Here is a 53,491-nt window from a genome sequence, read left to right on the forward strand (position 1 = left end):
GCAACCGGCCACATCCAGCTGCTCGGCGCCATAGGCCAGGCGCACGGCGCCGCTGCTGCGTGGCTTGCGGCCGTCTTCCTCGGCGCGGGCGTAGAGGTAGAGGCTGGCGGTGCTCAGCTGCTGCTCTCGGCAGGCCCCTTCGCTGTTGAGGTAGATCCGCTGGCTGCTGCGTTGGGCCAGACCGTTGTAAGGAACCGTGCTGATGGCCTGATGGCGGCCCAGTAACTCAGCTTCGGCCTGCTTGAGGGTTTCGAGCAACTCGAGGATGCCCCGGGGTTCGCTCAGGGGTTGATCCAGCGGGGCCAGGGGTGCCGTGGCCAGGGGCGAGAAGCCTGGCGTGTCATCGGGATTGCCGTAGGCACTGGCATCCCGGGCGCCGCCGAGGGCCCGGGCCAGGCCGGCGGGGGAGAGATCGGTGGTGCTGGTGATGCCCACCAGCCCGTGGCCGTTCCAGGCCCGCACCGTGATCGAGCTGCGCTGGGCTCCCTTGAGCTGCTTGGCCTCTCCCCGGTCCACCTGCACCGAGGTGTCGGTGCTGCAGGCGGCGCCCAGGTCCCAGCGGCTCACCCCCAGCTCTGAGGCCAGGGTCTGCAGCTGCTCGGCCAGATCGCTGGCGTGGAGGCTGGTGGAGTTGGCCATGATCAGCGCCCCCCCACGGTGATGGTGTCCACCTTGATGTGGGGCTGCCCCACGGTCACGAAGATGCTGCCGCTCACTGAGCCGCAGAAGCCTGCAGCCAGCTCCAGATCGTTGGCGCACATCGAGATGCGCGGCATCACCTCCTTGGCCTCGCCGATCAGCGTGGCCCCCTTCACCGGTTTGGTGAGCTGGCCGTCTTCGATCAGATAGCCCTCCTCCACGGCGAAGTTGAACTGGCCGGTGGGGCCCACACTGCCTCCCCCCATCGACTTGCAATACAGCCCCCGGTCAACCGAGCCGATCAGCTGCTCGGGGCTGTGGGGGCCGGCGGCGATGAAGGTGTTGCGCATGCGGCTGGCGGCGGCGAAGTTGTGGCTCTGGCGCCGGCCGCTGCCGGTGCGGGCATGGCCGGTGCGCAGCTCGCCGGCGCGGTCGGAGAGAAAGCGCTGCAGGACACCGTTCTCGATCAGAACCGTGCGCTCGGGCTCCATGCCCTCGTCGTCCATCGAGAGGCTGCCGAAGGCCCCATCACTGAGTCCTTCATCCACGGCGGTGACGGCCTCGTGGGCAATCGTGTCGCCCACCTTGTCGGCGAAGGGGGTGGTGCCCCGCTCCACCTGGGTGGTTTCAAGCAGGTGGCCGCAGGCTTCGTGGAAGATCACCCCGCCGAAGCGGTTGGCCAGCACCACGGGATAGGTGCCCGCGTCCACGTAGTCGGCATAGAGCATGGATCGGGCGCTGGCGCAGAGATCCACCGCCGAGGCCTGGGCATCCCACTGGCGCAGATCATCCGGGCGACCCGAGCTGCCATAGCGTCGCCCCAGGCTGGCGCGGTGGTCCCCGTCGGCCGCCAGGGCGTTGATCCCCACCGACTGGTGCAGCCGGATGTCACGGGCGAAGGTGCCGTCGCTGGCGGCCACCAGCACCTCCTGCCAGTCGCGGGCGTAGCTGCCGCGGCGCGCCTGGAAGTGCTCTCCATGGTGATCCAGGAGTGCCGTGGCTTCCAGCAGACGCGCTGTGGACTCTTCCAGGCCGGGGCAATGCTGCAGCCAGTTCTCCTTGCTGGCCCCGTGGTCGCGCAGGGAGGCCAGGCCGGGGAAGCCGTGGGCGCCGAGGTTGCTGCGCGTGAGCCCCAGCATGCCCAGGGCCTGATCGAGGGCCTGAAGCAGGCCGGCCTCGCTCAGGTCGTTGGTGGAGACGAAGCCGTCGCGGTCTCCCAGGAACACCCTCAGGCCAGCCCCACGGCCGAAGGCCGGACTGACGTTGGTGATGCGCTCCTGCTCCGCCAGCAGACCGATGTGGTCGGTGCTCTCGAGGAACACCTCCACCAGGCTGGCTCCGGCGGCAGCGCCGGCGGCCAGCACGGTCTCGAGCCGGTCACGCCAGCGATTGTCGAGGCTGTCGCCCGTCAGGGAAGCCGTCAGTGAGGGAGTGGGAGTGGCGAGCAAGACGGTTCAGAGAGGACCGTCAGGCTAACCAGGCTGACCCTCAGCGCACGGCAGGCTGAAACTCCTCGCTGCGGATCGGCGCCATCAGGAACAGCTTGGCCATCTCCAGGCCATTGGCCATCCAGTAGGGGAGCTTGCGCAGGGCCCTGATCGGGGCCGGGGCTTCGCTGGCCTCGGCCTCGCTGAGGGCGGCGTTGTTGGTGACGATCCGCTCCAGGCGTGTGTAGAACTTGGGATGCTCCACATTGAGCACGACGGGGAAGACGCGGGCCGACGTTTCGTTGGTCTTGGCGATCACCATCCTGTCGTACTCGCGGGCATCGAGACCGAGCGCCTCGTAGAACTCCTTGCGGGCCACATCGCGCACGTACATGGTGGCGAAGACCGCCAGAAGGAAGAAGCGGCACCACAGCCGGGCCTGCAGACCACGGACGGTGTCGGGCTGGGCCTTCATCAGGGCATCGAAGAAATCGCCGTGGCGGTTCTCGTCCTGGCACCAGTTCTCAAAGAAGTTGAAGATCGGGAAGATCTTGCTTTCGGGGTGCTTCTGCAGGTGGCGGTAGATGGCGATGTAACGCCAGTAGCCGATCTTCTCGGAGAGGTAGGTGGCGTAGAAGATGAACTTCGGTTTGAAGAAGGTGTAGGCCTTGTTGGCGGTGAGGAAGCCGAGATCCAGCTGCAGGCCGAAATCACCCATCGACTTGTTCAGGAATCCGGCATGGCGCGCCTCATCCCGGGCCATGTGGGCAAAACACTCCGCCAGCAGTGGATTCTTCTCCTTGATCCGGCGGCTCAGCTCCTTGTAGAGCAGGAATCCGGAGAACTCCGAGGTGCAGCTCTGCTCAAGGAACTCCACGAACACCTTGCGGGTTTCGGGATCGAGCTTGTCGGCGGCGCCGTCGAACTCCTCGTTGCGCACGAAGTGGTGGCGGTTGTAGTCCTTGCGGAACTCCTCGCAGATCGCTTCGAGCTCCTGCTCGTTGGGCCGCAGATCCATGGCGGCCATCGCCTCGAAATCCGTGGTGTAGAAGCGGGGGGTGAGGATCGTGTCCTTCACCGGCTCCTTGAAGGCCTGGGCTTCAGGGGCGTTGGTGCCACGGGAGGCGGTGGGCGCAGCGACGGGGGGCACCATGCGAGCAGACCAGCGGAGTGTTCGCTCCATCGTAGAAGGGCTTTCAGCGCTCACGGTCCGGATGTGAAGCAGCTGTGGAGTGGTCGTTGGGGTTTGGTCTGGCGGCTCAGTTGGGCCCCAGCCACTTCTGGCTGTTCAGCCGGGAGACCACCCGTGAGACCAGCAGGGGCAGGGTCGTCTTCTTCTCGTCGATCAGGAATGACTCCAGCAGGCTCGGCTCACTGCCCCCCTCAGCCAGGGAGATGGTCTTGGCGGAGCTGATGCTGGCCTCGGTGAAGCAGAGCCAGAACCGGCGTTCTCCCGGGAAGGTGCCCATGACCTGCCAGCAGGAGCTGCCCACCACCGGCATGGCTGCCTGCACGAAACTCAGCTGCGGAGTCGCACCGCCGAAGGCTGTGATCGCCTTGAGAAGGGCCGGCAGGAAGATCTCGGGAATGAACTCGGCAAAGGGCTTGTCCTCCAGAGCCGGCGGCTTGACCTTGGCTGCCGCAGGAGCAGGCTTCGGTGCGGGGCTGGCGGAGTCGCTCACGGGATGGAGCCTCGGCTCGAAACACTGATCCGACTTTAGGCATCCCCGCACGGCACTCCATCGCCGCTTCTCCGAGGTGCTCCAGGTTCCTGGGGGGCCTCACCAGTCGTCGCCGGCGGGCACCTCCCAGCCCTCGGCATCCGGGCTGGTGGAGGGCGTGGCCGCGGCGGGGGTGCCGGCAGGACCGTCGCCGCTGCCGGTGCGCAGGATCCGGAACGGCACTGAGAGGGTGGGCGGCGGATCCTGGGGCGCCCGCTCGGGGCCGGCGCTGTCCGTGGGCGGCTGGTGCCTCTGGCGCCTCGCCTCGGGCTCGGGCATCTCCTCCCAGGGTTCAGATTCGCGCCGATCGCGGGCTCCAAGGGGTTGCACCGATCGCCGCCGCAGGGGCTGATCACCCGATTGCTGCAGGGCCAGGGCCGTCAGACCGGCGCTGAGGGCTGCGCCACCGCTGGCCGCCAGGGCCATCCAGGCCCCGATCGGCAGGGCCGGCGATGTCCAGATCAGCAGCCGCAGGCGAGTGGGGGGGGTGGGGTTGAAGGCCGCCACCAGAAGCACGGCCAGCAGTGGGGCCAGCAGAGGCAGAAGCAGGAGGCGTTGCAGCACAGAGGAGAGATCAGTCCGCGAAACAGACCGGCAGGCGGTGCTCAGAGGCTGGCCGCGGCGGCCACCGGACCATCCCAGCGCCGCAGGGCGCCGAGGTCGTAGCCCAGGCCATCGAACACCCGGATCACCAGAAAGTCGACCATGTCCTCCAGGCTGGTGGGGTGGTGATACCAGGCGGGGATCGGTGGTGAGATGCGTGCCCCCGCCTCGGCCAGGGCCGTCAGGTTGCGCAGGTGCACCAGGTTCCAGGGCATCTCCCTGGGAGCAATCACCAGGGGCCGTCCCTCCTTGAGGTGTACATCAGCCACCCGCTCCACCAGGTCGAGAGCCACGCCGCTGGCGATGCGCCCCACTGTTCCCATGCTCGCCGGCAGGATCACCATGCCGCGGGTGCGGAAGCTGCCACTGGCGATCGCCGCCGCCTGGTCGTTCCATCGGTGGCAGCGCAACGAGCCGGTGCCTGTGCCCGTGCGCTCCCGCCAGAACCGGGTCTGGAGATCGGGTTCGGCCGGAATGCGCACCCCCTGCTCCGCCAGCCAGACCCCGAGGGCGCCGCGGCTGACGATCAGTTCGACCGTTTCACCGGCCTCCAGCAGCAGCTGAAGGGCGCGCTCGGCCAGGGGCATGGCGGAGGCACCCGACACCGCCAGAACCACCGGGTCCATCACTCAATCCCCCCGGTCTTCGGAGCCGGCATCCACTGTCGGGCTGCCCTTCTCGATTCCGTCCTCGACGCCCTCCTCCTCGCCTTCTGGCAGCAGCACGGCCAGATCGATCTGATGGCGCAGAGCGTCGACGTTCTGGATCTGAACCTCCACCTGATCACCAAGCATGTAGGTACGGCGGTTCTTTCGGCCCACCAGACGGTTCTGGCGGGAGCGGTATTCGTACCAGTCGTCCTTCAGGGAACTCACGTGCACCAGACCCTCCACCTGGGAGGGGGGGATCTCCACGAAGAAGCCGTAGCTCTGCACGCCGCTGATCACGCCGGTGAGGGTCTGGCCCACCAGGGGTTCCGCCGCCCGGGCCTGGGCCATGGCCACCAGGTCGGCCTCCACGTCGGCCGCAAAGCGTGCCCGGCCGTTGAGCCGCTGCACCATTGCATCGCTGCGGCCCTGCTGCAGCTCGGCGAGCTGGGTGGGGGTGAGCAGCGGCCAGTCGATCGTGCCGTGGCAGCTGGCGCTGGCCAGGTCGACCCTGGTCTTGTGGCGCACACTGGGACGGTCCTTGCCTTCGGTGAGCAGCAGCACCAGCACCTGCTGGTTCCAGAGATCGGCGTAGTGCAGGGAGGGCAGGCACCAGGGGGCGTAAGCGGCCGGCTCGCAGGCCAACTGATGGGCCTCCGCCGTGGCGCTCAGCTGGACGGGAGGAATGACGTCGCTGAGCTGACGTTGCAGCACCCTGCTGCGGTCGGTGGCCGCGAAGATGGCCACCAGGTCGTGGGCGGCCGGGGCATTGCCGTCGTCGCTCAGCTCCACAGGGATGTCGAGACCGAGGGCCGCCTTGGCCACCTCATTGATCTCGGAGCCCTCCGCCGCAGGGTTGACGGCAAACAGGGCCGGCAGCCCGAGGGCCGCCAGGTGGGTACCGAGGGCACGGCCGGCGAGGATCACCAGCTCGCGCAGCAGAGCGGTGGGTCGGTGGGCCGGCAGCTGCACCATCCAGCCATGGCGACGTTCCTCCGGGGCGGGGATGCAGAGGTCTCCCAGAGCCTCCAGGCTGGGGCGGGGGAGATCAAGCTCCAGGGATCCGGCCTCAAGCCGCCGCTGGCGCAGCAGCGCCGTGATCTCCACCAGCCGCTCCAGCTGGGGCAGCTGATCCTTGATCGGCTTCAGCGCCGCCGGGGTGGTGCGGGCCTTGGGCTTGCGGTCCGCCAGGGCCTGCAGGGCGGCGTCATCCACCACCGCGTCCACCTTGACGCTGGTGAGCGCAAAGCGGTAGTCGCTCAGCTCTCCCTGGTCGTTGCAACGCAGGCCCACCGAAACGGCGGCCTGCACCTCACCGGGCTTGAAGGCGGCGGCCTTGCCCAGGGCCGGGCTGAGCATGGGCAGCCAGCGGCGGCCGAGGCAGATGGATTCAGCCTGGTCCCGCAGCCAGAGATCGAGGCTGCCGCCGGGGGTGAGCCGCTCCGCCAGGGCAGGCACATGGACCCAGATCCTCAGGCCCTCCTCGCCTTCCTCCAGGGAGATGGCTGGCAGGATGGGGGCGTCCGCACCACTCCAGCTGTTGAGCACCAGGGTGGACAGGGCCGTCAGGTCGGTGCGGCCTTTCTCGCCGGGAGCCTTCAGGCTCGAGCGAGGGGCAGCCGGGCGCTGGCGCAGTCCGTGCTTGGTGAGCAGCAGATCGAGATCGGCTTCCTCACCGCCATTGATCGGCAGCCGCCGCTCGACGTGGCCCAGGGGTGGGAACTGCGCCACCGGATAGCGGTCGAGCAGCACCTCCACCACCGACTGCTTCTCGGGATCCAGGTAGCTGGCGTCAGAGCCAGGCAGCTCCACCGAAGTCAGCAGCCGGTCGTCGAGGGGGACGGCCAGGAGTCGGTCCTCCTGCTGTTCCACCTGGGCGAGCAGGTGAGTGGTGGCCCGCTCGAGGATGCACTGGACACCCCCTTCGGGAGAGCGGCGGCGCCCCCCTTCCCTGGTGATGCGCACCAGCACGCGGTCGCCGTTCCAGGCGTGGTTGAGCTGGTGATCCCGGATGTAGATGTCTTCACCACCGTCCTCGCGCAGGGCAAAGCAGAAGCCCTTGCTGGAGCAGCGCAGACGGGCTTCGATCAGGGTGTCGTCCTGACGCCGCTGGATGCCGTCCTCGGTTTCCACCAGCACCCCCAGCCGGCTCAGGCCCTCCAGGGCAATGCGCAACTGGGACTTGTCCGGCTTGAGGCTCAGGCCAAGCGCTTTCTCGAGCCTGGCCACCGGCAGGGCATCAGCGGCGGGGAGCTGGTCGAGCAGATGGGCGACCGTGAACTTCATCGAACAGACAACGCGGAGTTGGAGGTGAGGCGCGCGGCAGGAAGCCGGCAGGGGCATGCAGCGAAGCCCCGGGGCATCGATGTCTCCGGCAACAACTTTACGGAGCGTCGGTTCCGGAGCGCAGGATCAGCCGCAGACCGATCACCAGGAAGCCCAGCGAGGCCGCCAGCTGCAGAGCATCAGGGGGGATCAGGCTGGAGAGCGAGCCCCCCGCCAGGGCTCCCAGCAGGCTGGCGAGCACCAGGGCCCCCGCGCTGCCCAGGAACACCGCCAGGGTGTTGCTGGAGGTGCCGCTGATCGTCACGATCGTGAGCTGGGTCTTGTCGCCCAGTTCGGCCACGAACACCGTCAGGAAGGTGGAGGCCAGGAGGGGCAGCTGCATGGCTGGACCGGGGGGATCTCAGGGATTGGGCAAGGTCAGGACAGGCTGGAGCAGGCCCAGGCTGGCCTGACCCCCCAGCCAGAGGCCGAGGGACACCATCAGCACCCCAGAAATCCGCTCCAGGCGCTGGGCGGGCATCACCGCGGCCAACCAGCGGCCAAGCAACACCCCCACCAGGCTGGAGCAGATCAGGGCCAGGGCGGCTCCGGCGAATACCAGGCCGGGCCGCCCGGATTCGGCCGAGAGCAGCAGAGCCGCCAGCTGGGTCTTGTCGCCCAGTTCGGCCAGGAAGACCGTGGTGAAGGTGGTGAGGGCCACCGCCATGAAATCCATCGGTTCCGTGGTCACCGTTGCTTCGCCATCGGTTTCGAAGCCGCTCGCTTCACCGGCGGGTTCTGAGTCTGGCTCCGGCACCACGGGCTCCGGACTGGCGCTGGGGTCGACGCTGTCGCTCATGGCTGGATCAGGAGGTCGGAGGCGGGCTGGGCCGCTCTGCGGCCACCCGGCTGCCGGGTGGCCCGCTCGAACCGACGCAACACAATGGAACGCCCCCCATATTCCTCTCGGATCTGCTGACGGCAGCAGGCGATCGCGAAGGCTTCGCCGGATTCGTCGGCCACGGCGAACAGCTGGGCCAGGGCCCCCACCCGGCAGAAGTCGGGCCTCTCGGCATAGATCCGGCAGGTTCTGGACCCAGTGTTGAAGTGGCGGCACCAGCCGTCTGCTCCCACCATCGACAGGTACAGCTGCCGCTGCTCGTCGCTGAGCACCTCGAGGGCCTCGCCCCTTAGCTCCGGGTCCAGTCGGCAGCAGGCTCCGCACCCGCTGATGCAGCTCCAGTGGGGTCCGGCTCCCATCCGATCGGCTCCAACGGCTGTGACAAGCCGTCACAGTGGCATGGGAGCAGCACTGCCCGGGGCTTCCACGACTCGTACGCTGTCTCCCGGAACGCCTTACATCCGAGCGCCGCATCCATGGGAATCGATTTCCATCTGATCGCCAACTTTCTGGCGCTGGCCCTGGTCACCCTGGCGGGTCCGGCCGTGATCTTCATCCTCTTCTACAAGCGCGGGGCTCTCTGATCCGCCTGGGGATCTGAACCGGGCGGTTGATCTTGATCAACCGCTCAGGCCTGAAGGCCAAGAGCCAGGGCGGCCTCTTCGATCAGTGTGCGCAGGTAGGTCGGCTGATCCACAGCCGGGAGTTCCACGTGGAGCTCCCGGCCTTCCTCGTTGCGGATCAGGACGCCATCACCCTGACGGCGGCACCAGTAGGAGCGCTGCCGCCGCTTGAGCAGCACATCCCCGCTGCCGCTGCAACGCAGCCCCACCAGCTCCAGTTGCAACCGTTCCTGCCCCTGCCAGCTGTCGCTGCGCAGGCGATAGGCCACATCCACCAGCTCGGGAGCCGTGCCCTCCCCCTGCCAGCGCCAGGCCATCGCCCGCAGGCGGCTGCCCTGCTGCTCCAGCTCCAGCTGAAGGTGCCCGCCGCGCAGCAGCCGCTGGCTCACCACCCGGCAACCATTGCTCCAGAACACCGGCGCCGGCAGCCCCGCCCCCAGGGGCTCCAGTCGTTGCAGGTCGCGCCAGAAGCCGCGGGTGATCCGGCTGAGGGCCAGGCAGGCTTCCGGTTCCACCGGCGAGCCGCTGCCCCGGTCCCCCAGCCAGCTGGCTGCCAGCTGGTTGAGCTGCTCATGCAGATCCGCCAGCCGCTCGGCCTTCACGGTGAAGCCGCCGGCGGCGGGATGGCCGCCGTGGCGCTCCAGCAGAGCGCCGCAGTGGGCCAGGGCCCGATCGACCGCGAAGCCCCTGGGCGCCCGTACCGACGCCCGCAACCGGCCGCCCCCTTCCCCGGCGAGCAGTGCCACCGGCAAGCCGTAACGCTCCACCAGCCTGGCCGCGACGATGCCGATCACCCCGTGATGCCAGTGGGTCTGGGCGAGCAGCAGAAAGGGGGTGGGCTCGGGGCCATCGGCCTCCACCAGCGCCACCGCCTCCGCCTCGATCGCCTCGCAGAGCTCGCGCCGCTGGCGGTTGAGGGCCTCGCACTCCTGGGCCAGGGCCAGGGCACGGTCCTGGTCCTCTGTGGTGAGCAGATCCACCACCAGGGCCGGATCCCCAAGCCGCCCCACGGCGTTGATGCGCGGCGCCAGCTTGAACGCCACCGCTGTGGCATCGAGGGGCACCTCCCCCAGGCCCGCCAGTCGCTGGAGGGCCTGCAGCCCGGGCAGGGGTGAAGCATGCAGGCGCCTGAGGCCATCGCGCAGCCAGCGCCGGTTCACCCCCAGCAGGGGGGCCATGTCGGCCACCGTGCCGATGCAGAACAGGTCCAGCGCCATGGCGGTGGCATCGGCTCGGCCCAGTTCCGTGGACAGCACCATCGCCAGCAGATAGGCCAGTCCTACCCCCGCCAGGCCGCGGTAGGGGGAACCCTCGGGCGTGCAGGCGGGATGCAGCAGCGCCAGGTAGGGCGGGGATTCAGCAGGCAGGCTGTGGTGGTCGGTGAGGATCACCTCCACGCCCAGCTGCCGGGCCCGATCCAGGGCCTCCCGGGCGGCGATGCCGTTGTCCACCGTCACCAGCAGCCGCACCCCCTCGCCGGCCAGGCGGTCCACCATCGCGGCGTTGAGGCCATAGCCCTCGTCCTGGCGGCTGGGGATGGCGGCCCTCGGCCGTGCCCCCAGCCGAGCCAGAATCCCCACCAGCAGGGCGGTGCTGGTCATGCCGTCGGCGTCATAGTCGCCACAGATCGCCAGGGGCTCGGCCTGGGCGCAGGCCCGCACCAGGCGCTCCACCGCCAGCTCGAGGTCGGCGAAATGCTGCCGGGGATCGGGTGCGGCGCTGGGCTCCAGCAGTTCCGTGATCGCCTCGGGGCTGTCGTAGCCCCGCCGGCGCAGCACGGCCAGCAGCTCGGGCGGCAGGCCCAGGGCGGCCATTCCCCTGGCTGTGGCCCCGTCCGGCAACGCCGGAAGGGGCGAGGGCAGTTGCCAGCGTTGCTCAGGTGGGTCGAAGGGCAGGGGAACCTCAGGCGTGCGGGATCATTCTGATCGGGTTGCCGCGGTTGAGCCGGCTGCTGCTGAACCCTCACAACCAGCCCCTAGCCTGGTGTGATGGTTGCTGATGCTGTCCAGGGTTCCCTGCGCGCCCTGCTCTGGGACGTGGACGGCACCCTGGCCGAAACCGAACTTGACGGCCACCGGGTCGCCTTCAACCGAGCCTTTGAGCAGCATGGCCTTCCCTGGCACTGGGACCGGGGCACCTACATCAAGCTGCTGGCCATCAGCGGTGGGCGTGAGCGCCTGCACTGGTTTCTCTCCCGCCAAGGCGCAGCTGCGCCGGCCCCAGAGCTGCTCGAGTCCCTGCATAACGCCAAGCAGGGGCACTACCGCGCCCTTGTGGAGGCTGGCGAGGTGCGCCTGCGCTCTGGAGTGAGGCGTCTGATCGAGGCGGCGGCGGCGGCCGGGCTTCGGCAGGCGATCGTGACCACCAGTGGTCGGGAGGCGGTGGCCGCCCTGCTGGAGAACCAGCTCAGAGACCGGAGCCAGTTGCTGACGCCCAGGATCTGCGGGGAGGATGTGCGCGCCAAGAAGCCTGACCCCGAGGCCTACCACCTGGCCCTGCAGCGCCTGAAGCTGAACCCATCCCAGGCCGTGGCGCTGGAGGATTCTCCGGCGGGGCTGGCGGCCGCCACGGCGGCCGGTCTGCCCTGTCTGGTGACTCCCAGTGCCGCCACCTCTCAGGAGCCGCCTGCTGCCTATGCCGCGGCCTCCGGTGTGGTGGACGGCCTGGGTGAGGCCGGTGCCCCGGTGGGTGTGCGGCACGGCCCCGCTTGTGCCCGCGGCCTGATCACGCTCTCCTACCTGGAGCAGTTGCTGCCAGCGCCATGAGCCCGTTGCCCGTGCAATCCACCCGGCTTGAGCAGGCCCTCGAGAGCGGCGCCCGCACGGCCTGGTCGGGATGGCGCGGCAGTTGGCGCCACCGCAGCCTGTCTCTGCTCGCCCTGCTGCTCGGCCTGTTTGCCGGCAACAATGTCACCGCTTTCGTGACTTACCTGGTCGGGCCACGCCCCCTGGTGGTGCTGCTGCTGGTGGTGCTGGTGGAGCTGTTGGTTCGCCTGCGCAGTCACTGGGTGCGAGGGGAGCCCTCCCTGGGCTGGATGCTCTGCGACAACCTGCGCATCGGGGTGGTCTACGCCGTGGTGCTGGAAGGATTCAAGCTCGGCTCGTGATGCCACCCCCCACGCCTGGGCACCTCCCGGCGGGGCCTCACCACCGCTTGCTGATTCGCTGCGGTGTGGCTGACCCCCTGGCCTGGGAGCGGGAATGGCGGCAGTGTGTCGGCTCCGAGCAGGTCCCGCCGCACCCGAGCCTGCTCTGGGGTCTCACCCTCCCTTTGCTGAGCTGTTGCGCCTCGAAGCTGGCCAGCGCCCCTGGCACGCGCCCCCTGCTGATCGGGCTGAACGGGCCTGTGGGAGCGGGAAAGACCACTTTGGGGCGGCAGCTTGAGCGGCTTGCCCCACGCCGGGGCCTGCGCCTGGCTGTGGCGTCGATCGATGACGCCTACCTGCCCTGGGAGCAGAGGCTCGAGCGGCTGGCTGGCAATCCCTTCGGGGTGAGCCGGGTTCCGCCCGGCAGCCACGACGTGGCCCTGTTGCTGGAGTGCCTGAGGCGCTGGCGCTCGGGAGAGCCGTTGCAGCTGCCCCGCTTCGACAAGCGTCTGCGGGGGGGCGAAGGGGATCGGGCCGGCTGGCGCCGCTACGAGGCCGTCGATGTGCTTGTGCTGGAGGGCTGGCTGGTGGGTTGCCGTGCCCTGGGGGAGACGGTCCTCTCGCGGTTGATCGCCCGGCCCGCCTCGGCGTGGGCCAGCAGCCTGAGTGCCGCTGAGCTGGCCTGGTTGCCCCACTGGGACCGGGAGTTGCAGGCTTACAAGGCCCTCTGGGAGCAGCTCGATGGGCTCTGGTTGCTCAGGCCCAGCCGCTGGGGCCTTCCCCTGCGCTGGCGCCTGCAGGCGGAGGCCCATCAGCGCCGCTCCACAGGACAGGCTCTTCAGGCCGGAGAGGTGGCGGCGATCGTGCGGGCCAGCCTGGCCTCGCTTCCCCCGGAGCTCTATCAGGAGGTGCTGGCGACCGGCTCGGGCGGGGCTTTCTCCGCCGACGCCCTGATCAGACTGGATGGCCGGCGCCGCTGTGTCTGGAGCGGGCCGGCTGACGAAGGGTGATCCTCAGACGCTGAAGGGGATCTGCACTGGGCCGTTGCCACTGATCCGGTCTGCTGAACAGAGCGGTGCTCAGCTCTCGGCGTCGTCGTCGGATTCGTCGATCGGATACACGAAGCCCTGGGCCCGGCCACTCAACACAGCCTTGCCGAGCGACATCGCCTTGCGGGCAGCGACCGCCGCCTTGGCCTTCCAATGGGCATGGCGCTGGTTGCGCTTGCCTTTGGAGGTTTTCTTCTTGGGAACAGCCATCCCGAGCGATCAGCCAAACAAAGATCTTCCGCCTTCGTGAGGCCTTTCGTCAAATCGCTAAGCTCCACCCAGAAGCAGAACCCTGTGAGCAGCCCGCGTCCGGTGCTCCCTCTCTGGCCGGAGGGTGATCCTGCTGTCCTGGCCGCAGCACCGTCCCAGCCGGAGGCCTCCGACTCCCCGACCCCGACCGGGGAGGGAGGATTGCTGCGCCGACTGGTGCGCCCCTCCGACCCCCCGCCGACTTACAGCGAACTCCTCTCCCTGATCCGCGGAGGCACGGTCAAGGAGCTGGAACTCTCCCCCAGGCAGCGGGAGGTTCAGGTGGAGTTCAAGGACGGCCGCAGCACCCGGGTGCCCGTCTTCGCCAACGATTCGCTGCTACTGCGCACAGCCGAGCAGAGCAGCGTTCCGCTCACCGTTCGCGATGACCGCCAGGACGAGGCCGCCGCGGGGCTGCTGGTGAACGTGCTGCTGGTGGTGCTGCTGCTGGGTGGTCTCACCCTGCTGCTGCGCCGCTCCTCCCAGGTGGCCAACAAGGCCATGGGCTTCGGCCGCAGCCAGCCCCGCCTGCAGCCGGAGGGCTCGGTCAGTGTGCGTTTCGAGGATGTGGCCGGCATCAATGAGGCCAAGGCCGAACTGCAGGAGGTGGTCAGCTTTCTGCGTCAACCGGAGCGTTTCACCGCTCTTGGAGCCAAGATCCCCAGGGGAGTGCTGCTGGTGGGCCCCCCGGGCACCGGCAAGACTCTGCTGGCCAAGGCGATCGCCGGAGAGGCGGGGGTGCCCTTCTTCTCGATGGCGGCCTCGGAGTTCGTGGAATTGTTTGTGGGGGTGGGCGCCAGCCGGGTGCGTGATCTGTTCAAGCGGGCCAAGGAGAAGGCCCCCTGCATCATCTTCATTGACGAGGTGGATGCGGTGGGGCGCCAGCGGGGCGCCGGCATCGGTGGTGGCAACGACGAGAGGGAGCAGACCCTCAACCAGCTGCTCACCGAAATGGATGGATTCGAGCAGAATTCGGGGGTCATCCTGATTGCGGCCACCAACCGTCCCGATGTGCTGGATGTGGCCCTCACCCGGCCGGGGCGCTTCGACCGTCAGATCCAGGTGGATCTTCCCGACCGACGTGGCCGCGAAGCCATCCTGGCGGTGCATGCCCGCAGCCGCCCCCTCGATCCTTCCGTGTCGCTGAGCAGCTGGGCGGCGCGCACGCCTGGCTTCTCCGGTGCCGACCTGGCCAATCTTCTCAACGAGGGAGCCATCCTCACCGCCCGTCGCCATCGCAGCAGCATCGATGATCAGTCGCTCAGTGATGCCCTTGAGCGCATCACCATGGGCCTGGCGGTGGCGCCCCTGCAGGACAGCGCCAAGAAACGGCTGATCGCGTATCACGAGGTCGGCCACGCCCTGCTCAGCTGTCTGGTTCCCCATGCCGACAGGCTCGACAAGGTGACCCTCCTGCCCCGTTCCGGTGGGGTCGGCGGTTTTGCCCGCACGATGCCGGATGAGGAGATCCTCGATTCAGGACTGATCAGCAAGGCCTACCTTCAGGCCCGGCTTGTGGTGGTCATGGGCGGTCGTGCCGCCGAGCTGGTGGTCTTCGGTCCCAGTGAGATCACCCAGGGGGCCTCGGGGGATCTGCAGATGGCCACCCGCATCAGTCGTGAGATGGTCACCCGCTACGGCTTCTCCACCCTGGGTCCCGTCTCCCTTGAGGGAGATGGCGGTGAGGTGTTCCTGGGCCGCGATCTGATCCACACCCGCCCCAGCTACGCCGAATCCACCGGCCGTCAGATCGATCTTCAGGTGCGGCAACTTGCGGAGCAGGCGCTCGAGCAGGCTCTGGCCCTGCTTCGGCCCAGGCGTGTCCTGATGGATGAGCTGGTCGACCAGTTGATCGAGCAGGAAACCCTGGGAGGCGATGCCTTCCGGGCGATCGTGGATCGCTTCGAATCCACCGGAGCGCTTCGCGCCGAGTCCGGCTCCGCCACAGCGGCCCTGCCCGTGGCGGGCCACGCCTGATCAGGTGAAGCGGATGTCGAGGCTGCGCAGGTAGGTGTGCAGGGCGGCGTCCTGGATCGGCAGCAGCAAGGCATCCTCACCGCTTTCGTTCACATGGCCGTGCCAGTGGCCCGGCGGTGTAACGAACGCGGCACCCGGCTCCCACTCCATCCGCACGGGGTTGCGGATCGTACCGTCGGGATTGAGCTCTGGCCCCGAGAGGGTGGCGCAGCCCGGTGCGCAGGCGATCACCAGATCCAGAGCCACCGACTGGTGACGGTGGGGGGGCTGCACGGCTCCCGCTGGCACCAGCCCGTACATCGCCCAGAGGGTGTGGGTCACGGTGCGGCTGTCGGGAAGATCGCTGTTGGCCAGCAGCAGGCTGAGTCGGTTGCTGCGGGCGCTGCTGGGATCCGCGGCCAGGGCGGCCAACTCCCGGCGCAGCCATTCGCCGGGGTAGTGGGTGGCCTCGAAACGGGCACGATCGGGGCTGACCCCCAGGTGGCTGAGCAGCGGCGCGTCGTGGACCCAGTAGAGAACGCTCTCTTCACAGGCTTCGAGCTGGGCGGCCTCGCCGCAGGGGAGCACGAACAGATCCCCCTGGCTCCAGGCCTGATCGATCCCTCCACCCAGAGCGCCCGCCGGCCTCCGGCAGCGTCCGGCGCCGCGCCAGACATAAAACAGAAAGCTGGTGGCATTGGCACCGGCGGCGACCGACTCCCCGGCCAGGATGCGGATGAAGCTGGCGCTCAGGGCCGGGCTGGTGGCCGGACCCTGACAGCCAAGCTCACGGCTGAGATCAAGAGGAAGGATCGCACTGGGGCCGCTGGCGTGCAGCTCGGGTCCCCAGCGACCTTCCGGTATCGGTTCGGTCAGTCCACGCCGAACGGGATTGGCCGCCTGGCGGTAGTCGAACAGCTGGGCCTTGCCTGCAGGCGCCATCGACAGGACAGCGCTTTCATCAGGCCGGAGGGCCACAGGAGCTTCAGGAGCCTGGGTCATGAATCCAGCTGTGGATGGTGGAGGAGAGCCTATGGAGGCCAACCCTCCGGTTGTGGGCTTGCAGAATCAGCCGCCGGCCACGGCGGGCACGATGCTCACCTCATCGCCGTCGGCCAGGGCTGTGGCCTGGTTGTCGAGGAATCGGATGTCCTCGCTGTTCACGTACACGTTCAGGAAGCGCCGCAGCTTGCCGCTCTCGTCGGTGAGCCTGGCGAGGATGCCGGGGAAGCGGCCTTCCAGGGCCTGGAGCAGCCCGTCGACGCTGGTGGCCTCGAGTTCAACGCTGGATTGATCCGCGGTGAATTTCTGCAGGGGGGTGGGGATCAGGACCTGAATTGCCATGGCGGATGGGGAGTGCGGCGGCAGCCGCAAAGTAAGGAAGGTGGTCGGGAGCGGAGCCCAGGTGACTCTTCAGACCCCGATCGGTTCCCAGCTGGCACGATGCAGTGACTGGGCCCGCTCCCAGGCGGCATTGAAGCTGGCGAGCTGGGGCTCGATCGTGAGCGGTTCGCCCACGGAGGAGGCCACGGCTTCGGTGGTCTTGAGGCCGTTGCCGGTGATGTAGGCCACGGTGGTTTCGCCGGAGTCGATCTTGCCCTGCTCCACCAGCTTCTTGAGCACCGCGATGGTGGTGCCCCCGGCGGTTTCGGTGAACACGCCCTCGGTTTCGGCCAGCAGCTTGATGCCGTCGATGATCTCCTGGTCGCTCACGGCGGAGATCGAGCCCTTGGAGCGGTTGGCGATGTCGATGGCGTAGGGGCCGTCGGCTGGGTTGCCGATGGCGATCGACTTGGCGATCGTGTTGGGCTTCACCGGGGTGATGAAGTCGCGGCCCTCGGCGAAGGCCTGGGCGATTGGAGAGCAACCCTCGGCCTGGGCACCGCTGAAGCGCACCGGCTTCTCGTCGACCAGGCCCACCTTGATGAATTCGTCGAAGCCCTTGCGGATCTTGGTGAACAGGGAACCGGAGGCCAGCGGCGCCACGATGTGATCCGGCAGCTGCCAGCCGAGCTGCTCGATCACTTCGTAGCCGAGGGTCTTGGAGCCCTCTGAGTAGTAGGGGCGCAGATTGATGTTCACGAAGCCCCAGCCGTAGGTGTTGGCCACCTCGGAGCAGAGGCGGTTCACCTGGTCGTAGTTGCCCTTCACCGCCATCAGGGTGGGGTTGTAGATCAGCGTGCCCAGCACCTTGCCCATCTCCAGATCACTGGGGATGAACACGCAGCACTCCAGGCCGGCGTGGGCGGCGATGGCGGCGGTGGAGTTGGCGAGGTTACCGGTGGAGGCACAGCTCACCGTGGTGAAGCCGAGTTCGCGAGCGCGGGTGAGTGCCACCGACACCACCCGGTCCTTGAAGGAGAGCGTCGGCATGTTGACGCCGTCGTTCTTGATGTAGAGCTTCTTGAGTCCCAGGCGGCGGGCCAGCCGGTTGGCCTTGAGCAGTGGGGTGAAACCGGTGCCCACATCGATTGGGTCGCCTTCGATGGGCAGGAATTCGCGGTAGCGCCAGATCGAGGTGGGGCCGGCCTCGATCGAGGCCCGGCTGACGCGGGCGCGAATGGCGTCGTAGTCGTAGACGACCTCGAGCGGCCCGAAGCAGACGTCTTCACAGACATGGCGGGCGCCGGCCTCGTAGGCGTGGCCGCATTCCTTGCAGCGCAGGCCCGTGAAGGTGGAACCTGAGAGGGCTGAGCGGGAAAGGGTGGCCGTCACGGTGGGACCCTGCGTTGAACATGGAGGCTAACAGCGCTGTCTGAGAGTCCAGTAAAAAGCCGACCTCGGAGATCGGGTTATGTGGAGGAATCGCCTGGCGTGGCCTTTCTGCCTAAGGTCACCTTGAAATGACACCACCGATGCTGCGGCAACTGCGGCGCATTCCCTGGCCGTTGCTGGTATCTGCGGCGGTGCTCACCCTCGCCACCACCCTTCTGCTGACGGCCCGTACCTGGGTGGAGTGGGAGTGGTTCACTCAGTTCGGCTGGGGCAGCGTGATCGTGCGTCGGTGGCTGCTGCAGGGCGCGGGACTCGTCCTGGGGCTGTCCCTGGGCGTGGGACTGCAGTCCTGGGTGGGATGGCTGTGGGCCAGGCCCGTGGTCGGAGAGGGCGAGAGATCCCGTTTCGCCCTGGCCCCTTTCCCCTATCTGCTGACGCTGATCGCGCTGGCGGCCGCCCAGATGCTGCCGTTGCTGCTGCTGCTGCGGCTGGCCCAGCGACTCCTTCTCAATCCCTTCGACCCGCATCGCCTGCATGGTCTGGTGGCCCTGGCGGACCTTTCCTGGCCGGCCGTGGCCTTGCTGGCCCCTCCAGTGCTGCTGGTCCTGCTGCGGGCGCCTCAGCGCGCGCCGCGGCTGCTTTCCGCCCTGGCCAGCGCCTTCGCCGCCGTGGCTCTGGCCAGGGGCTGGGGCTTCTGGTGCCTGGCCCTGATGGCTCCCGACACAGGGGTGAGTGAACCGATGCTCGGGGCGGACGTGAGTTTCGCCCTGGTGCGATTCCCCGCCCTGGCCTTCGGTCTCACCCTCGCTCTGAGCCTGGGCTGTGTCCACATGGCCGCAGCGCTCTGGGGACTGATGGCGCGTCCCCCCCAGCTCAGCGACGGCCGCTTCGGCGGCTTCAGTGCTGCCCAGCTGCAGGCCCTGCGCCTGCCGTGGGGTCTGTTCGCCCTGGCCGTGGCGGGCGGTTTCTGGCTCGGCCGTCATCAGCTGCTGCTCAGCAGCCTGGGGAGTGTGCCGGGGGCCGGCTGGGCTGACGTGCATGTGTCCCTGCCGCTGCGCACGATCGCCTCCGTGCTTGCTCTGATCACCGGCCTGCTGCTGGTGTTCCCCCTGCCGCAGCGGGGCTGGCGCAGCCGCACTTTCGTGGGGAGCGGAATGGTGCTCCTGCTGGTGCTGCTGCTGGAGGCGGTGCTGCTGCCGGCGGTGCAACTGCTGGTTGTGAATCCTCGCGAACTGGAGAGGGAAACGCCCTACCTGGCCCGCTCGATCGACGCCACCCGGGCGGCCTTCCAGCTCGATCGCATCAACACGCGCAACGTCAATCCCAACGACCGCATCAGCCGCGTCGATCTTGAGCAGAGCGAGGCGACGATCCGCAACATCCGCCTCTGGGACAGCCAGCCGCTGCTGGCCACCAACCGTCAGCTGCAGCAACTGCGTGTGTTCTACCGCTTCTCTGAGCCCGCGGTGGATCGCTACGCGATCGCTTCCGGGGATGAGCCACCCCAGCAGCAGCAGGTGATGATCACGGCCAGGGAGGTGGACAGTTCCGGGCTGCAGGCCGCTGCTCGCACCTGGTTGAACCGCCACCTGGTCTTCACCCATGGCCAGGGCTTCACGGTGTCTCCGGTGAACACCAGCACCCCCGACGGTCTTCCCGAGTTCTTCATCAGCGACCTGGGCGCCAACAGTCGCATCAGTGGCAGCCCCGATCTGGACATCAGTCTCGAGCAGGTGAAGGCGGCGATTCCCGTGGGCCAGCCCAGCCTCTACTTCGGCACCCTTCCCGGTCCCTATGCACTGGCGCCCACCCAGGTGCGGGAGTTCAATTTCCCCGAAGGCGACGAGAATTTCTACACCCATTACAGGGGCAGTGCCGGTGTGCCGCTGCGCAGTCCGGCGGCCAGGATGGCGGCAGCGCTCTACCTGCGGGAACCTCGGCTGCTGGTGAACGGCGCACTCAAGTCCGACACCCGCCTGCTGCTGCGGCGTGAGGTGCGTGAGCGGGTGCGGCGGCTGGTGCCCTTCGTGGCCTTCGAGGCCGAGCCCTACCTGGTCTCTGTGCGGCTGGGGGAGGATACGGGGCCCTTCCAGGCGGGGCAGCACCAGTTCTGGATCGTGGACGGCTTAACGATCAGCCGCACCTACCCCTACAGCGCGCCGGTGCCGGACCGCTCGGATGTGCGCTACCTGCGCAATTCGCTCAAAGCCGTGGTGGATGCCTACGACGGGCGTGTGGCCCTCTACGTGGCGGAACCAGAAGATCCCCTGATCGCAGGCTGGCAAAGGCTGTTTCCCGAACTCTTCCGGCCCCTCGAGGCGATGCCGGCAGCCATCCAGGCCCACATCCGCTACCCGCTTCCCCAGTTCGAGCTGCAGACCACCCAGCTGCTCAGGTATCACGTGACCGATCCGGCGGTGTTCTACAGCGGAGACGACGTGTGGCAGATCCCCAAGGAGATCTACGGCTCGGAGCTGGTGCCTATGGAGCCGTATCACATCAGCGGCCAGCTGGGACCCGAGCTGCCCCCGGAATTTCTGCTGCTGCAGCCGCTGACCCCCCTGGCCAGACCCAACCTGGTGGCCTGGCTGGCGGCCCGCAGCGACGCCCCCAATTACGGCAAGCTCGAGGAGTTGCGTTTTCCCAGCCAGACGCCGATCCTGGGTCCGGAGCAGATCACGGCTCTGATCAACCAGAACCCTCGGATCAGCCAGCAGTTCGGGCTCTGGAGCCGCTCGGGGGCCGAGGTGGTGCAGGGCAATCTGCTGGTGATGCCGGTGGGCGAGGCCCTGCTGTACGTGGAGCCGGTTTACCTCAAGGCTCGACGCGGCGGTCTGCCCACCCTGACCCGGGTGGTGGTGAGCGACGGCACCCGCATCGCCATGGAGTCCACCCTGGCGGAGGCGATCGATGCCCTGCTCGACCCGCGGCGCTCCAGTCCTGCCACCGAAGCCCTGGCCGTCCCTGGCCCCGGGCCAGCAGCCGAACCCTCCTGATCCCGGTTCTGGCCCGGCAGCCCTCTGATCAGCGAGCGATGGCAGGGGACCCACGGACTGACATTGAGCATGAAGGACTGAGCATGAAAAAGGGGGCCGTATGGCCCCCCGGGTCAATGGAATCGGTGGATCGGACCAGCCGGCTCAGGCCGCGACGGCCGTTTTGGGATCGAGAGCACCCTTGGCGTAGAGAGCGGCGTAATAGTTGATGTTCTGCTGCTTGATCTTGCTGGCCTGGCCGGCGCACCAGAACTGCTGATAACGATCGAGGCAGACCTTCTTCATGTAGGCCCTGGCCGGCTTGTTGAAGTGGCGGGGGTCGAAGTTGGCAGGATCCTTGTAGGCGGCCTCACGCACCGCCGCGGTGAAGGCCAGGCGGTTGTCGGTGTCGATGTTCACCTTGCGCACGCCGTTCTTGATGCCGTTCTGGATCTCTTCAACCGGCACGCCATAGGTTTCGGGAATGGCTCCTCCGAACTTGTTGATCATGTCGAGCCATTCCTGGGGAACCGAGCTGGAGCCATGCATCACCAGGTGGGTGTTGGGGATGGCTTTGTGGATCTCGGCGATCCGGGAGATGGCCAGCACCTCACCGGTGGGTTTGCGGGTGAACTTGTAGGCGCCGTGGCTGGTGCCGATGGCGATCGCCAGGGCGTCCACCTTGGTTTTGGCCACGAAATCAGCGGCTTCGGCGGGATCGGTGAGCAGCTGGTCTCGGGAGAGGGCGCCGTCAAAGCCATGGCCATCCTCGGCCTCACCCTTGCCGGTTTCCAGGGAGCCCAGGCAGCCCAGTTCACCTTCCACACTGACGCCGATGGCATGGGCCACGTCGACCACTTCCTTGGTGACGGCCACGTTGTAGTCGTAGCTGGCGGGTGTCTTGGCGTCGGCCTCCAGGGATCCGTCCATCATCACCGAGGTGAAGCCGTTGGCGGCGGCGCCGAAGCAGGTGGCGGGGCTGTTGCCGTGGTCCTGGTGCATCACCACCGGGATGTCGGGATAGGTTTCGGTGGCCGCGATGATCAGGTGGCGCAGGAAAATGTCGCCGGCGTACTGGCGGGCACCGCGGGAGGCCTGCAGGATCACGGGGCTGTCGGTTTCCTGCGCCGCCTCCATGATCGACTGGACCTGCTCGAGGTTGTTGACGTTGAACGCCGGGATGCCATAGCCGTTCTCAGCGGCGTGGTCGAGGAGCAGCCGAAGCGGAACGAGGGCCATGGGGAAAACCTCTGGAGGTGTGTGGGTGGAGCGTCAAGTTCGGCCTGGGGAGGCCTGATCACCGGCGTCGGGACCTTGACGCAGGATGGGGGCGAGTCTAGTGGATCCCCTGTTGGCCAGCCCCGACGGGCTCCGGTCTCAGTTCTGGATCTTCTGGCACAGGCCACTGGCGGCGGCCTCAAGGGCCCGGTCGTAGCAGAGCTGGCTGCGCTCTCCTTCCGCCAGACCGGGCAGCATCGGTCTGCCTTCGCGCACGCTCTCGCTCCACCAGCCGTGCAACCGGGCCACCGGCGCGATGCGGCCGTCGGCCCAGGTGCGAGCGAAGGCAAGGGCGGGGTCGGGCAGCACAGGCTGGGGGGACTCCCCCGGGCGGGCGAGCCAGAGATGGAAGCCGTGGACATAGTCCGCCTGGTTGTCGCTTCCCAGGATCAGCGTGGCCTCACTGCCGTAGAACTCCAACCAGCAGCCCCTCCCGGCGCGGGTCACCGAGGAGAGGCTGAGCTGGGCCGGCACCGACGCCCCGCCAGGCGCTTCCAGGTCCAGTTGCAGCAGGGCCACATCGTCGGCATCCACGGGGCTGAAGCGGCCCTGGCCGCCTGTCAGTGGACGCGAGTGAATGGCGGTGGACAGATTGGCACTCAGCTGACGCACGGGTCCCACCAGCCACTCCAGGGTGTCGAAGGCATGGGTGCCGAGGGAGCCGAGCACACCGCCCCCCTCTGAGCGCTGGGAATACCAGCTGAAGGCTCGTCCCGGATCGGCGCGGCTGCTCATCAGCCAGTCGAAGCGCACCAGCCAGGTGTCACCCAGTACCCCCTGGCGCAGCAGCGCCTGCAGCTGCTGGAACACCGGCACGGCCCGGTACTCGAAATCCACCGCCACGCTCAGGCCCCGCTCGATGGCCAACCGCCTGAGCTCCCGCACCTGCTCCACGTGGAGGGCGACCGGTTTCTCCAGCATCAGATGCTTGCCCGCCTCAAGGGCAGCGCGGGCCAGCTCGAAGCGGGGCCCGGGGGGAGTGGCGATCACCACCGCTTCCACGGCCGGATCCTCCAGCAATGCCGTGAACGTGCTGTGGCCCGGAAGCTCAGCGGAACGGCAGGCGGCCTCCAGGCGTTCCTGTCTCGGGTGCCAGAGAGCCACCGGCTCCGTACCGGGGCAGCCCCGCAGGGCAGGCAGGTGCACCTTCTCGCCGAAACCGAGACCGGCCACCGCGACCTGGAGGGGTTGGGTCATGGCAGCAAGGGGTTCAGGGGATCAGCTCCGGGGATCAGCGGGACGACAGCAGCTCGGAGCCGGCCGTGCAGGCCTGATCGAGAACGGCCCTGATCAGGTCATCCTCGCCGGTGGGTTGCCACGCGGCGCCGAAGCGGGGCAGCCCGTTCACGGAGGTGTCCCGGTAGAGCTGCAGATCGCAGTCAAGCTCCATCACATAGAGCTGACCCCGATCCTCCGAGGCCGGCTGAAAGCGGGTGAGCACCGAGAGCTGCCCATCACGGCTGAGCCGCAGGCTGCCGGTGTCCCACCACTGGCGGCCGGCCGAGCTCTCTGGCACCTCCTGCCAGTTCACCGGCCCCGCTGCGGCCCCACCGGGCCAGGCCCCCAGAGTGATCCCCAGCACCGCGATCAGCAGCACGGCGGTGCGGAGAAGGGGGCGGAGGCCGCTCATGCCGCCACCGGCGCGCTGACACCGTGCAGCCGCAGCAGGCTGGCGAGGGTGCTGCGCAGGCGGGTGCGCGGCACGATCAGATCAACGAAGCCGTGCTCCTGCAGGTATTCGGCGGTCTGGAAGCCCTCGGGCAGCTTTTCGCGCAGGGTCTGCTCGATCACCCGGCGGCCGGCGAAGCCGATCAGGGCCTTGGGTTCCGCCAGGATCAGGTCGCCGAGCATCGCGAAGCTGGCCGTCACGCCACCGGTGGTGGGGTGGGTGAGCAGGGGGATGTAGAGGAGCTCCTGCTGGCGGTGACGCTGCAGGGCGCCAGAGATCTTGGCCATCTGCATCAGGCTGAGCATGCCCTCCTGCATCCGGGCCCCGCCGGAGGCGCAGACGATCATCAGGGGCTGGCGAAGCGCCGTGGCCTCCTCGACCAGACGGGTGAGCTTCTCGCCCACCACCGACCCCATCGAGCCGCCCATGAAGCGGAAGTCCATCACCCCCAGGGAGAGGGGAAGCCCCTCGAGGCGGCAGTGGCCGGTGACCACCGCATCGCGCAGCCCGGTGGATTGCTGGGTGTCGCGCAGGCGGTCGGCGTAGCTGCGACGGTCCTTGAATGCGAGGGGATCGGTGGGGGCCAGCGCGGAGTTGATCGGGCTGAAGCTGCCCTCATCGGCGATCACCCTGATGCGCGCCTCGCTGTCGATGCGGTGGTGGTGGGAGCAGCCGCTGCAGACACTGGCGTTGGCGATCAGATCCTTGCGGTACACCACCAGTCCGCATTCGGGGCACTTGCTCCAGAGCCCATCCCCGTCTTCGACCTCCTGGGTGGCGCGCACGACCGGGTTGACCTTGCGGCGATCGGCGAACCAGTCGAACAGGGACACGGGACGGGGCCTGGCAACGGAGCGGTGGCTCCATTAAAGGGTGGCGCCCCATCGGCTCCACTGCTGCATCCACCAGCCCTCTCCCGCCAGCCAGACGGCCACGGCACCGAGGGCCAGAAACGGCCCGAAGGGAAATGGTTGCCCTGGTCCGAGCCGTCCGCTCAGTCTGCCCAGCAGGCCCACAACAGCTCCGCTGAACACCGCCAGGGCCACGGCCAGGCCCATCCCACTCAGTCCGAGCCAGGCTCCGAGCATGGCGGTGAGCTTGGCGTCCCCCAGCCCCAGGGCGGGCTTGCCGATCAGCCGCTCGGCCAGCGCACTGAGCCCTTCGAAGGCGAGCAGCCCCAGGCAGGCGGCGAGCAGGTGATTGAACACCAGGGCGCGGGCGATGCCCTGCGACTGGCTGAGGCCGGCGGCCAGTGTGATCAGCAGGCCCAGCAGCAGACCCCAGCGGCAGAGGGGTTCGGGCAGCCAGAGATGGTCCCCGTCGATCAGCACCAGCGGCAGCAGCCAGCTGATCAGCAGCCAGCCCGCCCCGATCAGCAGCCAGGCCGGCGCCTCCCCCAGGGCGCTGGGCCTGGCCTCGAGGGCGGCCACCCAGAGCCCGGCGCAGAGCAGTTCCACCAGGGGGTAGCGGGGGGAGATCCCGCCGCGGCAGTGGCCGCAGCGGCCCCGCAGCAGCAGCCAGCCCAGCACGGGCAGGTTCTGGTGCCAGGCCAGGGGGATCCCGCAGCGGGGGCAGTGGCTGGCGGGCGCCACCAGCGATTCCCGCCGCGGCAGTCTCCAGGCGACCACGTTCAGAAAGCTGCCGACGCAGGCTCCGAGCAGGGCCACCAGCAGGGGGATCAGGGCGTTGGCGGCCAGGACGGGCTCAACAGGCATGACGGCAGCGGCGCGGACGGGACTGGTTCAGCCGCGCTGGGGACCACGGATCGAGCGGGCTCGGCCCGCATTGCGCCCCCGCAGCAGCTCCATGGGCACGAACTGTTCCTCCGGCAGCAGCACCGGGGGTTCGAACACCACCCGGCCGAGGCCCCCACGGCTTTCGAGCACGATCCCGATCGGCTCGACGCCCGCCGGACACTGCTCCACATAGTTGAAGTAAATCCGGCGCGCCTGCTTGAGCATCTGGCCGCTGTTGATCTGATCCCAGCGCACCGGCGGATTGGTCGGATTCGAGGCCCCTCGGATCTTGAAGGACGGCATTGGACGCAGTCCCTGGCCGGGTGAAGCGGCCGAGGAACCGGGGTCGAAGGATGGTGGTGTGGCGAAGGTAATCGGCCTCAGCCATTCCGATCGGCCCCTGCAGCCTAATCGCTCAGGCGAGTCTGTTCTTCTCCTCGATCAGGCGGTGAATGATCGGAGTGAGAATCAGCTCCATCGCGAAGCCCATCTTGCCGCCGTTCACCACGATGCTGGTGGGGCTCGACATGAAGGAGTTGTTGATCATCCGCAGCAGGTAGGAGAAGTCGATCCCCCACTTCTCGCGAGCTCCCTTGCGGAAGTGGATGATCACGAAGCTCTCGTCCGGGGTGGGGATGTTGCGGCAGATGAAGGGGTTGGAGGTGTCCACGGTGGGCACCCGCTGGAAGTTGATGTCAGTGCGGCTGAACTGGGGGCAGATGTGGTTGATGTAGTCGGGCATGCGGCGCAGGATCGTGTCCACGATCGTCTCGGCTGAGTAACCACGCTCGGCATTGTCCCGACTGATCTTCTGGATCCACTCCAGATTGGCGATCGGCACCACCCCGATCAGCAGGTCCACCAGGGAGGCGACGTCGTAGCCCTCACCCACCACGCCCCCGTGGAGGCCTTCGTAGAACAGCAGGTCGGTCTCTGCGGGAATCGGTTCCCAGGGGGTGAACTGACCAGGCTCCAGCTTGGTGCCGAGCCGGGCGTTGTGCTCAGCGGCCTCCTCGACGGAATGGAGGTAGTAGCGCTTCTGGCCGCCACCTGTTTCTCCGTAGGCCTGAAACTGCTCGGCCAGCTTGTCGAACAGGTTGGCCTCCGGGCCGAAGTGGGAGAAGTTGATCCCCGCCGCCTGGGCCTGGGCCATCTGCTCTTTCATCGGGCCGCGCTCGAAGCGGTGGAAGCTGTCGCCTTCAACAACCGCCGGGATGATCCCCTCCCGCTGGAAGATGTGCTCGAAGGCCCGCTTGACGGTGCTGGTCCCCGCGCCCGAGGAACCGGTGACAGCTACAACCGGGTGACGCTTGGACATCGGCGCAGGGGGAGAAGGAAGCGAAAACGAGTTTGGCAGGTCGCCGGTCCGCTGCTGCTCAGAGCTCCGCCAGCAGTTGCTCCCCCATGGCCGAGCAGCCCAGCAGGGTGCAGCCCTCGGCCATCAGATCGCCTGTGCGATAGCCGGCGCTGAGCACCCGGCCAACGGCAGCTTCCAGGTCGCTGGCGGCGGCCTCCTGCTTCAGGCCGACCCGCAGCAGCATCGCAGCGGAGAGCACCATCGCCATCGGGTTGGCCAGGTCCGCCCCGGCGATGTCGGGGGCGGAGCCGTGCACCGGCTCGAACAGCCCGGGCCCCTCGTCACCCAACGAGGCGGAGGGCAGCATGCCGATCGAGCCGGTCAGCATCGCCGCCTCGTCGCTGAGGATGTCGCCGAAGAGGTTGCCCGTGAGCAGCACATCGAACTGGCGGGGCGCCCGCACCAGCTGCATCGCCGCGTTGTCGACATAGAGATGGCTGAGCTCCACCTGAGGGAATTCAGCCGCCATCAGCTCCACCCGGTCGCGCCAGAGCTGGCTGACATCCAGCACGTTGGCCTTGTCGACGCTGCAGAGTCTGCCGCCGCGTTCGGTCGCCAGCTGGAAGGCCACCCGGGCGATGCGGTCGATTTCGTCGTCGGCGTAAACCATGGTGTTGAAGGCCCGGGTACGGCCTTCGGCCTCCACCCGGCCTTTGGGGCTGCCGAAGTAGATGCCGCCGGTGAGTTCGCGCACCACCAGCAGATCCACCCCCCTGATCACCTCCGGCCGCAGGCTGCTGGCCTCGATCAGGGCCGGAATGATCTTCACCGGGCGCAGGTTGGCGAACAGGCCCAGGCCCGCGCGAAGGCCGAGCAGACCAGTTTCCGGCCGCTGTTCCCGGGGCAGGGGATCGAACCGGGGGCTTCCGATTGCTGCCAGCAGCACGGCGTCGGCAGCCCGACAGGCCGCCAGGGTGGTCTCCGGCAGGGGGACGCCCGTGAGGTCGATGGCGGCGCCACCGATCGGCTGCTCATCGAAGGCGAGACTGAAGCCATGGCGCTCGCCCACCGCCTCGAGCAATCGCCTGGCGACTGCAGTGATCTCCGGTCCGATGCCGTCGCCGGGTAGCAGGGTGATCCGGTAGCTGGTCATCGTGGGGGAGGTGCTGGGCGCGAGGCTACTTCTGCAGCTGGCGCAGCGTCTTCGCCATCTCCGGCAGCTTGTTGAAGGCCGCCGAGCAGCGCAGCCACAACCTGTTGGGAATGGCCGGATAGCCACTCACCACTTCGCCGGCGGCCACCTCGCCGTGAATCCCCGATTTGGAGGAGGCGATCGCGCGATCGCCGATCCTGGCCCGGTTGGCCACCCCCACCTGGCCGGCCAGAATCACCCCATCGCCGAGAATGGCTCCGCCGGCGATGCCCACCTGGGAGGCCAGGGCACAGCCGCGGCCGGTGACGACCCCATGGCCGATCTGAACCAGGTTGTCGATCTTGGTGCCGGCACCGATGCGCGTTTCCCCCACCGAGGGGCGATCGATGGTGGTGCCGCAGCCCACTTCCACCGCCTCCTCCAGCACCACAAGGCCGGTCTGGGGCATCTTGCGCCAGCCGCTGGCGGTGGGCACGAAGCCGAACCCTTCCGAGCCCACCACGGCGTTGGAGTGGACCACGCAGGCGCGGGCCAGACGGCTGCCGGGGTGGAGGACCGCATTGGCATGGATTTCACAGCCTTCCGCCAGCTGCACGTCGTCGTAGAGCACGGCACCGGCATGGATGGTGCAGCCATCGCCGATCACGCTGCCCTCGCCCACCACCACATGGGCGCCGATGTGCAGCTCGCGACCCAGGCTGACCCCTGGCGCGATCACGGCACTGGGATGGATGCCCGGTGGCAGGCGGCGGGGGGGATGAAGGGCCTCGAGCGCCTCGGCGAAAGCCAGTCGCGGGTTCTTCAGGGCCACCCAGGCGATGCCCCTGGCACTGGCGAGCTGCTGCAGGTCGGGATCGGGAGGCAGCAACAGGGCTGCGGCGCCGCAGCCCTCGAGGGCGGCCGCCAGGCTGTGTCCCGGCTCGAGGAAGGCCAGCTCCCCCGCCGCGGCCTGGTCGACCGCCGCGGCGGTGCTCAGCTCGGGATCCGCGGCCAGATCCCTGGCGCTGGCCTCGTTCAGCTCGCTCAGGTGCGTGAGCAAGGTGCTGAAGCGCATTCCAGGTTCGCGGCCGGTGGCCGGATCGTAGGGCGGGCCCTCAGCCCGGAGCCGTCGTCGGCGCGGTGAGCACCAGGTGGTCGCGGTGAACCACCGCACTGCCGGCGTTGTGGTCCAGGGTGCTCTGGGCCGCCCGGCTGCTCAGCCCCAGCACCTGGGCCACCTCAGCGCTGCTGAGGGCGCAGAGGCCACGGCCGATCTCGCGCCCCTCAAGGGAGAGCAGGCGCACCGCATCGCGGCGTTCGAACGCACCGTTCACCGCCCGGATGCCCACCGCCAGCAGCGAGGCCCCCCGCTCGAGCAGGGCCCTCTCGGCGCCGGGGTCGATCAGCAGGTCCCCCTTGGGCAGCAGGGCATGGGCGAGCCAGCCCTTGCGGTCGGGCAGGGGGCAGGGGCTGGGACGGAAGAGGGTGCCGAGGCGTTCGCCGGCCAGCAGAGCTTCGAGCACGGCAGGATCACGGCCATCGGCCAGGCGCACGGCGATGCCGCTGGAGGTGGCGATGCGGGCTGCAGCCAACTTGGTGGTCATGCCGCCGGTGCCCCAGCGGCCGCCGCCCTGGGCCACGCCGCTGAGGCGCTCCAGCTCCTGCAGATCCCGAACTTCCTCGATCGGTCGGGCACTGGTGTCACTGCGGGGATCGCCGGAATAGAGGCTGTCCACATCAGTGAGCAGCAGCAGCTCATCGGCGCCGATCGCCACGGCCACCAGGGCCGAGAGCGTGTCGTTGTCGCCGAAGCGCAGTTCATCGGTGGCCAGGGTGTCGTTCTCGTTGACCACCGGCACCACGCCCCAGCTCAGGAGTTGCTCCAGGGTGCGGCAGGCGTTCTGGTAGCGCCGGCGGGAGGCGAGGTCGCCCCGGGTGAGCAGCACCTGGGCCACGGCGCTGCCGTGCCGGGCGAAGGCGGTTTCATAGAGCCGCATCAGCCGGCCCTGGCCCACGGCGGCAGCGGCCTGGAGGGCCACCACGTCCTCGGGACGTGCCACGAATCCGAGGGCATGGCAGCCCAGGCCCACCGCACCGCTGGTGACCAGCGCCATGGCTTCCCCCAGCTGACGTCGCCGGCTGAGGCTGGCGGCCAGGCCGGCGATCACGGCCTCGGTGTCGCGGCCCTGGGAGCCGCGCAAAAGGCTGGTGCCCACCTTGACCACGCGGCGTTTCGAGGAGGTCGTAGCGGTCATCGGGGCGGTCATCGGCTCCATTCGGTGCCCACCAGCCGCGCCAGGCTCACTTCAAGGCGTTGCAGGCGATCCTCCGGGCAGGGTTGCCCTTCGGGACCCAGCGGTTTCACCAGGACGGTGAACAGGCCGAGGCGGTTTCCCACCAGCACGTCCGTGAACAGGCGATCGCCGGCCAGGGCCACCTGCTCGGGGGGGAGGGCAAGGTCGGCCAGCACCCGCCGCAGGGCACTGCGGCGGGGTTTGCCGGCGGAGGTGGTGTAGGGCAGATCCAGCCGCTGGGCCACCGCCCCGATCCGCCGCCGGGAGGGATTGTTGCTGAACAGATGCAGTCGCAGGTTGTCCTTGGCCTGCCGCAGCCAGGATTCCATCACCTGGGGCATCTCCGACTGGCGGCGGGGCAGCAGGGTGCGGTCCACATCCAGAACCAGGGCCCGGATGCCTCGATCGAGCAGGGCCTGCAACGGCATCTGGGCCAGGGTCGTGGTCAGGACCCAGTCAGGACGGAGCAGATGCTGCAGCTTCACCCAACGATCTCCCGGTCTTCGAGCTCGGCTTCGATGCGTGGCTGCACCCGCTCGAATTCCTCCCCTTCCACCAGCACCGCTTCATTGTTCTGCATCCGGGCCACCACGAAGAACGGATCGAGGGGGATGTAGAGCCCGTATTCGCGGTCTTCGGCGCGGAACTGGATCAACATTTCGTAGAGATCGGTCTCTTCGTCGCCGTCGCCCTCCCCCTGGAGGTCGTCCTCCAGGTCATCGGGATCGGGTTCCTCCAGCTCTCCGCTCACGGTCAGGGTCACGGCCGAGCGCACCAGGGTCAGGTCGTGCTCCTGAAGCACCACATCGGCCACGGTGAGGATCGACTCAGCGGCATTGACCTCCTCGATCACTTCATCGTCCTGATCATCACCCTCGGCCATGCGCACCAGGCACACCGGGGTGTCCACCGGCGTGAGCAGGGCATAGTCGTGACCATCGAGTGGGATCAGCTGCTCGAGGAAGCAGAGCAGCTGGCGGTTCTGGCCATCACGAACGAGCACCGTGGGTACGTCACCGGATCCTGTGATCGACGGTCCTTCGGCACTCATGGGGAATCAGCAGGTCACATCAGAATGTCTCAGCGCCTGCCGGCCGGTCGAGATTCGGTGTCGCAGGCCTGACCGGATGGGGTTCTGGTCCCTCGTGCAGCCACTGCTCCAGCAGCAGGGCCGCCGCAACGCTGTCCAGCTGTCCGCTGCGGTCGCCGTGGAGCCCGTGACGCTCGCCGGCCTCCCAGCTGCTGCTGTGTTCATTCACCCAGGCCAGCGGCAAGGCCAGGGCCAGGGCCAGGCGCTCGCCGTAGCGGCGGCAGTGCTTGGCCTGGAGGGTGGGCTGCTGGTTGGCATCAAGGGGCAGACCCACCACCAGGGCCTGGACCCGCCGCTGGGTCACCAGAGGGCGCAGCCTTTGGAGATCCGCTGAAAATGCTCCCCGACCCAGGGGGGGCAGGGGGGTCACCGTGAGGCCGAGCGGATCGCAGCCCGCCAGTCCGATCCTGCGACGACCCACGTCGAGGGCCAGCACCGAGCGGGGGGGCGGCGCCTGGCGGCTCACCGGCCGCTGCCCAGAGACTGGGGGGCATGGTGGCCTCCCCCCCCGCGCTGCAGGGGGGTGGGAACGGGCCTGCGGCGCGGCTTGAACGGATCGAGAACCGTGTCAAGTCGCCAGGACTGGCGGCTGAGCAGCCGCGACCCCTGGCGCCTCCAGACGCTGCGGGCCATCAGCAGCTCCTCCCCCTCCGCCACGGCTCCCAGCTGGCTCAGCCAGTGTTCCCGCTCATGGTCGTCACTGTCGCTGCGCAGCCGCAGGGGCGAGATTCCGCCGGCCAGCTGCCGCACCAGGCCGGCCAGGCTGGGGCCATAGAGGTGGGCCCAGCCGGGGTGCAGGGTCACCTCCAGCTCCGGCGGCCCCAGGCTTCGGCACCGCAGCCGCCGCACGGCCGCCACGGCCTGCTGGCGGCTGGGATCGACCCAGAGCAGACCTTGGCCCTCGCTCTGATCGAGCACATCCTCGATGCGGCGATCCAGCAGCTGACGCAACCGGGCCGGGCAGGTGGCCTGCTCCAGGTGCCAGAGCAGGGAAGCGCTGCGGCGATTGAGGGGCCGCAGCTGCAGCTCACCGCCTGGCAGGGTGCTCGCCGGCGGGGCGGTGCCGGCCTCGATGGGATCAGGATCCCAGTACCAGAGCGTTTCCAGGAGCAATGGCTGGAACCCCTGCTCGCGCAGCAGGGCCAGGCGATCCTTGTGGCCGGCGGGAACCCTTGTGATCCAGCTCGAGGCCCCCGGGCAACGGCGGAGGGCCTCGCGCAGGAGGGCCCCCTCCACCTGCCGCGGGCTTGGGGATCCAGGTTCGCTCAGGGCTTGGCGGCAGAGGCGCAGCTCCTCCACCCCCCAGCAGCTGCCGCTGCGGTTGAGCCGCCGCACCACCCCCAGGCCGAGCAGGCGATCGCCGCCCTGGTGGGCTACCAGCACTTCAGGGGCCAGGGGCGGACGTCGCACCAGGCTGCTGAGCAGTCGCTCCGGAGTCTGCAGCAGCAGGGCTTTCTGCAGCAGCGGCTGCAGATCGAGAACAGCCGCATCCTGCAGGTGCGGCAGCATCCAGCCCTGCAGGGGGTCGACCTGCACCTCCTCGCCGGTGGCGTGTGGATCACCACCAGGGGACCGGGTTGGCGTGGGGTGACGCACGGAACGACCGCTGATGATCAACTGTATCGGGACGAGACAGGTCTCCTCAGGCCTCAGGCGGGTCGCACCAGCACCAGAGGTGTGCGTTCGTTGGCGTTCCCCGCCGGGTTGGGACGCAGGGCACGCCGCAGCAGGTCCTCGTTGCAGCCGGCACTGGAGGCCAGCACCTTGACCCGCCCCAGATCGTTGACGTCGACGACGGCCACCGGCACGCCCAGGGCCAGAGCCAGCTCCTGACAGCAGCGCTCGGGTTGGTCGGGACCCAGCACGATCGTCTGGTCATAGGGAGGGGTGGTGCCGGTGATGTCGTCGATCAAGCGGGCCTGGTCACCGGCAAGCCGGTAGAAGCCCCCCTTGCTGCCCACCACTTTCATCAGGCTGCCGGCCAGCCAGGCGCAGAGAACCCTCGCCGGGCCGACCGTATCGATCAGGCTCTGCAGGCCGCAGGCCGTGGCCAGGCTGCTGGTGGGATGGAAGACGCGGCAGAGCAGCCGGGCCAGGCAGGAGGGCTCCACCATGGCGGGGTGCTGGTAGCGGCCCTGGATCACCGCCAGGGGAGTCTCGCCGATGGTGAGGATGTCGCCGGGGCGCAGCACGGGTCCGGCGTAGCGGCGCAGCACCTCGGCGGGATCATCGAGAACCCCCAGCAGATGGGTGGGTACCGGCAACACCTGGCAGCCGTCGCCCGCACGCCAGGCCGCTGTGGCCGGATCGCGCGGTTGGGGATGGCGCACAGGTACCAGGAAGCCCTGGCGCCGCTCCAGGCGCCCGAAGGGTCCGTAATTCACCCAGACCACCTCCAGCCAGAGGGTGTCGAGCAATTCCTGCAGGAGGGTGTGGCGCTCCTCCGGGCTCGGTGCGTTGGCTCCCCCCGCCAGGCTGATGCGCACCGTGGCTCTGACCTGGGTGCTCTTGTGGCCCTTCACGATGTAGGCCGCCCAGTAGCCATCGGGCCGACTCGACTCGTCGGGGTGATCGGCGACGACGCTGCTGGCCACGCGCAGGTGGGAGAGGTCTTCCCGGCCGAGCACGGTGGCGCGCAGCTCCAGCTCGGGAACCATCACCTCCATGCGGTGATGGGGATTGTCGATGCGCAAGGTGCCCTCAAACGTCACCGAGCCTTCATCGGTCCAGCGGGTGCTCCAGGGGCCCGAACTCAGCCGCAGGGGCGAGGCCGGCCGCAGGCGGTGGCGCAACTCCAGCCAAAGCAGGGTGAGGCCGAACAGCAGCGCCAGCAGAATCAGCGCGCAGAGCGTTGGGGGCAGGGACGGCAAGGGGCAGGGGCGCCGAAGTCAGCGGGAGCGTAAGCCGTGCCCGGTTTGCGGTGCTGGTGGGGTGGACACCGCTGCGGCCTAGGTTCGATGTCTGGCCATTGCGGCGCGGGTGGTGAAGAAGACCTTCGTTCTCGACACGAACGTGCTCCTGCACGATCCACTGGCGATCACCCGATTCGAAGACAACACGGTGGTGATCCCGATTGAGGTGGTCGAGGAGATCGACCGCTTCAAGCGGGATTCCTCCGAGAGGGGCCGCAATGCCCGCCAGACCTCCCGCCTGCTGGATGAGCTGCGCGCCAAGGGCAACCTCTCCGAGGGGGTGGAGATGAACGCGGAGCACCACGGCATGCTGAAGGTGGTGTTCTGCCGCAGCGAAACCCTCGCCCAGCTGCCGCCGGAGCTGAAATCCGGCAACGGTGACAACAACATCCTGGCGGTGGCGCTGGAGCAGCGCCTCCAGGACGTGATGGGCAACCATCCCCCCGTGGTGCTCGTCACCAAGGACACCAACCTGCGCATCAAGGCTGATGCGGTGGGCCTGATCGCCCAGGACTACAGCACCGACAAGGTGGCGATTGCCGACCTGTACCCGGGCTTCAGCGCGTGGGTGGTGACGGCAGAGCAGATCGACCAGTTGCACCACCAGGGATCCCTCGTCCTGGACCAGCTGCCGCCACGGTTGCCTCCCCAGCCACCGCTGCTGCCCAATGAAGGGGTGACCCTGGTGGATGCCCTGCAACCCCAGCACACCCTGCTGGCGCGGGCGGATGGGACCGCCAAGGGTCTGCGGCCCCTGCAAAAGGTGACGCGAAACAAGCTGGGGCGGGTGAGCCCCCGCAATCGGGAGCAGACCTTCGCCCTCGACCTGCTGCTGGATCCCGCCGTCAGCCTGGTCACTCTGGTGGGCAAGGCCGGCACCGGCAAGACCCTCCTGGCCCTGGCCGCCGGGCTGCATCAGGTGGCCGATGATCACCTCTACGATCGTCTGCTGGTGACCCGGCCGGTGATTCCCCTGGGCAAGGACATCGGCTTCCTGCCCGGTGATCTCCAGGAGAAAATGGGCCCGTGGATGCAGCCGATCATCGACAACCTCGATTACCTGCTCGGTGGCGAGGACGCCCCGATGGGCAGCCTGCGTTCCAGCCGGGGCCCGCGCAACAACTGGTCGGATCTCAAGGGGATGGGCCTGCTGGAGGTGGAGGCGATCACCTACATCCGCGGCCGCTCGATCCCGCGCCAGTACATGGTGGTGGATGAGGCGCAGAACCTCACGCCCCATGAGGTGAAGACGATCGTGACACGGGTGGGGGAAGGCACCAAGATCGTGTTCACCGGTGATCCCTACCAGATCGACAATCCCTACGTGGATGCCGACAGCAACGGCCTCACCTGGCTGGTGGAGCGTTTCAAGGGCCAGCGGCTGGCGGGCCATGTGACCCTCCTCAAGGGCGAACGTTCACCCCTGGCGGAGCTGGCGGCGAACCTGCTCTGAGTGCTTCACCCATTGCGCGGACGGCGTTCCTCATTTCGACGAATCCCTGACAGCGGATCGCCGGACTTCGACGCAAGAGAAGAATCGCACGAGCCTGCAGCTCTGTTTTGCGCTGGGATGGTGTGCCACTCCGATCTCCCCTCCGAATGCGATCAGATCAGTTCGTTCAACAAGTGGGTTGCCTGGAATGAGCTCTGAGTGTGAATGGGCAGATGGCTGACTTGAAGTCAGAGTTGCAATGGACTGCAGCGTCTTGTTATGCAGAGTTTTGGTTAGACTCATTGCAGGATGCACAGATTATCCTTGATTATGTGTTCAAGAGCCGATCTGAGAGCGCCCGAAGAAGCGTCGCACCGTCACCTTTCCAAACGCTGCCATGCATGCAAGCTAAAGTTGTCGGTTCAGTCATTGCCAGACGCTCTAGTAAACTCGGTGCATTAGTTGAATGTGAGAAGTAATCCATTTTTTCTCTGAAGGCTTCGCTTGGTTCGAGTATGTCAACTTCGGTAACCGGTGACTCTCCGCGGCCGGGTTGTGTGAATAAATCCCCGCAAAGTAGTGTTCGCGAATTTTCCTCAAAGAAATACCCTGTCTCCCATCCGTGAGGAAGATGGGGGGTGTCCAACCACCTCAATCGATGCCCGCCGATTACCAGTATTTCCCCGTCGGCCATTGATTTTGCTGGCCTGTCAGCGACGTCGTCTATTGAAACCATAGCCGCGACTTTGCCGCACACGGGTTGCGCGTGCGGTGCGTCCGCAAGCCACTCATTTAGCGACCCGCACTCATCAGCCTCGTAATGTGAAAATGCAATGTACCTCAGTGACTCCTTAGGTAATATGAAGTTAACGGCTTCCGATACGAGTGGAAACATTTTTCTTGGGCCAGTATGGAAAAGTAAGGGTTCGTCACTTACCAACAGGAACTGATTGAAAGAAAAACCACCGGGAATAATGCTAGGTGGCACTGGTGTGTTTATTCTGAAGATCCCTTCAGCTACTTCATGCGCATTAGTTCCAGATTGACTATTGGTCGTTGCCATGCTGCTGCCCCCTCAAACCCCATATCTTGGGAATTAAATTGCCCATGATAACAGTCAAATGGCTTGACACAGAGAAAGGGCCATTCTCGCTCCACAGCGTCTGCTCAATCCTCGGATTGAAACTAATCGGAATAGATCGTAAAACTGCTTTTCAGTGCCGAGTGGTTTTAGTCACGCTGCATAGCGCTCGCCATCACCTGGCCGCAAGGAGTGCTCGGCGAAGAAGATAGCCATGCGGTGGCGGCTCAGGTGCATGGTGGTGTTAGAGAGTGGCAGGAGTGTCAGGTTCAAGAAGCGGCAACACTCTCGAAGTCACCATCGTCATTACATCTGAGGAGGCCCGCTCAATGAACTTTGCTTTCCTCGATCGCCAGTCAAGGCTCTTCACCTGATCTGACAGAACAACTCCGTTGACGGCAGCTCCATCCGGAATCTGTACTTCGAAAGGGTATCCTTTGATCTTGGACGTCACAGGACAGAACAAGGCGAGACCAACTTTTCCATTGTAGGTCTTTGGAGATAGAACAAGTGCTGGCCTTCTTCCACGCTGTTCACTTCCGACTTGCGGTGAGAACTCCAGCCACACCAGATCACCACGATCGGGAACGTAGTACGACATCAGAAAGCTTCGCCCCCTACTGCATCCCCTGTATCAATGGACGCGTGGATGTTCTCTGGTGTGACTTCTGCAAGAAGATCCGCAAGCCTGAGCCGGCTTGGCACGGAGGGCCTCAGGACCAGCTCACCATCCTTCGCGGTGAGGCAGACCTCGGTGCCAGCCCCCAAGCCCACCTTCTCAGCCAAGCCGCGTGGAATCCTGACCCCAAGGCTGTTTCCCCATTTTTGAACCTTCGTCCGCATGCCCCAAAAGTGGCTATACGCAGACTATACCACTTGCTGGCTCGGCAGCCTGTGCCTCATCTCTCTAACTTGTTATTAGAAGGGCCAAACAGCCGGTTGCGTGCTCGTATCCCTTGGGATACAATAGAGCATACTTGAAATCCGGGAGGCGTCTGCCTATGCCGCATGGTTTTCTGCTTTACGTGACCGGACAGCCAAAGCTCGCATCGACATTCGGATCAGGCGTCTCTCCTTGGGCAGCCCAGGCGATGTCCGCCCTATAGGAGAGGGCATATCAGAGCTGCGTATTCATTACGGCCCAGGTTATCGGCTCTATTTCACAAAGCAAGGAGAAGCAGTAGTGATCCTTCTTGCCGGTGGGGACAAGAAATCTCAGGAGCAGGATATTCGTCTTGCCAAAGATCTTTCTCGCAATCTCTAGGAGGACTCAATGACCAAAACCACCACGACTATCTGGGACCCGGCCGCACACCTCTCCACTGCTGAGAATGTGGCCGCTTATCTGGAAGCTGCTCTTCAGGATGGAGATCCTCAGCTTATCGCCGCTGCACTAGGAGATATTGCTAGGGCCAAAGGTATGAGCCAAATCGCGCGTGAGGCAGGGCTCGGCAGAGAAAGCCTTTACAAATCCTTATCCTCTTCGGGTAACCCAGAACTGGCAACCATATTGAAGGTTATCTCGGTGCTGGGATTGCAACTGCATGTCAGTACTGCTGACAGCTCGAAGATGGCTGTCTAACCACCCCCTTGAGTGGACAGGCCACCACCTACTCTCTGCCCAGCCACCACATACTCCTTGCCTGCCACTCAGGAGCAGCGTTATTGGATGGTTTCCGTGAACCACACCCCGAAGCATCTCCGTTCTGTGAACCACGCCGGTCCCTCCAGCGCCTCGGCTTCGAAAGCTTACGCCAGCTTCGAGTCTGTAGTGCTGCCCGGCAAGCTCAGGAGTGGTTCACGGACCCGTGAACCACTTGTTCGAATGGCTACACTACGTCTGCTGGGCTGAGTACCCCGAGAGGCCCGCGGTTGAGCACATGGGTATAGATCATGGTGGTGCTCACATCCTGATGACCCATCAGCTCCTGGATCGTTCGGATGTCCTGGCCACGCTCCAGTAGGTGGGTAGCAAAGGAGTGCCGAAACGTATGGCAGCTGTCTGCTTTGGTCACCCCAGACTCAGCAACCGCCCTCTTCACCGCCTTCTGCACCACGCTCGGATCGAGATGGTGGCGGCCCTGTGTTCCAGATGCTCGGTCGGGCCAACGGTTCTGCTGGGGAAACACCCATTACCAGGCCCATTCCCGCTCTGCATTCGGGTATTTCCTCGCCAACCCATAGGGCATCAGCACCCGACCCCAGCCTGCCGCCAGATCAGCTTGATGCAGCCTGCGCACCTTCAGCAGATGCTCCTGCAGCTCTGCCACCAGGCTCTGGGGCAGAAGAGTTCGCTGATCCTTGCCGCCTTTGCCATCGCGCACCGTCAGCTCCCGCCGCTCGAAGTCGAAATCCTTGACCCGCAGGCGCAGCGCTTCCATCAGTCGCAACCCACTGCCGTAGAGCAGCCCCACCACCAGCGCCGGCTCCCCAGCAAGCTGTGCTCGCACCGCTCGCACCTCTGCCTCACTGAGCACCACCGGCAACCGCCGCCGCGTTCGCGCCCGCACCACACCCTCCAGCTCCAGATCCCGTTCCAGCAGCTCCCGGTAGAGAAACAATAGCGCTGCCAGTGCCTGGTTCTGGGTTGAGGCGCTCACCTGCAGCTCCACCGCCAGGTGGTTCAGGAAAGCATTCACCTCCGCGCTTTCCATCTCCCGAGGGTGGCGCATCGCGTGAAAGCGCAGGAAACTCCGCAGCCACTGCTCGTAGGTTTTCACGGTACGGCGGGCGTAGCGGCGCACCTGTAATTCCTCCCGGTACCGCTGGATCAGGCCCGGTGGGCGCGAAGAGCTGGTCATGGGCAGGGGAGATCGCCGCTCTCTGAGGATTCCCACCCACAACGCTTTCGAAATCAAATTGCCGGATCGCTCACGCCGACCCAGCTACAGCACGGGCCTGCTGCAGCCGTTGGGCATTCTCTCGGTAGGAGTAGTCGTTCCACACCTGATCGATGGCGGCCCGCAGTCGCAGCACCGACACCTGCTTCAAGGCCACCCCGTCGCTGCCGGCGCGGGTGATCGTGAGGGCGACGCGGGGCAGCAATTCCAGCTGAGGTGCAAACCACACCACTGGGGGGGCACCGGGCAGGGGCGGCAAGGCATCAGGCGTGCTGCCTCCGCCATGGTCTCGCTCACACCATCGCTTCCGGTTTCACCCACCGATCGAACTCCTCGGCGCTGATCTCACCGAGCACCAGGGCCGCTTCCTTGAGGCTTAGCCGGTGCTCATGGGCATGTTTGGCGATGGCGCAGGCGCGGTCGTAGCCGATCGCCGGGGTGAGGGCTGTCACCAGCATCAGGCTCTGATCCAGCAGATCACTGATGCGACTCTCGTTGGCCTGGAGCCCTTCAATGCAGTGCTCGCGAAAGCTGGTGCATCCGCCGGTGAGCAGCTCGATGCTCTCCAGCACGTTGTGGGCGATCAGCGGCTTGAACACATTGAGCTCGAAGTTGCCCTGGCTGGCCGCCATCTGCACAGCGCTGTTGTTCCCCATCACCTGTACGGCCACCATCGTGAGGCTTTCGCACTGGGTGGGATTCACCTTGCCCGGCATGATCGAGGAGCCAGGTTCGTTCTCCGGCAAGATCAGCTCGCCCAGCCCACAGCGGGGTCCGCTGCCGAGCCAGCGGATGTCGTTGGCGATCTTCAGCAGGCTTCCGGCCAGCACCGTGAGAGCGCCATGGGTTGCCGCCAGGGGTTCATGGCCCGCCAGGGCCTGGAACTTGTTCGGTGCGCTGTTGAACGGCAGGCCGATCCGTTCGGCCAGCCGTGCCGCTACCTTCACGCCGAAGCCTTGGGGGGCATTGAGGCCGGTGCCCACGGCCGTGCCGCCGATCGCCAGCTGGCGAACCTGGGGCAGCGTGTGGCGCAGACTGTCGAGCCCCAGCTCCAGCTGGGCCCGATAGCCGCCGAACTCCTGGCCCAGGCTGAGCGGCACAGCATCCTGCAGATGGGTGCGGCCGATCTTGATGATCCCTGCAAACCTCTCCGCCTTGGCATCCAGGGCTGTGATCAGTGCTTCCACGGCGGGAATCAACCGCCTCTCCAGTTCCAGCGCCACCGCAACGTGCAGGGCGGTGGGAAAGGTGTCGTTGCTCGACTGGCTCAGGTTGACGTGGTCGTTGGGATGGACCGGCGACTTGCTGCCCAGCTTGCCGCCAGCGGCCTCGATCGCCCGGTTGGCGATCACCTCGTTGACGTTCATGTTGGTCTGGGTGCCTGAGCCGGTCTGCCAGACCCGCAGAGGAAACTCCGCCGCCAGATCACCGCGGGCCACCTCTTCGGCCGCCGCCACGATCAGGGACGCCAGGGCCGGATCGAGCCCCCCCAGGTTGGCGTTCACCTCGGCGCAGGCGGCCTTGAGCTGGCCGAAGGCCTGCACAATCGCCTCCGGCATCGCCTCGCCGAAGGGAAAGAAGTGGAGGGAGCGCTGGGTCTGGGCACCCCAGTAATGCTCCGCCGGCACCTCAACGGCGCCGAGGCTGTCGGTTTCGCGGCGTCTGGGGGCTCCCGGCGGGGTGGTCATCAGCCTGCGGGCACCACTTCGCTGTTGAGCTCATTGAAGCTGCGGGTGGCGCTGGTGCTGGCGCTGCCGGCGGGATTGAGCCCGGTGGCCTTGCTCAGGGCCGCACTGACGGCTTCACTGCTCACCTGGCCCTTGCCGTCGAAGACGACCCGGCCGGCCGGATCCAGCACCACCACCTGGGGGATCAGCCCCTTCCAGTAGTGGGCTGGGTCACTCGTGCCCTGGTCGGGACGGTTCTGGAGCAGATCGGTGGTGAGCGGAATGATCTCGACGCGTCCACCCCACAGCCGCTGCAGCTCCGAGACCACGGGGGCGAACTGCTTGCTGTCGGCGCTGTCGTCGAGATAGAAGATCAGCACCACCGGCCGGTGCTCGGCCATGGCCTGGGCCAGGCTGCTGCGCGGCGGCACCAGGGAGCCGTTGCCGGCGTAGAGGGAATAGATGTTGCCGTCGTAGCTGTTGGTGGTGAGGGCGGCCGCCACCGGCCAGGCCGGGGCCAGCCACAGCCAGGCGCCCACGATCAGACTGAGCAGGACTGGGTGCAGACAGGAGAGGAGCCTGGCTTGAAAGCCGAGGCGGGCAGGAACACGCAACCGAACACCAGGTGGGCTGGAGCCATTGTGACCCTCAGGGTCGGCTGATGCTTCGCCCCAGGCCCTGGAGGATCCCACGCCCCACCAGGCCGATGGCGCGACCGATCACCTGGGTGAGCACCACCACGACCAGATCCCCGACGCGTTGCAGCAGGGCACGCAGCTGGGGTGCGAGGGCGTCTCTGGCCTCCAGAGCCAGGGTGACGCTCTGCTGCAGCCAGCCAAGCTGGCGCAGTTCCTCGTCGCGGGGTTCCGTGAGCAGCAGGGGGCGGATCGTGCCTCCTTCCTCCAGGCGGTAGAGCAGCCGCTGGCTCTCATAGAGCTGGACCGGCTTCTCGAACCACTCGCTCCAGCGCTGCTGGGCATTGAGTTGGTTGCGCAGGCGCTCCAGGCTTCGGGTGGCGATCAGCTCCTCCACCAGCAGGTAGCGGCGCAGTTCCGGCCAGTCGCCGCAGCTGGCGAGCACGTCGGCACTGATGCGCTCGGCGCTGCGGATCAACCAGTTGCTCACCAGGGCTTCGAGGTACAGAAGGGCCTGGGGTTCATCGGGGGCAAGCAGGCGGCCATCCACCAGCAGCGGCTGGGCGGAGAGCAGGGCCGCCAGCATCGGCTGGCTCGAGGGGAGTTCAGGGTCGTCGAGATCGAAGCTCCCCTCGCTGGTGAGCGTCTCGGCCACGGGCAGCAACGCGCCCTGCTGGGGCAACTGCACATAGGGGCCTGCCATCTGTCGCAGCGCCTGGCGGCGCAGGTTGGGCTGCAGGGTCTGCCACCTCTGCTGGAGGTCGTCGCCGCGCAGGTGCTCCTGACGCAGCTGGCGCAGCAGCTGATCCAGCTGGGTGAGCAAGGCCAGGAACAGATCCCTGCGCCGCTCGGGGCTGAGTCCCTCGAGGGCGAACAGCTCGCCACTGCCCTGGCGCAGGAGCTGACCCTGGCTGGCCTGGCCCAGCCGTTGATGGATCGCCTCCCATACGGCCACGGCGGTGCGCTGCCGCAGGGTGATGGCGGTGCTGCCGCTGCTGGGGGGGCGTGGTTCTCGGGCGGGGGCCTCCAGCTCCAGGGGCATTCCCGTGGCACCCCAGGCCATCGACACCGGCCCCCAGAGCCAGATCACCAGCTGCCGGGCGGCGTGCAGCTCCCGCCGTCGACCTTCCAGGATCAGCTGCAGCAGCAGGTTGGTGGGGGGAGGGTCCAGCAGGCCGCGGCAGACCTCCAGCTCCCGATCGATCTGCTGGAGGCCACTGATCAACAGCCACTGGCCGATCCCCATCGTTCCAGCGCCCCAGGCACCCTCAGCCCTGGGGTTGGCCATGGTGTCGCTGCTATCGCCCACGGCCACCACCCTCCCGCCTCCCAGCAGGGTGGACACGGCGCCGAGAAGGGCTTCCGGCTCGGGCTGCTGCAGAAGACCGGCGGCCGGCAGCTGCAGCAGCCACTCAGGACTGCAGCCGGGCTGAGCAGGAAGCAGGAGAAGCAGAGGCGCCGGCAGCCAGCGCTGCTCCAGGCGCTGCAGTTCCAGCAGCAGGTTATCGGGATGAATCGGGGCTTCCAGGCTCCAGATCACCAGTTGAGGGGCGCCATCGAGCTCGGAGGGCTCGCTTGCCACCCGGCAGGGGGGGCTCGCCTCCTCCAGCAATCGTCTCAGCCCCTGACGCAGGAGGGGCTGGGCCAGCAGCAGCACCTGTGCACCCAGCTGCCCCCCTGGCCCCTGAGCGGGCAAAGGCTGAGTCACGCGCCGATCCTGTCCATGGGCTCAAGGTAACGAGAGCGGGCTTGAAACTCCAGGGGCCGGAATTGGTTCAGCTGCGGCGACGCCCGTAAAGCTGCAGGGTGTACGACTCGATGCTGTAACCGGTGAGATCCTCGATCTGCTGCACCAGCTCCTGTGGCAAGACCACGTCGAGGTCCTGAATGTCGCCGCTGTGCAGGCAGGTGAGGTGGCTGTGGGGATCGCTGCGATAGCCGTAAAGCCGACCGCTGGCACGGTCGAGGCACTCGATCACACCGGCGGACTGGAGGGCTTCGAGATTCTGATAAACCGAGGTGTGGCCGATGTTGCGGCCCTGGGCATTGAGCCGCTCGAAGATGTCGCGGGCGCTGAGGTGACGACGGTCGCTCCAGAGCAGTTCCAGAACCATCCGCCGCTGGCGGCTCAGGCGCATGCCCAGGTCGCGGCAGCGCCGGAAGGCCTGGGAGACCGTGGCTCGCACATCAACCGGGGACGAATCCTGCCGGGAGCTGCCGTTGGCATCTGAGGAGTCTCCGGATCTCACCGGCACGTCTGTGGTGGTGAGGGCAACGGACACGGACCCGACTGAGGAATCATCACTGATCTCTATGTTACGGGCCTCGCCCAGCGTGATGGCTTCCATCGGGGGATGGCCCCGCTCCGATCAGAGCTCAGCGCAGCCCTTCGATCAGCAGACCGTCGCATCCAGGGGGTCCTGCAGCCGCGCGGATCCCACCGCCTGGAGGGCTTCGCCCAGGTCCACGCTGCCGTCGTAGAGAGCCCGGCCCACGATCACGCCCTCCACCCCAAGGGGTGCAAGGCTGAGCAGCGCCAGCAGGTCGGTGACCGAGCCCACGCCGCCCGAGGCGATCACCGGCAGGGAGCTGGCGTCCGCCATGGCCCGCAGGGCCTCCAGGTTGGGCCCGGCCAGGGTGCCGTCGGTGGCGATGTCGGTGCTGATGATCGCCGCCACGCCGCTGCCCTCGAAGCTGGCGGCCAGTTCGGTGGCCATGGTGTGGCTCTCCTCGATCCAGCCTCGGGTGGCCACCTGGCCGTTCCGGGCGTCGATACCCACCACGATGCGGCCGGGGTGGCGCGCCGCCAGCTGCCGCACCAGCTCCGGCTGCTCGATCGCCACGGTGCCGAGGATCACCCGATCGAGCCCGCAGGCCAGCAGGTCGTCGGCCCGCTCCGTTGTGCGCACGCCGCCCCCGAGCTGCACGGGGATCGTGAGGGCGGCGGTGATGGCGCGCACCACGGCATCGTTCACGGGCAGGCCACTGCGGGCCCCGTCGAGGTCGACCAGGTGCAGTCGTTCGGCCCCCTGTTCCTGCCAGGAGAGTGCCTGGGCCACCGGATCATCGCTGAAGCGGGTGACCCGGTCGTAATCGCCCTGGTGCAGGCGCACGCACTGCCCGTCGAGCAGGTCGATGGCCGGGATGATCTGCATGGCGGCGAAGAGGAACTGGCGCTGGGTTGTGTTCCATCTTCCCTGGCCGCTTTCGGGGAGGGTCTCCGTCTCAGGCTCGGGTTGCGGCAGTTGCTGCCAGCCCGGTAGCCAGTGCCGCTGGTCGCGCAGCTGCTTCAAGGGCACCACCAGCCGAAACGCTGGATCCAGCAGTGCCGAGAGCTCGATCGCCCGCTCACTACCGCGCCCCCGCGCTCCGAGCAGCCGGAAATGACGATGACCGCCGCTCTCGGAAAGGGCGGCGGCCTGGGCGGTCCAGTGGGGCGGCAGGCGCGGCTGACTCCTGCTCACAACCCCGGTGCGAGCGTCAGTCCATAGGGGGCGTGATCGGCCGGCTCGCGGATCCCCAGTTGCTCGCGCCAGTCCTGCACTGATCGCTCCCAGCCCTCTTCCCAGCGCGGCGCCGCCAGGCAGGAGGCGCTGCGGGCGATCGCCATGGCGTGGGCCAGGTCGGTGCTGAGCAGCACGCAGGCGGGAAAGCCGATCTGGCTGGCGGTGATCATCAGCACCCCGTTCTCGCCCACGGCCCCCTTCCGAAGACGGTCACCACGTGAAGAATGTCATGGGTGGTGCCGATCCGCTGGGTCAGCCAGCGCGCCTCGGTGTCGGGTTGCAGGGGGGGGATAGCGCTGATCCATTTGAGGTTGTTGAGCGAGCGCAGCAGCTCGGTCCTGCGGGGCATGGCCTCGCGGGCGATCCAGCGCCTGCAGCATTGCAGCCGGGTCCGAGGCTGACGCCCCGGCCGCTTGAATGGCGCCCTCCCCGCTGAATGGCCGTGAAGATCCTGGTGATGGGTGGAACCCGTTTCATCGGCAAGCCTCTGGTGGCGCAGTTGCTCGCCGCCGGCCACCAGCTCACCCTCTTCACCCGCGGCCGCCAGCCCCTGCCCGAGGGGGTTGAGCATCTTGCGGGCGACCGCAGCGACCCCGCCGGCCTTGAGCCGCTGTGCGGCCGCTCCTTCGACGTGATCATCGACAGCAGCGGCCGCAGCGGTGACGACAGCCAGGCTGTGGTGGAGCGCACCGGAGCGCCGAGCTATCGCTTCGTGTACGTGAGCTCCGCTGGGGTCTACGCCGACAGCGAGCTCTGGCCCCTGGATGAGGACGCCGCCACCGACCCCGCCAGCCGGCACGCCGGCAAGCTCGACACCGAGGCATGGCTGCGGCAGCAGGCGATTCCATTCACCAGCTTCCGCCCCACCTACATCTACGGACCGGGCAACTACAACCCTGTGGAGAGCTGGTTCTTTGAGCGGATCGTCCACGGCCAGCCGGTGCCCCTGCCCGGCGATGGCACCACCATCACCCAACTGGGCCATGTCAGCGATCTGGCCACGGCGATGGCCCGCTGCCTGGATGTGGAGGCCGCGGCCAACCGCATCTACAACTGCAGCGGCGCCCAGGGCGTCACCTTCCGGGGCCTGGTGGCCGCGGCGGCCAAGGCCTGCGGGGTCGATCCCGAGGCCGTGGAGATCCGCAGTTTCGATCCCTCTGGCCTCGAGAAGAAAGCCCGCAAGGCCTTTCCGCTGCGCCTGGCCCACTTCCTCACCGACATTCACCGCGTGCAGCGGGAGCTGGCCTGGTCACCCGCCTTCGATCTCGAAGCCGGCCTGGCCGACAGTTATGCCAACGATTACGCCCTGCGCGGCCCCACCACGCCCGACTTCAGCTCCGATCAGGCTCTGTTCGCCGGCTGACGCCGGCCAGCAGGTAGGTGGCGCCGGAGCTGAGCGCCATCAGCAGCGACGGCCAGAACAGCCACCAGCCCAAGCTGCGCAGGCCGCTGGCCAGAGGCCAGGTGAGGGGCCAGAGCAGAAGCAGCAGGGCCGCGAACTGGAGCACGGTCTTCGCCTTGCCGGCCGGGGAGGCGGGGGCGCCGCTGGCCTGGCCGGCCCGCCAGCCGGAGATCAGCAACTCCCGCGCCAGCAACAGCCAGACCGCCCAGAGGGGCAGGGTCCCCTCCCTGGCCAGCCAGAGCAGGGGTGCGCTGATCAGGATCTTGTCGGTGAGCGGGTCGAGCCGCGCTCCCCAGACCGAGCCACCGCCCGAGCGCCTGGCCAGCCAGCCGTCGGCCCAGTCGCTGAAGCCGCCCAGCAGCAGCAGAACCCACGCCAGCCCTGCCTGGCCTGCGACGAGGGCCAGCAGCAGGGGCAGTCCGAGCAAGGCCCGGGCCACGGTGAGTCCGTCTGCCAGGCGACGAGATGGCGGCGCAGCGGGTCGATGCCCTGGCGGTTCGGACGCGGTGGAATGCATCGGAGAGGGGTCGGGTCGTTCCCCCACGCTGGCCTAGAACCCTTGCAGATGCTCTGCCCCGATGACCACCGACACCCCAAGGACCGTACGGGTGGCCGATGCGATGTCCACACCCGTGCTGTCGGTGACGCCGACCACGCCGCTGCAGGACGCGGTGAAGCTGATGAGTGATCACCACATCAGCGGCCTGCCCGTGCTCGATGGGCAGGGGGCCCTGATCGGCGAACTCAGCGAACAGGATCTGATGGTGCGGGAGAGCGGCTTCGATGCCGGTCCCTACGTGATGCTGCTCGATGCCGTGATCTACCTGCGCAACCCCCTCGACTGGGACAAGCAGGTGCACCAGGTACTGGGCAACACGGTGGCCGACGTGATGGGCCGCCATCCCCACAGCTGCAACGCCGACGTGTCTCTGGCGGCCGCCGCCAAGCTGCTGCACGACCGCTCCACCCAGCGGCTGTTCGTGCGTGAGGGTGAGACCGTGGTGGGGGTGCTCACCCGCGGCGATGTGGTGCGCGCCCTGGCGGCCGAGGGCTGAACTCCCGCCAGGGCAGGATGGCGCCGTCGGCCACCAGCCAGATCTGCTCAAGTGGATCGCAGGGGTGCCCGCCGGTGAGCTGCCCGAACGAGGGCAGCAGCAGCCGCTGACTCCTGGCGTCGTAGCTGAAACAGGGCAGTCGCAAACGGTCGCTGCGGTCGCCGATCAGCGCCACCGGGTGCAGGTGACCGCAGATGTGCAGGTGATCGGCTGCCCCGGGCGGGGGCTGATCCTCGGGACCATGGCTGAGCCAGAGGGGGCCACGGGGCGTGGCCGGCTCCTGGGGCAGGCCCTCGATCCAGCTGCCCTGTTCGTGGTTGCCGCCGATCAGCCGCAGTGGGCAGCCCAGCAGCTGGGGCAGGGCCCTGAGCTTCTGGCGCAGCTCGGCGGTGAGGCCCAGCCGGCTGTGGATCAGGTCGCCAAGCACCACCACCTCCCGGGGCTGCCAGTGGTGGGCCAGGGCCAGCAGGGCGTTGAGGGTGCCCGCATCCCCGTCGCTGGGCAGGGCGATGCCATGGCTCTGGAAGGTCTCGGCCTTGCCCAGGTGCAGGTCGGCCAGCAGCAGCAGCCGTTGCTGAGGGTCCCAGAGGGCCTTGGCCGCCAGCAGCTCCAGCCGGTGCCCCCGCCAGTGGAAGGGGGCACGATCGAGGGGGTGATCCGTCATCGCCGCGCCCCTGATCAGGTGGCCATCGCCGCCTGGTAGGCGGGCCGGGCGCGGGTGGCCTCGATCGTGGCCTGAACCGCCGGGTACGGGCTCAGATCGAGCTGGGGGAAGAAGACCGGCAGATAGGCCAGGTGAGCGTTCACCGCACAATCGGCCACACCCCAGACCTCACCGAGCAGGGGGCTCCCTTTGGCCAGGAGCTTGTCGAGGGCGGCCATCAGCCGTGGGAATTCCCGCTCCCTGGCACTTTCCACGAACAGGGCCGTGGCCAGGGTGGCATTGGCGAACAGCACCCACTGCTCCGCCAGGGCCCGCTGCTCGGGGGTCGAGAACTCCTGGCCGTAGCGATCAGCGAGATAGAGCAGGATCGCGCCGCTCTCGAACAGGCGCAGGGGTTCCCCGCCGGGGTCGCGGGCGGCGCTGTCCTCGAGGACCGGCACCTTGCCGAAGGGATTGATCGCCAGAAAGGCCTCCTGCCGGTGTTCACCGGCCTGCATGTCGAGGAGGTGCCAGGTGTAGGGGATCGCTTTCTCGGCCAGATACCAGCGGGGCATCGAGGCCCTCGAGCGGGCTCCGCCGTGGAGGGTGAGGGTCATGCGGTGGGTGCGGTGCAAATCCTCCCCGCAGAATGGAGCTTCACGGGGATGGAATGCCGGTGGCTGACAGCCTGCTCCGTCTGGCGCCTTATCTGGTGGGCCGCGCCCGCCGCGGCATCGTCGGCGACAGCCGCTATGCCCGTTCCCTGCGCGAGGCGGTGCGGGAGGCCTCCCAGGATCCCGATGGCGGTGCCCTGCTGATCAGCGGCGAGCCCGGCCTGGAGAAGGACAACATCGCCGCGCTGATCCATTTCGGCTCCCCCTCCCGGAGGACGCTGATGGTGCAGCTCGATGGGGCGGTGCTGCGCGGCGATGGCGCTGAGTTGTTCGGCAGTGCCGGCCGTGGCGGTGAAGGCTCCCTGCTGGAGGATCCGCAGGTGGGGGCCCTGCTGATCGACAAGCTCGACCGCGTCGACCCCCAGCTGCTGCCTGCCCTTCTGGAGCTGGCCGGCAGCGGCCGCTGGCAGCCCCCGGATCCCGGCGCAGCCCCCCGCCACTTCCCGGGTCGGGTGTTCTTCACCACCGAGTCGGTGGTGCCCGGCTTCGAGCGCGCCTGCACGCTGATCCGCGTGCCGCCGCTGCGGGTGCGGCGGCAGGACCTTGGCGACTGGCTTCGCTACGACCTGCGCCTCAAGAGCCGGGCCCTGGGCTGGCCGGTGGCACCGGTGGTGGGCACGGAGCTGATCCGGCGCCTGCAGACCCACGACTTCCCCGGCAATGTGCGCGAGCTGGAGGACCTGGTGGAGCGGGCCCTTCGCCAGCTGCCGGTGCCCAGCGAGGGCGAGCCACCGCCGGAGCTGCCGGAAGAGGTGTTCTGGCTGCCCTCCCGCCAGAGCCGCCCACGCTTCGACCTCTGGCGCTGGAAGCCGGCCCTGCGCACCTGGATGCGCTCGCCACGGCTCTGGAAGGCCCTTCTGTTCGGTCTGGTGAGCTGGCTGTTCGTGCTGGTGAACCTGTGGTTGTGGCTCGGCCCCCAGGATCGCGCCCACAATGGGGCACTGAATCTGTTCTGGGCCTGGTGGTGGCCCCTGATCCTGCTGGGGTATCCCCTGGTGGGCCGCCTCTGGTGCTCCTTCTGCCCGTTCATGGTCTGGGGTGAGATCGGCCAGCGGCTGGCCGCTGCGCTCGGTTGGCAGCCGGCCCGCTGGCCGAGGGGGGAGACCGACCGCTGGGCCGCGCCGGCCCTGGCCTCCGGCTTCGCCGCGATCCTGCTCTGGGAGGAGCTGGCGGATCTGGAGAACAGCGCCCGGCTGAGCAGCTGCCTGCTGCTGCTGATCACCGCCGGGGCCGTGGTCGGTTCCCTGCGCTTCGAGAAGCGCTTCTGGTGCCGTTATCTCTGCCCGGTGGGGGGAATGAACGGCCTGTTCGCCAAGCTTTCTGTGCTGGAGCTGCGCGCCCAGGTGGGCACCTGCAGCGGCAGCTGCAGCACCTATGCCTGCTTCAAGGGCGGCCCCGCCGACGGTGAGGGTCTGGCCACGGCCGGCTGCCCCCTCGGCACCCATCCGGCCCATCTCGACGACAATCGCAACTGCGTGCTCTGCCTCACCTGCGCCCAGGCCTGCCCGCACCGCTCCGTGCAACTGAGCCTGCGGCCTCCCGCCGCCGACCTGCAGCGGGAGATGGCCCCGCCCGACGGTGAGGCGGGGCTGATCCTGGTGCTGGCCGGCGGCGTCTGCCTGAAGTTCTGGGATCGCCTGCTCGGGGGACTGCCCCTGGCCCCCGAGAGCCTGCAGGCGGGCCCCCTGCTGCCGCGCCTGGCCTTCGCCGCCCTTGCCCTGGCGCTGCCCTCGGCCCTGGCGCTGGTTGCGCTTCGGCTCGGGAGCTGGCTGACGCCGGCGGGCAGGGCCGCCCGGCGCCTGCGCCTCGGGCTCTATGGGCTGTTGCCTCTGCTCTGGGCCCTGTTGCTGGCGCGGCATCTGCCGGTGGGGATGGCGGAAGCGGGCCTTTGGCTGCCGGTCACCTTCCAGCAGCCACTTCCCGGCTGGAGCGCTGATCACCACGTGATCGCCTTCTGCCAGAGCCTGGTGCTGCTGGTGGGGGTGGGCAGCTCGCTGGTGTTGCTGCGCCGCCTGCTGCTGAACAGGGGGGCGGCCCTGTGGTGGGGCAGCGCCGCTGCCCTGGCGCTGGGGGCGGGGGGGCGCTGGCTGGTGGCGGGTTAGGCAGGCCGTGGCGCCAGGATGCCCCTCGCCTTCACAACAGCGCGCAGAGCCGCCGGATGTCGGAGCTGCTGTAGAGGCTTCGGGATTCTCCCGGGGTGGCCACAGCGAAGTTGTGCTCCTTTGTGAGCAGGTTGGCGGCACCGAGGCGGTTGGCGATCTCCACCCGCTCCAGGCCGCGGCTGCTCCGCCAGAGGCGGCAGTCGTGGCGGGTGTCATGGGTGCTGGCCAGCAGGGCGGTGATCGCCAGGGCAGGCCCAAGCCAGTGGTGGCTCATCACAACGGCATCCAGTGGTGACCAGTGTCCAACCGGATGTGTTCCTCTTGCTACACCAAAGGCAAGGCGCTCCGCCAGGATTCCGCCATGGATGGAGAGCTCTAGTGACTCGACGACGCCTCCAGCGCCAGCTTCCGGGTGAAACCCGCCACTGGCTTGAGTACCGCCTGCACGCCCTCGAGAGCCGCGAACGATTCGAGGACGCCTATGCCCTGCGCATGGAAATGGCCGAGTGGCTGCTGGAAAGTGGCCACGATCAGCCGGTGAACAACCTCACCGTGGCGCGGCTTCTGCGGGATGGAACGGTGTTGGTGGATTCCCTGCTCAGCGACCCGACATAATCACCCCACAAGACTTTCCCCCATGACCATCGCCCTGCTGATCGCCCTGGTGGGTTCCCTGGTGCTGATGAACTGGATCGTCAAGAAACTGAGCAAAGTCTGAGTTGGGCCTTCCAGAGCTGGCATTGCTCAGCCGTCGTCTTCGGCTTTTCTGGCTTCGGCCACCAGCCGTTGCACCCGCTCCAGCACCGACTCGTTGCTCATCCGGTTGTTCAGGCGCTCCACGAGCAACGGGAACGCGAAGGGGCCGGGTCGTGGTGTGCGCTCCAGCAGCCGCTGGGCTCGGCTGAGGCGATCGAGGGCCTGGCGCAGGCGGCCCAGTTCCAGCTGCTCGTCCATCACTTCCCGGCGCGCCTGCTCCAGCAGGCGGTTGCCGGGATCATGGCGGCTGAACACATCGAAGAGCAGAGCGGCGCTGATCTGCAGCTGGCCGCCGCTCTTGCGCTGTCCGGGAAAGCCGTTGACCACCAGGCCGGCAATCTGGGCGATGGAGCGGAAGCGGCGGCGGCAGAGCTCGGAGAGGTTGATCGAGGCCTCCAGATCCGCTTCCAGCTCCCCCTGGTCGAGCAGGGCGTCGCTCCAGGCCTCGTAGAGGGCTTCGAAGGGGTAGCCGCGGGGGGCCAGCAGCTCGAAGCCGTAATCGTTCACCGACACCGTGATGGTGGCCGACTGGATCCGGGTGAGGCGTCCGGCCCAGAGGAAGCCCAGGCCCTCATGCACGAAGCGCCCCTCGAAGGGGTAAGCGAACAGGTGGCTGCCCTCGCGGCTGCGGGTCACCTCCACCAGGAACTGATTCTCCCGGGGCAGCCGCGAGAGGTCGGCCTGGCGGCGCAGCAGGGGCTCCAGGGCCCGCAGTTCGGGCGTGTCGAGCCGGTGATCGTGGGCTCGACACGCCGCAGGTTCCGCCGCCTGGATGGCCCCGGCACAGCGGTGCACTTCCCGGCGCAGGTGAACGCTGAGCAGATCCGAGAGGGCCATCTGGCCCCCGGCCCAGGCGGGCACCGTGCGGCTCTTGCGGGTGCTGGCCTTCACCAGGGCAGTCATGTCGCGCAGCCGCACGAACTCCAGCTGCCGTCCGGCAAAAAAGAACACATCACCCGGCTTCAGACGCGAGATGAACCCTTCCTCCACATGGCCGAGGGTGGCGCCGCGCACCACCTTGACGCTGATCGAACTGCTGGAGGTGATCGTGCCGATTCCCAGGCGGTGCAGGCGGGCGATGGCGGGATCCTTGACGCGGTACAGGCAGGGCTCCTCCCGCTCCAGCTTGCGAAAGCGGGGGTAGGCGCCGAGGCAGTCGCCGCCGTACTCCAGAAAGCGCAGGCACCATTGCCAGCTGGCCCCATCGAGGTTGCGGTAGCTCCAGCTGCTGCGCACCCGCTCCAGCTCCCGCTCCGGCTCGAAGCCCGGTCCGCAGGCCAGGCTGGTGAGGTGCTGCAGAAGCACATCCAGCGGCGCCAGCGGCGGCCGGCGGGTTTCCACCAGCCCCTCCCCCAGCCCCCGCCGCATCGCCGACACCTCGAGCAGCTCCAGGGCGTTGGTGGGCATGAACAGCACCTGGGAGGTGCCGCCGGGG

Annotated in this window: 59 protein-coding genes and 2 pseudogenes (2 of these 61 cut by a window edge); 13 read left to right on the forward strand and 48 right to left on the reverse strand. The window is 67.6% G+C overall.

Going from position 1 to position 53,491, the window contains the following annotated elements; genetic code table 11:
- From FPZ61_RS07495 to FPZ61_RS07540, 10 genes are all read right to left on the reverse strand, one after another.
- Positions 1 to 639: the 5' end (the start) of a TldD/PmbA family protein gene (locus tag FPZ61_RS07495; protein WP_185465500.1), read on the reverse strand. Its footprint begins 735 nt before the window's first position; only the first 639 of its 1,374 coding nucleotides appear in the window; it begins with the start codon at positions 637 to 639; its stop codon lies off the left edge, out of view.
- A gap of 2 nt (positions 640 to 641) precedes the next feature.
- Positions 642 to 2,087: a TldD/PmbA family protein gene (locus tag FPZ61_RS07500; protein ID WP_255441454.1), complete on the reverse strand. Its 1,446-nt coding sequence runs from the start codon at positions 2,085 to 2,087 to the stop codon at positions 642 to 644.
- A gap of 40 nt (positions 2,088 to 2,127) precedes the next feature.
- Positions 2,128 to 3,219, reverse strand: coding sequence for a magnesium-protoporphyrin IX monomethyl ester (oxidative) cyclase (gene acsF / locus FPZ61_RS07505; RefSeq protein ID WP_185465501.1), 1,092 nt, complete (start codon positions 3,217 to 3,219; stop codon positions 2,128 to 2,130).
- 106 nt (positions 3,220 to 3,325) lie between these two features.
- Positions 3,326 to 3,748 (reverse strand): DUF2996 domain-containing protein, encoded by a 423-nt coding sequence (locus FPZ61_RS07510; protein WP_185465502.1) that lies wholly within the window; start codon positions 3,746 to 3,748, stop codon positions 3,326 to 3,328.
- Positions 3,749 to 3,847: 99 nt separating this feature from the next.
- On the reverse strand, positions 3,848 to 4,351 hold the full coding sequence (locus tag FPZ61_RS07515) for a hypothetical protein (protein WP_185465503.1): 504 nt from the start codon (positions 4,349 to 4,351) through the stop codon (positions 3,848 to 3,850).
- A 41-nt stretch (positions 4,352 to 4,392) separates the two neighbouring features.
- Positions 4,393 to 5,016: a flavin prenyltransferase UbiX gene (locus tag FPZ61_RS07520; RefSeq protein WP_185474790.1), complete on the reverse strand. Its 624-nt coding sequence runs from the start codon at positions 5,014 to 5,016 to the stop codon at positions 4,393 to 4,395.
- A gap of 3 nt (positions 5,017 to 5,019) precedes the next feature.
- Complete coding sequence (locus FPZ61_RS07525; protein WP_185465505.1) at positions 5,020 to 7,323, reverse strand: ribonuclease R family protein; 2,304 nt, start codon at positions 7,321 to 7,323, stop codon at positions 5,020 to 5,022.
- A 97-nt stretch (positions 7,324 to 7,420) separates the two neighbouring features.
- Positions 7,421 to 7,705 carry a TMEM165/GDT1 family protein gene (locus FPZ61_RS07530; protein WP_185465506.1) on the reverse strand — a complete coding sequence of 95 codons (285 nt, stop codon included), beginning with the start codon at positions 7,703 to 7,705 and terminating at the stop codon, positions 7,421 to 7,423.
- An 18-nt stretch (positions 7,706 to 7,723) separates the two neighbouring features.
- Positions 7,724 to 8,038: a TMEM165/GDT1 family protein gene (locus FPZ61_RS07535; RefSeq protein WP_255441465.1), complete on the reverse strand. Its 315-nt coding sequence runs from the start codon at positions 8,036 to 8,038 to the stop codon at positions 7,724 to 7,726.
- Positions 8,039 to 8,157: 119 nt separating this feature from the next.
- Positions 8,158 to 8,562, reverse strand: coding sequence for a YkgJ family cysteine cluster protein (locus tag FPZ61_RS07540; RefSeq protein WP_185465508.1), 405 nt, complete (start codon positions 8,560 to 8,562; stop codon positions 8,158 to 8,160).
- A gap of 117 nt (positions 8,563 to 8,679) precedes the next feature.
- Between FPZ61_RS07540 and psb30 the strand changes: the two genes are divergently transcribed.
- Entirely contained in the window at positions 8,680 to 8,787 is a 108-nt protein-coding gene (gene psb30 / locus FPZ61_RS07545; RefSeq protein WP_185465509.1) for a photosystem II reaction center protein Ycf12/Psb30, read from the forward strand.
- Between the two features lie 44 nt (positions 8,788 to 8,831).
- Here psb30 and recJ read toward each other — a convergent pair whose 3' ends face one another.
- The gene (recJ, locus tag FPZ61_RS07550) at positions 8,832 to 10,640 is read right to left on the reverse strand and encodes a single-stranded-DNA-specific exonuclease RecJ (protein WP_185465571.1); all 1,809 of its coding nucleotides are present in this window, start codon (positions 10,638 to 10,640) and stop codon (positions 8,832 to 8,834) included.
- A gap of 174 nt (positions 10,641 to 10,814) precedes the next feature.
- On the opposite strand from recJ, the gene FPZ61_RS07555 reads away from it, so the two are divergent.
- From FPZ61_RS07555 to FPZ61_RS07565, 3 genes are all read left to right on the forward strand, one after another.
- Positions 10,815 to 11,591 (forward strand): HAD-IA family hydrolase, encoded by a 777-nt coding sequence (locus FPZ61_RS07555; RefSeq protein ID WP_185465510.1) that lies wholly within the window; start codon positions 10,815 to 10,817, stop codon positions 11,589 to 11,591.
- A complete protein-coding gene (locus tag FPZ61_RS07560) occupies positions 11,588 to 11,932 on the forward strand; it encodes a DUF565 domain-containing protein (RefSeq protein WP_185465511.1) in 345 nt (114 codons plus the stop codon). The genes FPZ61_RS07555 and FPZ61_RS07560 overlap by 4 nt, the downstream gene beginning before the upstream one ends.
- 65 nt (positions 11,933 to 11,997) lie before the next feature.
- Positions 11,998 to 12,921: a phosphoribulokinase gene (locus FPZ61_RS07565; RefSeq protein WP_185465512.1), complete on the forward strand. Its 924-nt coding sequence runs from the start codon at positions 11,998 to 12,000 to the stop codon at positions 12,919 to 12,921.
- A 69-nt stretch (positions 12,922 to 12,990) separates the two neighbouring features.
- Here FPZ61_RS07565 and rpmF read toward each other — a convergent pair whose 3' ends face one another.
- Complete coding sequence (gene rpmF / locus FPZ61_RS07570; protein WP_185465513.1) at positions 12,991 to 13,170, reverse strand: 50S ribosomal protein L32; 180 nt, start codon at positions 13,168 to 13,170, stop codon at positions 12,991 to 12,993.
- Positions 13,171 to 13,371: 201 nt separating this feature from the next.
- Between rpmF and ftsH the strand changes: the two genes are divergently transcribed.
- Positions 13,372 to 15,186 carry an ATP-dependent zinc metalloprotease FtsH gene (gene ftsH, locus FPZ61_RS07575; protein ID WP_185474793.1) on the forward strand — a complete coding sequence of 605 codons (1,815 nt, stop codon included), beginning with the start codon at positions 13,372 to 13,374 and terminating at the stop codon, positions 15,184 to 15,186.
- Here ftsH and FPZ61_RS07580 read toward each other — a convergent pair whose 3' ends face one another.
- The 3 genes from FPZ61_RS07580 to thrC all read right to left on the reverse strand — a co-directional run bounded on the left by FPZ61_RS07580 (position 15,187) and on the right by thrC (position 17,880).
- Positions 15,187 to 16,167, reverse strand: a complete 981-nt coding sequence (locus FPZ61_RS07580; RefSeq protein ID WP_221629854.1) for a cupin — start codon at positions 16,165 to 16,167, stop codon at positions 15,187 to 15,189.
- A 66-nt stretch (positions 16,168 to 16,233) separates the two neighbouring features.
- Complete coding sequence (locus tag FPZ61_RS07585) at positions 16,234 to 16,509, reverse strand: MoaD/ThiS family protein (RefSeq protein ID WP_185465514.1); 276 nt, start codon at positions 16,507 to 16,509, stop codon at positions 16,234 to 16,236.
- A gap of 69 nt (positions 16,510 to 16,578) precedes the next feature.
- Entirely contained in the window at positions 16,579 to 17,880 is a 1,302-nt protein-coding gene (gene thrC / locus FPZ61_RS07590) for a threonine synthase (RefSeq protein WP_185465515.1), read from the reverse strand.
- Between the two features lie 128 nt (positions 17,881 to 18,008).
- Between thrC and FPZ61_RS07595 the strand changes: the two genes are divergently transcribed.
- On the forward strand, positions 18,009 to 20,876 hold the full coding sequence (locus tag FPZ61_RS07595) for a UPF0182 family protein (protein WP_255441455.1): 2,868 nt from the start codon (positions 18,009 to 18,011) through the stop codon (positions 20,874 to 20,876).
- Between the two features lie 144 nt (positions 20,877 to 21,020).
- On the opposite strand, the gene fba is transcribed toward FPZ61_RS07595, so the two are convergent.
- The 15 genes from fba to FPZ61_RS07670 form a co-directional block, all read right to left on the reverse strand.
- On the reverse strand, positions 21,021 to 22,094 hold the full coding sequence (gene fba, locus FPZ61_RS07600; protein WP_185465516.1) for a class II fructose-bisphosphate aldolase: 1,074 nt from the start codon (positions 22,092 to 22,094) through the stop codon (positions 21,021 to 21,023).
- Between the two features lie 138 nt (positions 22,095 to 22,232).
- Positions 22,233 to 23,330, reverse strand: coding sequence for a Gfo/Idh/MocA family protein (locus tag FPZ61_RS07605; RefSeq protein ID WP_185465517.1), 1,098 nt, complete (start codon positions 23,328 to 23,330; stop codon positions 22,233 to 22,235).
- A gap of 34 nt (positions 23,331 to 23,364) precedes the next feature.
- Positions 23,365 to 23,763 carry a hypothetical protein gene (locus FPZ61_RS07610; RefSeq protein WP_185465518.1) on the reverse strand — a complete coding sequence of 133 codons (399 nt, stop codon included), beginning with the start codon at positions 23,761 to 23,763 and terminating at the stop codon, positions 23,365 to 23,367.
- Entirely contained in the window at positions 23,760 to 24,635 is an 876-nt protein-coding gene (gene accD, locus FPZ61_RS07615) for an acetyl-CoA carboxylase, carboxyltransferase subunit beta (RefSeq protein WP_185465519.1), read from the reverse strand. The genes FPZ61_RS07610 and accD overlap by 4 nt, the downstream gene beginning before the upstream one ends.
- Before the next feature lie 33 nt (positions 24,636 to 24,668).
- Positions 24,669 to 25,517, reverse strand: a complete 849-nt coding sequence (locus tag FPZ61_RS07620) for an A24 family peptidase (protein WP_185465520.1) — start codon at positions 25,515 to 25,517, stop codon at positions 24,669 to 24,671.
- A gap of 27 nt (positions 25,518 to 25,544) precedes the next feature.
- Entirely contained in the window at positions 25,545 to 25,841 is a 297-nt protein-coding gene (locus FPZ61_RS07625; RefSeq protein ID WP_185465521.1) for a hypothetical protein, read from the reverse strand.
- Positions 25,842 to 25,953: 112 nt separating this feature from the next.
- A complete protein-coding gene (locus FPZ61_RS07630; RefSeq protein ID WP_185465522.1) occupies positions 25,954 to 26,856 on the reverse strand; it encodes a phosphoribulokinase in 903 nt (300 codons plus the stop codon).
- Positions 26,857 to 26,914: 58 nt separating this feature from the next.
- Positions 26,915 to 27,988 carry a 3-isopropylmalate dehydrogenase gene (gene leuB / locus FPZ61_RS07635; RefSeq protein ID WP_185465523.1) on the reverse strand — a complete coding sequence of 358 codons (1,074 nt, stop codon included), beginning with the start codon at positions 27,986 to 27,988 and terminating at the stop codon, positions 26,915 to 26,917.
- 25 nt (positions 27,989 to 28,013) lie between these two features.
- A complete protein-coding gene (gene lpxD, locus FPZ61_RS07640; protein WP_185465524.1) occupies positions 28,014 to 29,042 on the reverse strand; it encodes a UDP-3-O-(3-hydroxymyristoyl)glucosamine N-acyltransferase in 1,029 nt (342 codons plus the stop codon).
- 40 nt (positions 29,043 to 29,082) lie between these two features.
- Positions 29,083 to 30,222, reverse strand: a complete 1,140-nt coding sequence (proB, locus tag FPZ61_RS07645) for a glutamate 5-kinase (RefSeq protein ID WP_185465525.1) — start codon at positions 30,220 to 30,222, stop codon at positions 29,083 to 29,085.
- Positions 30,223 to 30,230: 8 nt separating this feature from the next.
- A complete protein-coding gene (locus tag FPZ61_RS07650; protein WP_185474791.1) occupies positions 30,231 to 30,746 on the reverse strand; it encodes a YqeG family HAD IIIA-type phosphatase in 516 nt (171 codons plus the stop codon).
- Positions 30,743 to 31,312 (reverse strand): DUF3727 domain-containing protein, encoded by a 570-nt coding sequence (locus FPZ61_RS07655; RefSeq protein WP_185465527.1) that lies wholly within the window; start codon positions 31,310 to 31,312, stop codon positions 30,743 to 30,745. The genes FPZ61_RS07650 and FPZ61_RS07655 overlap by 4 nt, the downstream gene beginning before the upstream one ends.
- A 19-nt stretch (positions 31,313 to 31,331) precedes the next feature.
- On the reverse strand, positions 31,332 to 31,817 hold the full coding sequence (gene ruvX, locus FPZ61_RS07660; RefSeq protein ID WP_185465528.1) for a Holliday junction resolvase RuvX: 486 nt from the start codon (positions 31,815 to 31,817) through the stop codon (positions 31,332 to 31,334).
- Positions 31,814 to 32,947, reverse strand: a complete 1,134-nt coding sequence (locus tag FPZ61_RS07665) for a hypothetical protein (protein ID WP_370593394.1) — start codon at positions 32,945 to 32,947, stop codon at positions 31,814 to 31,816. Before FPZ61_RS07665 ends, ruvX begins: the two co-directional genes overlap by 4 nt.
- A gap of 53 nt (positions 32,948 to 33,000) precedes the next feature.
- Complete coding sequence (locus tag FPZ61_RS07670; RefSeq protein ID WP_185465529.1) at positions 33,001 to 34,221, reverse strand: F420-0:Gamma-glutamyl ligase; 1,221 nt, start codon at positions 34,219 to 34,221, stop codon at positions 33,001 to 33,003.
- 112 nt (positions 34,222 to 34,333) lie between these two features.
- Between FPZ61_RS07670 and FPZ61_RS07675 the strand changes: the two genes are divergently transcribed.
- Positions 34,334 to 35,716 (forward strand): PhoH family protein, encoded by a 1,383-nt coding sequence (locus FPZ61_RS07675; protein ID WP_185465530.1) that lies wholly within the window; start codon positions 34,334 to 34,336, stop codon positions 35,714 to 35,716.
- A gap of 307 nt (positions 35,717 to 36,023) precedes the next feature.
- Here FPZ61_RS07675 and FPZ61_RS07680 read toward each other — a convergent pair whose 3' ends face one another.
- The 3 genes from FPZ61_RS07680 to FPZ61_RS07690 form a co-directional block, all read right to left on the reverse strand.
- A complete protein-coding gene (locus tag FPZ61_RS07680) occupies positions 36,024 to 36,758 on the reverse strand; it encodes an MBL fold metallo-hydrolase (protein WP_185465531.1) in 735 nt (244 codons plus the stop codon).
- Positions 36,759 to 37,020: 262 nt separating this feature from the next.
- Entirely contained in the window at positions 37,021 to 37,377 is a 357-nt protein-coding gene (mazF, locus tag FPZ61_RS07685; protein WP_185465532.1) for an endoribonuclease MazF, read from the reverse strand.
- Positions 37,377 to 37,619 carry an AbrB/MazE/SpoVT family DNA-binding domain-containing protein gene (locus tag FPZ61_RS07690; protein WP_185465533.1) on the reverse strand — a complete coding sequence of 81 codons (243 nt, stop codon included), beginning with the start codon at positions 37,617 to 37,619 and terminating at the stop codon, positions 37,377 to 37,379. Before FPZ61_RS07690 ends, mazF begins: the two co-directional genes overlap by 1 nt.
- A 139-nt stretch (positions 37,620 to 37,758) precedes the next feature.
- On the opposite strand from FPZ61_RS07690, the gene FPZ61_RS07695 reads away from it, so the two are divergent.
- Both FPZ61_RS07695 and FPZ61_RS07700 read left to right on the forward strand, forming a co-directional pair.
- Entirely contained in the window at positions 37,759 to 38,040 is a 282-nt protein-coding gene (locus FPZ61_RS07695; RefSeq protein WP_370593400.1) for a type II toxin-antitoxin system RelE/ParE family toxin, read from the forward strand.
- Between the two features lie 9 nt (positions 38,041 to 38,049).
- A complete protein-coding gene (locus FPZ61_RS07700; RefSeq protein WP_185465534.1) occupies positions 38,050 to 38,358 on the forward strand; it encodes an addiction module antidote protein in 309 nt (102 codons plus the stop codon).
- A 247-nt stretch (positions 38,359 to 38,605) separates the two neighbouring features.
- Here the strand turns inward: FPZ61_RS07700 and FPZ61_RS07705 are convergent.
- From FPZ61_RS07705 to FPZ61_RS15535, 10 genes and pseudogenes are all read right to left on the reverse strand, one after another.
- A pseudogene (locus FPZ61_RS07705) lies at positions 38,606 to 39,577 on the reverse strand (integron integrase).
- 70 nt (positions 39,578 to 39,647) lie between these two features.
- Complete coding sequence (locus tag FPZ61_RS07710) at positions 39,648 to 39,875, reverse strand: hypothetical protein (RefSeq protein WP_185465535.1); 228 nt, start codon at positions 39,873 to 39,875, stop codon at positions 39,648 to 39,650.
- A gap of 34 nt (positions 39,876 to 39,909) precedes the next feature.
- The gene (gene fumC, locus FPZ61_RS07715) at positions 39,910 to 41,304 is read right to left on the reverse strand and encodes a class II fumarate hydratase (protein ID WP_185465536.1); all 1,395 of its coding nucleotides are present in this window, start codon (positions 41,302 to 41,304) and stop codon (positions 39,910 to 39,912) included.
- Positions 41,304 to 41,897, reverse strand: a complete 594-nt coding sequence (locus FPZ61_RS07720) for a thylakoid membrane photosystem I accumulation factor (protein WP_185465537.1) — start codon at positions 41,895 to 41,897, stop codon at positions 41,304 to 41,306. Before FPZ61_RS07720 ends, fumC begins: the two co-directional genes overlap by 1 nt.
- Before the next feature lie 34 nt (positions 41,898 to 41,931).
- Positions 41,932 to 43,626, reverse strand: coding sequence for a DUF3685 domain-containing protein (locus FPZ61_RS07725; protein ID WP_370593395.1), 1,695 nt, complete (start codon positions 43,624 to 43,626; stop codon positions 41,932 to 41,934).
- Between the two features lie 67 nt (positions 43,627 to 43,693).
- A complete protein-coding gene (locus tag FPZ61_RS07730) occupies positions 43,694 to 44,056 on the reverse strand; it encodes a Fur family transcriptional regulator (RefSeq protein ID WP_185465578.1) in 363 nt (120 codons plus the stop codon).
- Positions 44,057 to 44,311: 255 nt separating this feature from the next.
- The gene (hisA, locus tag FPZ61_RS07735; RefSeq protein WP_255441468.1) at positions 44,312 to 45,073 is read right to left on the reverse strand and encodes a 1-(5-phosphoribosyl)-5-[(5-phosphoribosylamino)methylideneamino]imidazole-4-carboxamide isomerase; all 762 of its coding nucleotides are present in this window, start codon (positions 45,071 to 45,073) and stop codon (positions 44,312 to 44,314) included.
- A 105-nt stretch (positions 45,074 to 45,178) separates the two neighbouring features.
- A pseudogene (locus FPZ61_RS15525) lies at positions 45,179 to 45,382 on the reverse strand (TIGR02450 family Trp-rich protein); the annotation flags it as partial.
- Positions 45,379 to 45,594: a ubiquinone biosynthesis protein COQ4 gene (locus FPZ61_RS15530; RefSeq protein WP_255441456.1), complete on the reverse strand. Its 216-nt coding sequence runs from the start codon at positions 45,592 to 45,594 to the stop codon at positions 45,379 to 45,381. The gene FPZ61_RS15530 and the pseudogene FPZ61_RS15525, both read right to left, overlap by 4 nt.
- The gene (locus tag FPZ61_RS15535; RefSeq protein ID WP_255441457.1) at positions 45,594 to 45,773 is read right to left on the reverse strand and encodes a hypothetical protein; all 180 of its coding nucleotides are present in this window, start codon (positions 45,771 to 45,773) and stop codon (positions 45,594 to 45,596) included. Before FPZ61_RS15535 ends, FPZ61_RS15530 begins: the two co-directional genes overlap by 1 nt.
- 93 nt (positions 45,774 to 45,866) lie before the next feature.
- Between FPZ61_RS15535 and FPZ61_RS07745 the strand changes: the two genes are divergently transcribed.
- The gene (locus tag FPZ61_RS07745; RefSeq protein WP_185465580.1) at positions 45,867 to 46,787 is read left to right on the forward strand and encodes an NAD-dependent epimerase/dehydratase family protein; all 921 of its coding nucleotides are present in this window, start codon (positions 45,867 to 45,869) and stop codon (positions 46,785 to 46,787) included.
- Here the strand turns inward: FPZ61_RS07745 and FPZ61_RS07750 are convergent.
- Positions 46,756 to 47,343 (reverse strand): CDP-alcohol phosphatidyltransferase family protein, encoded by a 588-nt coding sequence (locus FPZ61_RS07750; RefSeq protein ID WP_185465538.1) that lies wholly within the window; start codon positions 47,341 to 47,343, stop codon positions 46,756 to 46,758. The two genes, FPZ61_RS07745 and FPZ61_RS07750, sit on opposite strands and share 32 nt — an antisense overlap.
- Before the next feature lie 103 nt (positions 47,344 to 47,446).
- Here FPZ61_RS07750 and FPZ61_RS07755 point away from each other — a divergent pair, with 103 nt between their 5' ends.
- On the forward strand, positions 47,447 to 47,881 hold the full coding sequence (locus tag FPZ61_RS07755; protein ID WP_185465581.1) for a CBS domain-containing protein: 435 nt from the start codon (positions 47,447 to 47,449) through the stop codon (positions 47,879 to 47,881).
- On the opposite strand, the gene pdeM is transcribed toward FPZ61_RS07755, so the two are convergent.
- Complete coding sequence (gene pdeM, locus FPZ61_RS07760; RefSeq protein WP_185465539.1) at positions 47,838 to 48,545, reverse strand: ligase-associated DNA damage response endonuclease PdeM; 708 nt, start codon at positions 48,543 to 48,545, stop codon at positions 47,838 to 47,840. The two genes, FPZ61_RS07755 and pdeM, sit on opposite strands and share 44 nt — an antisense overlap.
- Before the next feature lie 14 nt (positions 48,546 to 48,559).
- Positions 48,560 to 49,141 carry a glutathione S-transferase family protein gene (locus FPZ61_RS07765; protein ID WP_185465540.1) on the reverse strand — a complete coding sequence of 194 codons (582 nt, stop codon included), beginning with the start codon at positions 49,139 to 49,141 and terminating at the stop codon, positions 48,560 to 48,562.
- Between the two features lie 53 nt (positions 49,142 to 49,194).
- On the opposite strand from FPZ61_RS07765, the gene FPZ61_RS07770 reads away from it, so the two are divergent.
- Positions 49,195 to 51,300: a 4Fe-4S binding protein gene (locus tag FPZ61_RS07770; RefSeq protein ID WP_185465541.1), complete on the forward strand. Its 2,106-nt coding sequence runs from the start codon at positions 49,195 to 49,197 to the stop codon at positions 51,298 to 51,300.
- Positions 51,301 to 51,331: 31 nt separating this feature from the next.
- On the opposite strand, the gene FPZ61_RS07775 is transcribed toward FPZ61_RS07770, so the two are convergent.
- The gene (locus tag FPZ61_RS07775) at positions 51,332 to 51,574 is read right to left on the reverse strand and encodes a hypothetical protein (protein ID WP_185465542.1); all 243 of its coding nucleotides are present in this window, start codon (positions 51,572 to 51,574) and stop codon (positions 51,332 to 51,334) included.
- Positions 51,575 to 51,678: 104 nt separating this feature from the next.
- On the opposite strand from FPZ61_RS07775, the gene FPZ61_RS07780 reads away from it, so the two are divergent.
- Positions 51,679 to 51,915 carry a hypothetical protein gene (locus tag FPZ61_RS07780; RefSeq protein WP_185465583.1) on the forward strand — a complete coding sequence of 79 codons (237 nt, stop codon included), beginning with the start codon at positions 51,679 to 51,681 and terminating at the stop codon, positions 51,913 to 51,915.
- Between the two features lie 129 nt (positions 51,916 to 52,044).
- Here FPZ61_RS07780 and FPZ61_RS07785 read toward each other — a convergent pair whose 3' ends face one another.
- Positions 52,045 to 53,491, reverse strand: the 3' portion of a protein-coding gene (locus FPZ61_RS07785; RefSeq protein ID WP_185465543.1) for a ligase-associated DNA damage response DEXH box helicase. 1,055 nt of this gene lie beyond the right edge of the window; 1,447 of the gene's 2,502 nt are visible here — the last part of the coding sequence; the start codon falls outside the window, past its right edge; the stop codon is at positions 52,045 to 52,047.

The organism is Synechococcus sp. BSA11S (assembly GCF_014224355.1).
Taxonomy (GTDB): domain Bacteria; phylum Cyanobacteriota; class Cyanobacteriia; order PCC-6307; family Cyanobiaceae; genus Regnicoccus_A.

What these genes read in the sequence shown, in the direction of transcription:
- pdeM (WP_185465539.1), bottom strand. Translation starts at nt 48,545, where the DNA reads ATGACGGATCACCCCCTCGATCGTGCCCCCTTCCACTGGCGGGGGCAC.
- FPZ61_RS07540 (WP_185465508.1), bottom strand. Translation starts at nt 8,562, where the DNA reads ATGGGAGCCGGACCCCACTGGAGCTGCATCAGCGGGTGCGGAGCCTGC.
- FPZ61_RS07755 (WP_185465581.1), top strand. Translation starts at nt 47,447, where the DNA reads ATGTCCACACCCGTGCTGTCGGTGACGCCGACCACGCCGCTGCAGGAC.
- FPZ61_RS15535 (WP_255441457.1), bottom strand. Translation starts at nt 45,773, where the DNA reads ATGCCCCGCAGGACCGAGCTGCTGCGCTCGCTCAACAACCTCAAATGG.
- acsF (WP_185465501.1), bottom strand. Translation starts at nt 3,219, where the DNA reads ATGGTGCCCCCCGTCGCTGCGCCCACCGCCTCCCGTGGCACCAACGCC.
- fba (WP_185465516.1), bottom strand. Translation starts at nt 22,094, where the DNA reads ATGGCCCTCGTTCCGCTTCGGCTGCTCCTCGACCACGCCGCTGAGAAC.
- FPZ61_RS07530 (WP_185465506.1), bottom strand. Translation starts at nt 7,705, where the DNA reads ATGCAGCTGCCCCTCCTGGCCTCCACCTTCCTGACGGTGTTCGTGGCC.
- FPZ61_RS07595 (WP_255441455.1), top strand. Translation starts at nt 18,009, where the DNA reads ATGACACCACCGATGCTGCGGCAACTGCGGCGCATTCCCTGGCCGTTG.
- FPZ61_RS07700 (WP_185465534.1), top strand. Translation starts at nt 38,050, where the DNA reads ATGACCAAAACCACCACGACTATCTGGGACCCGGCCGCACACCTCTCC.
- FPZ61_RS07525 (WP_185465505.1), bottom strand. Translation starts at nt 7,323, where the DNA reads ATGAAGTTCACGGTCGCCCATCTGCTCGACCAGCTCCCCGCCGCTGAT.
- recJ (WP_185465571.1), bottom strand. Translation starts at nt 10,640, where the DNA reads ATGGCCGCCCTGGGCCTGCCGCCCGAGCTGCTGGCCGTGCTGCGCCGG.
- FPZ61_RS07580 (WP_221629854.1), bottom strand. Translation starts at nt 16,167, where the DNA reads ATGACCCAGGCTCCTGAAGCTCCTGTGGCCCTCCGGCCTGATGAAAGC.
- FPZ61_RS07520 (WP_185474790.1), bottom strand. Translation starts at nt 5,016, where the DNA reads ATGGACCCGGTGGTTCTGGCGGTGTCGGGTGCCTCCGCCATGCCCCTG.
- proB (WP_185465525.1), bottom strand. Translation starts at nt 30,222, where the DNA reads ATGACCGCTACGACCTCCTCGAAACGCCGCGTGGTCAAGGTGGGCACC.
- hisA (WP_255441468.1), bottom strand. Translation starts at nt 45,073, where the DNA reads ATGCAGATCATCCCGGCCATCGACCTGCTCGACGGGCAGTGCGTGCGC.
- mazF (WP_185465532.1), bottom strand. Translation starts at nt 37,377, where the DNA reads ATGTCGTACTACGTTCCCGATCGTGGTGATCTGGTGTGGCTGGAGTTC.
- FPZ61_RS07605 (WP_185465517.1), bottom strand. Translation starts at nt 23,330, where the DNA reads ATGACCCAACCCCTCCAGGTCGCGGTGGCCGGTCTCGGTTTCGGCGAG.
- FPZ61_RS07750 (WP_185465538.1), bottom strand. Translation starts at nt 47,343, where the DNA reads ATGCATTCCACCGCGTCCGAACCGCCAGGGCATCGACCCGCTGCGCCG.
- FPZ61_RS07585 (WP_185465514.1), bottom strand. Translation starts at nt 16,509, where the DNA reads ATGGCAATTCAGGTCCTGATCCCCACCCCCCTGCAGAAATTCACCGCG.
- FPZ61_RS07770 (WP_185465541.1), top strand. Translation starts at nt 49,195, where the DNA reads ATGCCGGTGGCTGACAGCCTGCTCCGTCTGGCGCCTTATCTGGTGGGC.
- leuB (WP_185465523.1), bottom strand. Translation starts at nt 27,988, where the DNA reads ATGACCAGCTACCGGATCACCCTGCTACCCGGCGACGGCATCGGACCG.
- psb30 (WP_185465509.1), top strand. Translation starts at nt 8,680, where the DNA reads ATGGGAATCGATTTCCATCTGATCGCCAACTTTCTGGCGCTGGCCCTG.
- FPZ61_RS07560 (WP_185465511.1), top strand. Translation starts at nt 11,588, where the DNA reads ATGAGCCCGTTGCCCGTGCAATCCACCCGGCTTGAGCAGGCCCTCGAG.
- FPZ61_RS07630 (WP_185465522.1), bottom strand. Translation starts at nt 26,856, where the DNA reads ATGTCCAAGCGTCACCCGGTTGTAGCTGTCACCGGTTCCTCGGGCGCG.
- FPZ61_RS07555 (WP_185465510.1), top strand. Translation starts at nt 10,815, where the DNA reads ATGGTTGCTGATGCTGTCCAGGGTTCCCTGCGCGCCCTGCTCTGGGAC.
- FPZ61_RS07655 (WP_185465527.1), bottom strand. Translation starts at nt 31,312, where the DNA reads ATGAGTGCCGAAGGACCGTCGATCACAGGATCCGGTGACGTACCCACG.
- FPZ61_RS07610 (WP_185465518.1), bottom strand. Translation starts at nt 23,763, where the DNA reads ATGAGCGGCCTCCGCCCCCTTCTCCGCACCGCCGTGCTGCTGATCGCG.
- FPZ61_RS07730 (WP_185465578.1), bottom strand. Translation starts at nt 44,056, where the DNA reads ATGCGCCTGAGCCGCCAGCGGCGGATGGTTCTGGAACTGCTCTGGAGC.
- lpxD (WP_185465524.1), bottom strand. Translation starts at nt 29,042, where the DNA reads ATGCGCTTCAGCACCTTGCTCACGCACCTGAGCGAGCTGAACGAGGCC.
- rpmF (WP_185465513.1), bottom strand. Translation starts at nt 13,170, where the DNA reads ATGGCTGTTCCCAAGAAGAAAACCTCCAAAGGCAAGCGCAACCAGCGC.
- FPZ61_RS07535 (WP_255441465.1), bottom strand. Translation starts at nt 8,038, where the DNA reads ATGGATTTCATGGCGGTGGCCCTCACCACCTTCACCACGGTCTTCCTG.
- FPZ61_RS15530 (WP_255441456.1), bottom strand. Translation starts at nt 45,594, where the DNA reads ATGATCACCGCCAGCCAGATCGGCTTTCCCGCCTGCGTGCTGCTCAGC.
- FPZ61_RS07690 (WP_185465533.1), bottom strand. Translation starts at nt 37,619, where the DNA reads ATGCGGACGAAGGTTCAAAAATGGGGAAACAGCCTTGGGGTCAGGATT.
- FPZ61_RS07620 (WP_185465520.1), bottom strand. Translation starts at nt 25,517, where the DNA reads ATGCCTGTTGAGCCCGTCCTGGCCGCCAACGCCCTGATCCCCCTGCTG.
- FPZ61_RS07625 (WP_185465521.1), bottom strand. Translation starts at nt 25,841, where the DNA reads ATGCCGTCCTTCAAGATCCGAGGGGCCTCGAATCCGACCAATCCGCCG.
- FPZ61_RS07765 (WP_185465540.1), bottom strand. Translation starts at nt 49,141, where the DNA reads ATGACCCTCACCCTCCACGGCGGAGCCCGCTCGAGGGCCTCGATGCCC.
- fumC (WP_185465536.1), bottom strand. Translation starts at nt 41,304, where the DNA reads ATGACCACCCCGCCGGGAGCCCCCAGACGCCGCGAAACCGACAGCCTC.
- FPZ61_RS07680 (WP_185465531.1), bottom strand. Translation starts at nt 36,758, where the DNA reads ATGGCAACGACCAATAGTCAATCTGGAACTAATGCGCATGAAGTAGCT.
- FPZ61_RS07775 (WP_185465542.1), bottom strand. Translation starts at nt 51,574, where the DNA reads ATGAGCCACCACTGGCTTGGGCCTGCCCTGGCGATCACCGCCCTGCTG.